The organism is Streptomyces sp. NPDC046831, assembly GCF_040645305.1.
Lineage (GTDB): Bacteria > Actinomycetota > Actinomycetes > Streptomycetales > Streptomycetaceae > Streptomyces.
On sequence record NZ_JBEYXZ010000020.1, the window covers coordinates 1 to 40,691 of the forward strand.

Consider the following 40,691-nt stretch of genomic DNA (forward strand, 5'->3'; position numbering starts at 1 on the left):
ACGCCCGGTTACATTCCGAACCCGGAAGCTAAGCCTCACAGCGCCGATGGTACTGCAGGGGGGACCCTGTGGGAGAGTAGGACGCCGCCGAACAAATTGTGGGAAGGCCCCGCACCGTATGGTGCGGGGCCTTCTGCATTTCCGGGGTTTCTGAGAGCCGGTCGACGACGCGCAATCCCGCAATGTGCGGGCCGGCGCCTAGGCTCAGGGGCATGCGCCATGACCTCGTGATCTTCGACAACGACGGTGTCCTCGTCGACAGCGAGCCCATCTCCAACCGGCTCCTCGCCGCCCACCTGACCGAGTTGGGGCACCCCACCTCCTACGAGGACTCCATCCGCGACTACATGGGGTCGGCGATGCACCGCATCCACGACCTCGTGCTGGAGCGCACCGGGCGGCGGCTGCCGGACGACTTCGACGACGTCTTCCACGCCCGCGTCTTCGCCGCGTTCGAGCGGGAGTTGAAGCCGGTACCCGGTGTCACGGAGGTCCTCGAGAAGCTCACCGCCGACGGGGTGCCGTACTGCGTCGCGTCGTCCGGGAGCCACGAGCGGATCCGGGTCGGGCACCGAACCACCGGACTGGACCGGTGGTTCGACGACGGGCGCGTCTTCAGTGCCCAGGACGTGGGGCGCGGGAAGCCGGCGCCGGATCTCTTCCTGTACGCGGCCGAGCGGATGGGGGTCGCGCCGGAGAGGTGCGTGGTGGTGGAGGACTCCCCGCTGGGCGTACGGGCCGCCGTGGCCGCGGGGATGGACGTCTACGCGTTCTCCGCCATGACGCCGGCCGGGAGGCTCCGTGGCGCCACCCGACTTTTCGGCCGGATGGAGGAGTTGGCCGACCTGCTGATATGAACCCCGCCATGACCGCGGCCACCGGTCGGGCCCCGACATCTGTCACACCGAGCTCCGGACGATCGTTCCCTGCCGGCGGACGGGGCCCGGCCGGGAAGCTGGGTGCATGACGGCGCACACGGCTCCCGAAGCCGACCGCCGAGACGAAGCCGGCCGGCGCGCCGGAGCTCGCGCTCGCCCGGTGACACCGGGCCCGAGCTGAGTCCCGCCCGGCGAGACCAGGCCGGAGCTGAGCCGCATTCATCTTCGACTTCGACCGGATCTACCCACAGGTGGTCGGGGGCCCTACGCTCGCCGCCATGACGGATGTGCCGCGGCGCGGCAGGGCCTCGCTGGCGTTCGGCTTCTTCGCCCAGGGCGTCACCTTCGCTCTCCTCGTGACGCGCATCCCGGCCATCCAGGACCGCTACGGGGTCTCCGACGCGCTGCTGCCCGCCTTCCTCGCCGCGGTGCCGGTCCTGGCGGGTGCCGGCAGCGTCGTGACCGAGCAGCTGGTGAAGCGGGTGCGGCCCAGCCGGGTGCTGCGGTGGTCGCAGCCGGTGGTGCTGCTGGCGCTGCTCGGTGTGGGCGCCGGCGACCGGACGGCCGGGCTGGCCGCCACGCTCGCCGCCTTCGGGCTGGCGGTCGGCGCGCTGGACGCGTCGATGAACATGCTCGGGGTGAGCCTGCAGCGGACGTACGGCCGCAGCATCATGCTCGGGTTCCACGCCGCCTACAGTCTGGGCGGCATCCTGGGCGCGTCGCTGGCCTGGGCGGGCGCCCACTGGGACCTGACGCTGTTCGCCTGCTACGCGCCGGCAGCGCTGGTGCTGTTGCCGGCGGCCCTGCTGGCCGGTCGCTGGTACGTCGACGGCGACGCCACCGCCACCGGCCCCGGGCAGGGCGAGGAGGAGCGGCCCGTCGTCTTCAGGGTGCTGCTGCCGCTGTGCCTGGTGATGACGTTCGCGTACATCGGCGACTCGACCGTCTCGAACTGGAGCGCGAAGTACCTCCAGGACGTCCTCGGCAGCTCGGAGCAGACGGCGACCGTGCCGTACAACGTCTACATGGTCACCACGCTGCTCGGGCGGTCCCTCGGGGACTTCGGGGTGCGGCGGTTCGGCGCGGTGGCCGTCGTACGGCTGGGCGCGGTGGTGGCGGCGGCGGGGTTCGCGGTGGTGGCGGCGGCGCCGGGGGCCGCGGCCGGGATGCTCGGGTTCACCCTGCTGGGTCTGGGGCTGTGCGTGCTGGTGCCGCAGACGTTCGCGGCGGCCGGGCGGCTGTTCCCCAGGGCCTCGGACGCGGCGGTGGCCCGGCTGAACGTCTTCAACTACGTCGGGTTCCTGGTGGGCTCGCCGCTGGTGGGGGCGCTGGGCGACGCCTGGAGCTACCGCGGGGCGATGCTGGTGCCGATGGCGCTGGTGCTGCTGACGTTGGTGTACGCCCGTTCGTTCGCCCCTCGGGCTGACCGATACGGTGGCGGTCATGAGCGGCCGCGCACAGCTGATGTGGGACGAGGCAGTAACGGGCTATGACTTCGGCCGGGACCATCCCATGGATCCGGTGCGGCTGGCCCTGACCTGGAAACTGGTCGGCGCCCTCGGCCTGGACCGGGCCGTGGACGTCGTCGCGGCCAAACCGGCCGGGGAGTCCACGCTGCGGCTGGTGCACCGGGAGGACTACATCGAGGCGGTGAAGGCCGCGTCGGCGGACCCGGGCGCCTGTGACGGGTCGTACGGGCTGGGCACCATGGACGATCCGGCGTTCGCCGGAATGCACGAGGTGTCGGCGCTCATCGCCGGGCAGTCGGTGGGGGCGGCGGAGGCGGTGTGGAGCGGTCGGGCGCCGCACGCGGTGAACTTCGCGGGCGGGCTGCACCACGCGATGCCGGGCAGCGCGTCGGGGTTCTGCGTCTACAACGACGCCGCGCTGGCCATCGCGCGCCTGCTCGAACTGGGCGCCGAGCGGGTCGCGTACGTGGACGTCGACGTGCACCACGGGGACGGGGTGCAGGCGGCGTTCTGGGAGGATCCGCGGGTGCTGACGATCTCGCTGCACGAGCACCCCCGGACGCTGTTCCCGCAGACGGGCTGGCCGGAGGAGACGGGAGCCGACTCCGCCCAGGGGTCGGCGGTGAACCTGGCGCTGCCGGCGGGGACGGCGGACGCGGGCTGGCTGCGGGCGTTCCACGCGGTGGTGCCGGAGCTGCTGGCCGGCTTCCGGCCGCAGGTGCTGGTGACGCAGCACGGGGCGGACACGCACTTCGAGGATCCGCTGGCGCACCTGGCGGTGTCGCTGGACGCGCAGCGGGCGGTGCAGATGGCCTGTCACGACCTGGCGCACGAGTACGCGGACGGGCGGTGGGTCGCGCTCGGCGGGGGCGGCTACGCGGTGGTGGAGGTCGTGCCGCGTTCGTGGACCCATCTCGTCGGCATCGCGGCGGGGCGCCCGGTGGATCCGGAGACGGTGATCCCGGAGAGCTGGCGGCAGGAAGTGTACGCGCGGACGCGGCAGTTGGGTCCGATGCGGATGACCGACGGGCGCTGGCCGGTGCCGTGGGCCGGGTGGGAGGCGGGCTACGACCCGGCGGACCGGCTGGACCAGGCGATCCTGGCGACGCGCCGGGCGGTGTTCCCGCTGCGGGGGCTGCTCGCGTAGGGGATCGCCGGGCCCGGTCCGGATCTTGGGCCGACCGTGCGATGTTCCCGGGTTTCCGTGGCGCCGGTGCTCCCGGTCCGTCACCATCGCTGCCGTGTTGAGCACCACAGCCCTGCGCGCCCATCTGCTGGCCGCGCGTCTGGCCGGGACCGTGGCCACCACGCGGGAGGAGAGCCTGCGCAGCTACCGGCTGTTCGCCGCGCGCGACCCCCGTGTGCTGATCGGCCTCGACCCGGAACGGGCGTGGCGGCAGCGGGACGTGATCGAGCTGATGGCGGAGAAGTGCGGGGTTTCGGCCGATCCCCGGCATGTCTCCGGCCATGATGTGATCGACCCGGACCGCACCCTCGCCGCGTTGGACGCGTTCTCGGACCGGCTCGCGGCGGTCGCCCGGCACGGCGCCCCGGTCCTGATCGGCACCGGTCACCCGCACCGGCTGCTGGGTTTCTACGTCGCCCTCGCCGACGCGCTGTCGGCGGCGGGATGTACTGTCCTCACCCCGGCGCAGGGTCGCTGTGTCGACATAACGACCCGGTTCGGTCTACGCACACACCGCCTCGACTACGTCCGGGGAGTCGCGCTGGTACGGCCGTCCGACCGGCCCCGCTCCGGTGGCGGGCCCGGCGCACACACGCACTCGCCGTTCCCCGTCCGTCTCGCGCTGGCCGCGGCCGCCGAGGCCGGCGGCCCGCTTCCCGAGCTGGTGATCGGGGACCACGGGTGGGTCTGCGGAGCAGGTCAGCTGGGGTTCGAGGCGATGGGGCCGGCCGATACGGACGATCCCGCGCTGTTCGTGGGAGAGGCGGAGGGGCGGGTGTCCGTCGCCGTTCCGCTTGATGACGGCGTGCGCCCCGGGCACTACCGTCCGCTGACCCGCTACGTACTCAATCGGGCATGTCTGTCACAGTAGGCGGCCGATCGGTGCACCTCTTCCCCACTTGCATCACCCGCCCCTAGTCTGGGGAGTGAGCACGCAACGACGAAGAGTCACCGGAAGGGGAAGCCGGTGGCCGTCGAGTGCGGAAGGTTCAGGTGTGTCATGGCTGCAGCTGGCGAAAGGCCTCTGAACGAGGTTCAGTTTCTTACCGTGGCTGAAGTGGCCTCGGTGATGCGAGTGTCGAAGATGACCGTGTACCGGCTGGTGCACAGCGGTCATCTGCCCGCGATCCGGGTCGGGCGGTCGTTCCGCGTCCCGGAGCAAGCGGTTCACGAGTACCTTCGCGAGAGCTACGTGGGGGTGGACACGGCCTGACGGCGTCCCGGAGGGATCCGGCCCGCCCCAGGGCGCTTCGGATCCCTCCGATCTCTCCGGAAAACCCCCGGCGCCCCTCGATTACGACCTGAGCGCCGGGTTGGGTAGGCTAGCCCCTCGTAGGTCGTGTGGGCCCATGGCGCCCAAACACCGAGTAATGAGAAGTGAGCGAGGGTAGTCGTGGGCTCTGTTATCAAGAAGCGGCGCAAGCGGATGGCCAAGAAGAAGCACCGCAAGCTGCTGAAGCGCACCCGCGTTCAGCGTCGCAACAAGAAGTAGTGACGCTGGTCGCTACCGGTACGCGACATCGCGAGAGCGTGTCCGTGGCCCCCCACCGCATCCGGTGGGGGGCCACGCGCTTTTCGGGTTCATACGTTCGGGCGGGTCGTCACGCCGCGCAGCGGGTGGTCATCACAGCGCGACGGGCAACCGATAGGTTGGCCGCAGACGGGGAACGCGGGTTCGTGGTCGGGAAGGGAGGCGCTGATCTTGGGCAAGGTCGTGCTCGTCACCGGGGTCGCCCGTCGGCTCGCGGGCCGGTTCGTGCGGCGGATCCAGCGTGACCCGCAGGTGGACCGGGTCGTCGCCGTGGACGCCGTCCCGCCCGAGCACCATCTGGGCGGCGCGGACTTCATCCAGGCGGACATCCGGCAGCCCACCATCGCGCGGGTGCTGGCCGAGACGGCCGCGGACACGGTCGTCCACATGGACGTGACCGCGACCGCGCTGGGCAGCGGCAGCCGGGCCTCGGTCAAGGAGACCAACGTCATCGGCACCATGCAGCTGCTCGGTGCCTGCCAGAAGTCGCCGGGCGTCAGCCGGCTGGTGGTGAAGTCCAGCACCAACGTCTACGGGTCCGCGCCCCGCGACCCGGCCGTCTTCACCGAGACCACCCCGCCCAAGTCGCTGCCCAGCGGCGGTTTCGCCAAGGACATCGTCGAGGTCGAGGGATACGTGCGGGGCTTCGCGCGGCGGCGGCCGGACGTGGCCGTGTGCGTGCTCCGCTTCGCCAACATCCTCGGTCCGGCCGCGGACTCGCCGCTCGCGTCGTACTTCGCGCTGCCCGTCCTGCCGACCGTGTTCGGCTACGACCCGCGGCTGCAGTTCGTGCACGAGGACGACGTGATCGACGTCCTGCGGATCGCCTCGCACGAACCGGCGCGCGGCACCCTGAACAGCGGCACCTTCAACATCGCCGGCGACGGCGTCCTGCTGCTCTCCCAGTGCTCGCGGCGGCTCGGCCGGCCCACGGTGCCGCTGCTGCTGCCCGCGCTCACCTGGACCGGCTCGCTGGTGCGTACGCTGGGTATGACGGACTTCTCACCCGAGCAGATCAGGCTGCTCACCCACGGCCGGGTCGTGGCGACGGACCAGATGCGCGAGACGCTGGGTTTCCACCCGAGGCACACCACCGCGGAGACCTTCGCGGACTTCGTCCGCAGCCGTGGTCCCGGACTCCTGCCGCCGGAGGCCCTCGCGGGGGCCGTCGACCGGATCGCCGCGCTGTCCCGCAGGGCGGGCGGCCACGCGACGCACAGCGCCTACTGAGGAGCGCAGCAACGATGGCGGACGCCAAGGTCATTCCGTTCGACGACGACCGTTCCCGCGGCGGTGCCGGGCAGCGGGCGTCGCGGCGCCGGGCCGCCGGAAGCCGGCGCGCCGGCAACGAGCCCGCGGTGGTCGGCGAGGTCCAGCCCCTGCCCGCGCGGGCGTCCGACCAGGATGATGAGCCCGTGACCCGTGACGAACAGCCGCCGCAGCCGCGTCAGGACGGCGTCAGCGGCGGCGGTGACAGCGGCCAGGGCGGCCTGGAGCGGCGCCTCGCGAGCGGCCTGGCGTTCCTGCGCCGCCGCCTCACCGGCGACTACGAGGTGGACGACTTCGGCTACGACGCCGAGCTCACCGACCAGGTCCTGATGTCCGTGCTGCGGCCGCTGTACGAGAAGTACTTCCGGGTCGACGTGAAGGGCGTGGAGAACATCCCGGACAAGGGCGGCGCGCTGATCGTGGCCAACCACTCCGGCACGCTGCCGCTGGACGGGCTGATGATGCAGGTGGCCGTCCACGACCGGCACCCCGCGGGCCGGCATCTGCGGCTGCTCGCCGCCGACCTGGTCTTCGTGCTGCCGGTGGTCAACGAACTCGCCCGGAAGCTCGGTCACACGCTGGCCTGCGCCGAGGACGCCGAGCGGCTGCTGGCCCAGGGCGAGCTGGTCGGGGTGATGCCGGAGGGCTTCAAGGGCATCGGCAAGCCGTTCAGCGAGCGCTACAAGCTCCAGCGCTTCGGCCGCGGCGGTTTCGTCTCCACCGCGCTGCGCGAGGGCGCTCCGATCATCCCCTGCTCCATCGTCGGGGCCGAGGAGATCTACCCGATGATCGGCAACGCCAGGACCCTCGCGCGTCTGCTGGGCTTCCCGTACTTCCCGCTGACGCCCACCTTCCCGTGGCTGGGACCGCTCGGCGCCGTCCCGCTGCCGACGAAGTGGACCATCCAGTTCGGCGAGCCGATCCGCACGGACGGCCATCCGCCGGAGGCGGCCGAGGACCCGATGCTGATGTTCAACCTGACCGACCAGGTCAGGGAGCAGATCCAGCACACGCTGTACAAGCTCCTGGTGCAGCGCCGGTCGGTGTTCTTCTGACGTCGGTACGCCGGTGGCGTCCGGTCCGTGCGCCGATCCGGCGGACGCGCGCGCCGACTCGGTCGGCCCGTGCGCTGATATGGCGTCGCAAGTGCCCTCGCGGGCCGGCCCGCCGGTACGAAGGGAGCGCCCCCGGTTCGTGGGGGCGCTCCCTTGCCCGTGTGCGGATGCCGCCGCCGGGTCACTAGGTCCTGTCTGACCATGCGCGTCGTCGCCCGAAGGGCGGCCGCGCGGCGTCAGGTGCGTGCCTCTCGGCGGGCCGGCCCCAGGCCCTCGTACTGGGCGTACTCGGGTCCGGGGCCGGTGCGGCGCGTGGGGGTCCCCCCAGCTTGAGCGAAGCCGAGAGCTTGGGGGAGCGTGCAGGGCGTCGCGCGGCAGACGCGAAGTGTCAGACAGGGCCTAGCGGGCGTTCTCCCCGTCGATGCCGAGGCCGGGCAGCAGGCCCGGGAGCAGCGGCGGGATCGTCACGTCCGGGCCGGAGGGCGGTGTGCTGGCGGGCGGTGAGGCGCCGCCGGTCTGCGGCGGGTCGAGCAGGCTGCCGGTGTTGCCGCCGAGCAGCCCGTCGCGCTCGGCGCCCGTACCCGCGGACGTGCTGGGGCTGCCGCTGCCGGACTGCCGGCCGCTGGGGGAGGAACCGCTCGTGGTGCTGGGCCGGGCGGTGCTGCCGCTGCCGGACGGGCCGCCGGAGGACTCCGGTCCCGAGCTCGCGCGCTCGCCGCCGTCCCGGGCGGGGGACTCGGGGAGCAGCGACCTCAGCGGGGCGACCTCTTCGTCTATGGCGTCGAACACCGACGACACCTGGTCGCTGACGTCGCCGAGCTGTACGGGCAGCTTGTCGCGCAGGGTGCCCCAGGTCGCGCGCTGGGACCGGGTGAAGGCGGACAGGGCCTGGATCGGCCCCAGGGAGTCCGGGTCGCGCTCGTAGGCCTCGTGCAGCAGGCGGTGGCCCTCGGCCGCGTCGTGCCGCACGCCGGACAGGGTGCGGCGGATGTCGGTGACGGTCTCGTGGTCGAGGTGGCCGCCCCGGTGGCGGTCCATCAGCCGGCGTGCCTCGTTCAGGCGGGTGGAGGCCTGGTCCAGGTAGGCCTTCCCGCGCTCGTCGGCACCGTCGGCCAGGTAGTTCAGCCGGAAGTCCTCGATGCCGCGCTTGACGCCGTAGAGCGAGTCACCGGGCAGGGCGTCGGAGCTGGCAGCGGCCACCCCGCCGAAGGCTCCCGCCGCCACGCCGACGCTGAGCCCGCCGGCGGCCAGACCCTTGGTCAGCCGCGTGCGCGGCCGTAGTTTCCCCAGGCTGCTCGCCCGGTGGGCACCCCGCGCCCGGCTCCTCTGGCCGGGCACCGACGTGTTTCCCGCCTCGCCTCCCGCGGTGCCCTCCTGCAGCATGGCCTCCATCGCGGCCACCAGCCGGGCCCGCTGGACGACCTTGACCTCGGGATCCAGCTCGGGCCTGGGCAGCGCGTCGAGACCGGCGGCCAGGGCGACGAGGCGCCCCTGCTCGGTCTCCTGCGCAGCAGCCGGGTCCGGTGCGGGTCCTTCGGACCGCTCGGCCGCCGTGCCCCGGCCGGACAGCTCCTCCAGGGCCTGGGCGAAGGCGTTCGCCCGCCGGTGCGCCGATACGTTTGCGATCACTGGCGGCACCTCCTCTCGTCATGACGGTCGACTCCCCAGGGGTCCTGAGGGTTGCACGCCCGCGCCCCGTCCACTCGATCGAGTGATCAGGGCGGTCGGACGTGACCACAGGGAGCCGGTATCCCGCACAACGAGCGGCTCGGCACTTCGGTTACGGACGGCGGCGAAGCGGATGGGGAAGTCAACAGGCTTTCACATAAAGTGAGTTGGTCGTCGCCGAGCGTGTGGGGGATCAGCGTGCGTCTTCGGGGAGCAGCCGGGCGAGGGTGCGCACGGCCCGGTACTGGAGCGTCTTGATGGCGCCCTCGTTCTTGCCCATCACCCGGGCGGTCTCGGCGACGGACAGGCCCTGCAGGAAGCGGAGCGTGACGCACTCCTGCTGCTGCGGGTTGAGCCGCCGCACGGCCTCCAGCAGGGCGGCGTTGGACAGGGACTCCAGGACGGAGTCCTCGGGGGACCGCTCCACCTCGTTGGCGTCGAGCATCTCGCCGGTGGTGACCTCGAGGCGGAAGCGGCTGGACTTGAAGTGGTCGGCGACGAGGTTGCGGGCGATGGTGACGAGCCAGGCGCCGAAGTCGCGGCCCTGCCAGGTGAAGGTGCCGATGCGGCGCAGGGCCCGCAGAAAGGTCTCGCTCGTGAGGTCCTCGGCGGTCGCCTTGCCGCCGACCCGGTAGTAGATGTACCGGTACACCGTGTCGCTGTACTGGTCGTAGAGGCGTCCGAAGGCGTCGGCCTCGCCGGCCTGGGCGCGCTCCACGAGGTCCATCATGCGGGCGCTGTCGCTGTCCGCGGCCGGCCGGCGGGCGGTGGCCGGCCCGGCGGTGCGTCCCCGTCTGCCCACCGCCCGGCCGTCGCCCGACCGCCGGCCCTCGACGACGGCGCTGCGCGCCGGCCCCTGCTGCATGCCCTCGGCGAGCGCGTAGCACGGGCCTGCGGGGGCGGCGGTGGCGAATGCGGGGCCGGCGTACGCGGTGGGGACGAGACCGCGCAGCAGGTCCAGGACCATTGCGCGGAGCGTAGCCAGGCCCGAGGCGTCAACCCCGACGTGTGGGTACACGGGACTCCCAGAGGCAGAGCTTCCATCACGTGCAGTGCGGGACCGTTCACCCGTCGTAGCGACGGAGGGGTACCGGTTTGCGTCTGAGGAGAATAACGCTTCGTACAGGCCCTGCTACACCCAGTTGCTTAAATCGTCGATTACGTCGCTTCCGTATCCGATTGATGTCCGATCAGCTGTCGGAAAGTGACCGTTCGGCGACCGCTCCAGTCGATCTTCCGTATGAGTCAGGGGCATGTTGTGGCGATGTACGGCCAATGCGCATGGCCGGGGCGGTGCGGGGGCAGGTTCCGTCGATTGGCCGAGAATGGCCGGGCGGCCGCCGCCGGGCGGGCGCGCGGGGGGCGTCGGCGGTCGACAGCGGGACACGGGCGATCGGCGGTGACGCACCGGGGGTCCGGAGCGGGGCGCGGGCGATCGGCGGTGACGCACCGGGGGTCCGGAGCGGGGCGCGGGCGATCGGTGGAGCGTCCCCGTCCGGCACGAAGAGAGGTCGGCCGGGGGCGGACGTGCGGCCCTGATCGCGGCGGAACCCGCCCGCGGTGCGCGGTCCGCTAGCGGCGGCGCCGGTGGAGGGCGATCGCGGCCGCGGTGCCGCCGGCCACCGCGCCGACCCCGGCCGCCGCCGGGATGCCCACCTTCGCCGCCTTGCGGCCCGTGCGGTAGTCGCGCAGGCGCCAGTCCATCTCGCGGGCGTGCCGGCGCAGCTTGGCGTCCGGGTTGATGGCGTAGGGGTGGCCGACGAGCGAGAGCATGGGGATGTCGTTGTGGGAGTCGCTGTAGGCGGCGCAGCGGGAGAGGTGCAGGCCCTCCGCGATGGCGAGCGCGCGCACCGCCTCCGCCTTCGCCGGGCCGTGCAGCGGCTCGCCGACGAGCCGGCCGGTGTAGACGCCGTCGACGGACTCGGCCACCGTGCCGAGCGCACCGGTCAGGCCCAGGCGGCGGGCGATCACCTGGGCGATCTCCACCGGCGCGGCCGTGACCAGCCACACCCGCTGGCCCGCGTCCAGGTGGGCCTGGGCCAGGGCGCGCGTGCCCGGCCAGATCCGCTCGGCCATGTACTCGTCGTAGATCTCCTCGCCGATCGACTGCAGCTCCGCGACCCGGTGGCCCTTGACGATCGACAGCGCCGAGTCCCGCGCGTCCTGCATGTGCTCGGGGTCCTCGATGCCGGCCAGCCGGAACCAGGCCTGCTGCCAGGCGAACTTGGCCAGATCGCGGGTCTCGAAGAACTTCCGCTTGTACAGGCCCCGGCCGAAGTGGAACAGCGCGGCGCCCTGCATGACGGTGTTGTCCAGGTCGAAGAAGGCGGCGGCCCGGTCGTCCCCGTGGACCGGGAACTCCGGTTCCGCCGTCGCCAGCTCCTGTTCCTGAGTGATCTTGCGCGCTGCCTCCGCCGAGGCCTCGCCTGCCAACACGCTCCGCGCCGTGGCAGAGCGCCTACGGGGAGTGAGCCATCCGAGAGCGGCCATGGCGTGAGCATAGCCAGTGGGTCCGCCGGTTCCGGAGCCGAGAGGTGGGGACGCCGTGAACTCTCCACCACCGTGTCGTTAAACAACTCGTACGGGCGGCGCGTCGGCGCGCGCGCCGGGCGGGCGGGCCGCTCGCGCGTGCCGCGGGTGCGGGGTGGCGGCGGGCCTTCGGGCCGGTGGCCGTACCGAGGGGGCCGACTGACCTGGGCGTGGTGCGCGGGCCGAGCGGGCCGCCTGACCGGGCACGGTGCGCGGGCCGAGCGGGCCGGCTATCGGGCGTGGTGCGCGGGCCTTCCGGGGGTGCGCGGGCCGGCAGCACCGGCCTTCGGGCCGTCGTGCGCGGGCCGGCCGCGGGCTTCCGGGGGTGTGGCGCGGGGGCCGGCACGCCGGCCTCCGGGGCCGGGATGCGCGGGCTTCCCGGACACGGTGCGTGCGCGCGGGTCGGGGGTGTCCGGCGGTGCTCCGCGTGCCCGGCGGGACCGTCGGTGCCCGTGGGGTTCCCCACACTCGCCGCGGCGCGACAATGGCCGACATGAGTCCTGTCTTCCGCCGCAAGCCCCCCGCCCCCGGGGACCGGCTCGTCACGCTCGTCCGCAAGCCCGGCTGCCACCTGTGCGACGACGCGCAGCGCGTGGTGGAGAAGGTGTGCGCCGACCTGGGGGTTCCGTGGGAGCAGAAGGACATCACCCGGGATCCCGCGCTGCACGAGCGGTACTGGGAGCAGATCCCCGTCGTCCTCGTCGACGGTGCCCAGCACACCTTCTGGCGCGTGAACGAGGACCGTCTCCGGAAGGCACTGACCGAGTAGTACAAAAGTCCGGAAAGTCGCTTAGGATCGACGGCGGCTTGGTCTCGGGGGGCGGGATCGTGAGGAGAGTGTGCGGCTTTGCCCCCAACAACGAAGGACACCGGAGGTGTGTGCGCCGGTTCCCCGCAGGGTCGTCCGGCACGCGTGACCCCGGTCACGTTGGCCGGGCAAATCGGACACCATCTTTGTGCACGCGTTCACAAAGACATAGCCTGCATTCGACGGGGCGGTCTGGGGACGTGTGACCGCCTACAGCCCCGCTCTACCCGCAGGAGCACCGTGGCAACTGGCCGAACTCACCGACCGGCGACCCGCAGCCGAGGGATTCCCGAGGCCACCGTCGCCCGGCTTCCGCTGTACCTCCGAGCACTGACCGCGCTGTCGGAGCGCTCGGTACCCACGGTCTCCTCCGAGGAGCTCGCGGCCGCGGCGGGGGTCAACTCCGCGAAGCTGCGCAAGGACTTCTCCTACCTCGGTTCCTACGGGACCCGCGGTGTCGGCTACGACGTCGAGTATCTCGTGTACCAGATCTCCCGTGAACTGGGGCTGACCCAGGACTGGCCGGTCGTGATCGTCGGTATCGGCAACCTCGGCGCCGCCCTCGCCAACTACGGCGGGTTCGCCTCCCGCGGCTTCCGGGTCGCCGCCCTGATCGACGCCGACCCCGCGATGGCCGGGAAGCCCGTCGCCGGCATCCCGGTCCGGCACACCGACGACCTGGAGAAGATCATCCAGGACAACGGCGTCTCGATCGGCGTGATCGCGACCCCCGCGGGCGCCGCCCAGCAGGTCTGCGACCGGCTCGTGGCCGCCGGCGTCACCTCGATCCTGAACTTCGCGCCGACCGTGCTGAACGTCCCGGACGGTGTCGACGTGCGCAAGGTCGACCTCTCCATCGAGCTGCAGATCCTCGCCTTCCACGAGCAGCGCAAGGCCGTCGAGGAGGCCTCGCACGACGGCGGCCTGCCGGCCGCCGCGACCCGCGAGGAGCCCGCCGACGAGGGGCCCGACGGGGACGTCCCCGCCGTGATGCCGGCATGAGTCTCCTCGTCGTCGGACTGAGCCACCGCAGCGCGCCGGTCAGTGTGCTGGAGCGGGCGTCGCTGAACGCGGAGGAGCAGGTCGGGCTGCTGCACGACACGGTCGCCGCCGAGCCGGCCGCCGAGGCGGCGCTGCTCGCCACCTGCAACCGCATCGAGCTGTACGCCGACGTGGACAAGTTCCACGCCGGTGTCGCCGAGCTGTCCACGCTGCTCGCCCGGCACTGCGGCGTCGGCCTGGACGAGCTCACCCCCTACCTCTACGTGCACTACGAGGACCGGGCCGTCCACCACCTGTTCTCGGTGGCCTGCGGCCTGGACTCGATGGTCGTCGGCGAGGGGCAGATCCTCGGCCAGATAAAGGACTCCCTGGGCCGCGCCCAGGAGCAGCGCACCGCCGGGCGGCTGCTGAACGAGCTGTTCCAGCAGGCCCTCCGGGTCGGCAAGCGCGCCCACTCCGAGACCGGCATCGACCGCGCCGGGCAGTCCCTGGTCACCTTCGGCCTGGAGCAGCTGGCCGCCGGCGGGGCCGTGGAGAAGTGGGCCGAGGGCAGGACGGCCCTGGTCATCGGGGCGGGATCGATGTCCTCGCTGGCCGCCGCCACGCTCGCGCGGGCCGGTGTCGCCGAGGTCGTCGTGGCCAACCGCACCTTCGAGCGCGCCGAGCGCCTGGCCCGGATACTCATGGAGGGCGACGACACGGACGTGCTGGCCCGCGCGGTACCGATGGACGCGGTGCCGGCCGAGCTGACACGTGCCGACGTCGCCGTCTCCTGCACCGGCGCGACCGGGGTCGTCCTGACGGCCGAGTCCATCGCCGCCGCGGTGCGGGGCCGGACCGGCGAGCCCGTCACCGAGGTCGGCGACGACCGCCGCCCCGCACACGGCACCGAGGGCCGCCGGACGCCGGCCCGGGCGGACGTCCGCGAGACGCCGCTGCCGCCGACCGGCGTCGGCACCGACGAGGACTGTCCGCTGGACCTGACCGGCACCGGCTTCTCGGTGCACGGCGAGGCCGCCGTCGCCGGCATGGACGCCGCCACCCTGGAGCAGCACGCCGCCTGGGTGGACAAGGGCACCGCCGTCAGGGTGGTGGAGGACGCCCGCCGCGGCGCCGAGGCCGACGCCGAGCTGATCAGCGCGCTCGCCGCGACCGCGGCCACCGTCGGCCGCATCCCCGAGCGCCGCAAGCCCGAGCCGGTGGAGATCCCGCGGCCCGAGCCGGTGCTGTTCCTGCTGGACCTGGCGATGCCGCGCGACGTCGACGCGGCCGTGCACCGGCTCGCCGGGGTGCGCCTGGTGGACATCGAGTCCCTCGCCGAGGCGTCCGCGGACGCGCCGATGGCCTCCGACGTGGACCTGGTCCGCCGCATCGTCGCCGACGAGGTCGCCGCGTTCGGCGCGGCCCAGCGCGCGGCGCACATCACGCCGACCGTCGTCGCCCTGCGCAGCATGGCCGCCGACGTCGTCGCCGGCGAGATCGCCCGCCTGGAGGGCCGGCTGCCCGGCCTCGACGACAAGCACCGGGCGGAGATCACGCAGACCGTGCGGCGCGTCGTCGACAAGCTGCTGCACGCGCCGACCGTACGGGTCAAGCAGCTCGCGGCCGAGCCCGGCGGCGCCGGGTACGCGGACGCGCTGCGCACCCTGTTCGACCTCGACGCCGGGACGGCGGACTCCGTCGCGGCCGCCGGTGGCGCCCAGAACGCCCAGAACGCCAAGAACTCAGAGAAGACCAGCAAGAACCGAGGGCCGGCATGACTGACACGCGTGGGCCGAAGGGGCGCACCGGTGCGGAGAGCACGCGGGGGCAGCCCCTGCCCGAAGAAGTCGGGGGAGCGCGAGGGCCCGAGGAACCGGGCACGGCCGGGCTCCCGGCACAGGCCGGATCCCCCCGCGGGCAATCCGGCGACGACCGGCCGCTGCGGCTGGGGACCAGGCGCAGCAAGCTCGCCATGGCCCAGTCCGGGCTGGTGGCGGACGCGGTGCGCCGGGTGACCGGACGGCCCGTCGAACTCGTCGAGATCACCACGTACGGCGACGTCTCGCGCGCGCACCTGGCCCAGATCGGCGGCACGGGCGTGTTCGTGACGGCGCTGCGCGACGCGCTGGTGCGGGGCGAGGTCGACTTCGCGGTTCATTCGCTCAAGGACCTGCCCACCACGCAGCCCGAGGAGCTGGCCCTGGCGGCCGTGCCCCCGCGGGAGGACCCGCGCGACGTCATCGTCGCCCGGGACGCGCTGAAGTTCACCGACCTGCCGCGCGGTGCGCGCGTCGGCACGGGTTCGCCGCGCCGCATGGCGCAGCTGAACGCGTACGCGCGCGCCCACGGGCTGGACATCGAGACCGTCCCGATCCGGGGCAACGTCGACACGCGGATCGGGTACGTCCGCAAGGGCGAGCTCGACGCCGTCGTGCTCGCCGCGGCCGGGATGAACCGGCTCGGCCGCATCGACGAGGTGACCGACTTCCTGTCGGTCGACACGGTTCTGCCGGCTCCCGGCCAGGGAGCCCTGGCGATCGAGTGCAGGGCGGGGAACACCGCCGAAGACGCCGCGCTCGTCGCCGCGCTCGCCGAGCTCGACGACCCGTTCACGCGGGCCGCCGTGACGGCCGAGCGGTCACTGCTCGCCGCCCTGGAGGCCGGTTGCAGCGCCCCTGTGGGCGCGCTGGCCGACCTTACCCCGCTCCCGGATCCGCTCCAGCGGGGGGAATCCCAGGCCGACCGGCAGATTGTCAAGGAAATGCGCCTGCGCGGCGTCGTCGGCACCACCGACGGCTCGACGCTGGTGCAGCTGTCCACCACCGGTCCCGTGCCCGGGACGCATGACGGGGCGGTGGCTCTCGGCCGCGAACTCGCCGCCGAGATGCTCGCCCAGGGCGCGGCCGGTCTGATGGGGGAGCGAGCACATTGAGCCCCACCACTCTTCCCACCGGTCCGGAGCACGGGCACGTCACCTTCCTGGGTGCCGGACCCGGGGATCCGGGACTGCTGACTCTGCGCGCCGTCGAGGCGCTGGCGAACGCGGACGTCCTCGTCGCCGAGCACGAGGTGCTCGACGTCGTCCGTCAGCACGCCAGGCAGGGTGTCGCCGTCGTGCACACGGACGCGGATCCCTCTTCGGATCCGGCTCCGGGCACGGGCACGCCCCAGCTGACGGTCGTTGACGGTACGTCAACAACCGCTCAGGCCCCCGCTGTGCGGGATGCCGCACATCTTGTCATGGAGGCCGCGCGCGGCGGCAGGCGGGTCGTCCGTGCGGTGTCCGGGGACCCGGGACTTGATACGTACGCCGCCGGGGAAATGCTCGCCTGCGCCCGGGCGGGTGTCCCCTTCGAGGTCGTCCCCGGTGTCGCGGCGGCCGTCGGCGTGCCCGCGTACGCCGGTGTGCCGCTGCGCGACCCCGAGGGCGCCGACGTGCGGTTCGTCGACGCGCGCACGGCCACCGACCGCTGCTGGACCGAGGTGGGCGCCTCCGACGGCACGGTCGTCGTGTCCACGACGCTCGACGCGGTCGCCGTGGCGGCCGGTGAGCTGGTGTCGGCGGGCCGCAAGCCGGACACCCCGCTGACGGTCACCGTCGCCGGTACGACGACCCGCCAGCGCACCTGGACCGCGACCCTCGGCACGATCGCCCAGACCCTGAAGCAGGCGAAGGTGCTGCCGTCGCCGGAGGGCGGCCGACCGGTCATAGCCGTGGTCGGTGACCGTCCCGCCGTCGCGCAGCGCGACCAGCTCTCGTGGTTCGAGTCCAAGCCGCTGTTCGGCTGGAAGGTGCTCGTGCCGCGTACCAAGGAGCAGGCGGCGTCGCTCTCCGACCAGCTGCGGTCCTACGGGGCCGTGCCGCACGAGGTGCCGACGATCGCCGTCGAGCCGCCGCGGACGCCCCAGCAGATGGAGCGGGCCGTCAAGGGCCTGGTCACCGGGCGCTACGAGTGGATCGCGTTCACCTCGGTCAACGCCGTCAAGGCGGTCCGGGAGAAGTTCGAGGAGTACGGGCTCGACGCGCGTGCCTTCGCGGGCATCAAGGTCGCGGCGGTGGGCGAGCAGACCGCCAGGGCGCTGGTCGCCTTCGGCGTGAAGCCGGACCTGGTGCCGAGCGGCGAGCAGTCGGCCGCGGGCCTGCTGGAGGACTGGCCGCCGTACGACCCCGTCTTCGACCCGATCGACCGGGTGTTCCTGCCGCGCGCCGACATCGCCACGGAGACCCTGGTCGCCGGCCTGGTCGAGCTCGGCTGGGAGGTCGACGACGTCACCGCCTACCGGACCGTGCGGGCCTCGCCGCCGCCGGCGGAGACGCGGGAGGCGATCAAGGGCGGCGGCTTCGACGCGGTGCTGTTCACGTCGTCGTCGACGGTGCGGAACCTCGTCGGCATCGCCGGGAAGCCGCACAACGTGACGGTGATCGCGTGCATCGGCCCGGCCACGGCGAAGACGGCCGAGGAGCACGGCCTGCGGGTCGACGTGATGGCTCCGGAGCCGTCGGTGCACAAGCTCGCCGAGGCGCTGGCGGACTTCGGCAGGCGGCGCCGGGCGGCGGCCGTGGCGGCCGGCGACCCGGTCACCAGGCCGAGCGAGCGGCGGCCGGGGGCGCGGCGGCGCCGGTCCACGACCTGATCCGCCGAATCGGCGGCGCGGTCGTCGCGCGGCGGTGCCTGTGGGGCCCTGGCTGTGCAGAAACGAACCCTCAGGGGCGCTCCGGTTTCCGGAGCGCCCCTGAGGACGTTTCCGGCGCCTGGCCGGGTGGTGCGGGCCGCCCGCGTGTCAGCGCGCGGAGGCGTAGGGCAGGAAGGTCGCCCAGGCGGCGGGGGCCAGGGCGAGGCGGGGGCCGTCGGGGTGCTTGGAGTCGCGGACGAGGACACGGCCGGGGGCGGCGGCCACCTCGACGCAGTCGGGGCCGTCGGATGTGCTGTAACTGCTCCTTATCCAGTCCACGCCGGCGTCCGTTCCTCCTGATGCCTCAAGCGTCATGTCTCGTTTCTCCCAGTACCTTTTCGATGAAGGCCAAGGACTCCCGGGGGCTGAGAGCCTGGGCGCGGATGACTCCGTAGCGAATGTTCAGGACCGTCGTCTCTTTGGGATGGGTCATCACCCGGCTGCTGAGGGGCGCCTCGCTGAACGCGACCGTGGCTCCGTCGTTGAGCTTGAGGAGCCTGAACGAACCGTCCGTTGCCGAGTTCTCCTCGCGGTCCAGAGGCAGGACCTGCAGGTCCACGTTGCGCAGACTGCCCACCTCCAACGCTCGTTCGAGTTGCCGTCGCAGGACCATCCTCCCCCCGATGGGGCGCCGAAGGGTCGACTCGCATTGGACAAAACTGAAGACGCGTCGGCCGGTCACCGGTTCGAGAATCTCCTGGCGAGCCAAACGGGCCGCCACCTGCTGCTCCACCTCTTCCTCGGTGAACGGGGGACGACGGGCACTGAAGATCGCCCGCGCGTATTCCTCCGTCTGCAACAGCCCATGGACGACCGAGTTGTTGTAGGCGCCCAGCTCGACGGCCTCGGCCTCCAGTTTCTTCAGGTCCCGGACCTTCTTCGGGTACCGCGCCTCCGCCACGTCCTGCTTGAGCGCCGCGATCTTCCCGCCCGCGCCCAGCACCTCGTCGGCCGCGTCCAGGTACTCGGGCCGGGGGATCCGCCGCCCCCGCTCCACCGAGGACACCAGGTCCTCCCCGTACCCGATGGCCGCGCCGAACTCGGCCTGGGTGCGGCCGGACGCCTCCCGCCACAGCTTCAACTGCCGTGCGACGGTGCGCATCACCGCCCCGGCCTCCTCGTCGTCCAGTCCCGCTTCCCACCCGCTCACGCCCGTCGCCCTCCCGCCGCGCGCCCTTCCCCGGACCAACGCACACCGCCCGCTCCCGGTCACCCGGTGCGACCCGGACAGAACCGGGGAGCTCACGTACAGCCGAGGGCCGTACGGGCCGGTTCGCGCACCTCCGTGATGACCGGACGGGGGGAGGGGGCAGCGGCGGTCAGGAGGTCACCGGCACCCTGTGCGGACGTCATCCCGATGTGCCGGGCCGGGGCGGGGAGTCGGTGGCGGCGGGGCGCTGGAAGGTTCCGTACAGCAGCCAGAGCGAGGGGATCAGCAGGACGGCGCCGACGGCCAGGGAGATCAGGCACGCCCACAGGACGGCCGGCTGGGAGGCGGCCTCCTGCACCGTGAGGCTGCCGACCAGCATCGCCGGGTACTGGGCCGCGCCCCACGCCCACAGGATCGCCGCGACGGCGAGCGCGGCCGCCGCCCGGGCCGCCACGTAGCGCCGCAGCACCAGCAGCACCAGTCCGGTGACACCGCCGGCCGCGCTGAGGAGCACGAGCGGCAGCGCCCGGTGGGTGAGGCCGTGGAAGAGCGCGGGGGCGTCCGCGTGCAGCACCGCGATGCCGGCCAGGGCGACGGCCCCGGTGGCCAGTCCGCTGAACAGGGCCCGCCGCGCGAACGTGTGGGCGAGCGCGGAATCGCCCTCGCGGGCGGCGTCCGCGCACAGGTACACGGCCGCCAGGTGGGCGCAGGTGAGGACGGCCAGCACGCCGCCGAGCGCGGACGTCGGGTTGAGCCAGCTCGTGACCACGTCGCCCTGCGCCAGCCCGGGCGGCACCCGGCCGGAGGCGACCCCGCCGGCCACGGCGCCCAGGAAGAACGGGGTGACCAGGGAGGAGATGGCGAAGCACCCGCCGAACAGCCGCTGCTGCCACAGCTCCGTGCTGGCCTTGCGGAAGGCGAAGGCGGCACCGCGCGCGATGATGCCGAGCGCCGCGAAGGTCAGCGGCAGGTACAGGGTGGACATCACGGCCGCGAAGACCGGCGAGAACCCGGCCCACAGCAGGACGACCACGAAGATGAGCCAGACGTGGTTCGCCTCCCAGATCGGCCCGATGCTGTGCTCGATGAGCCGGCGCTGGTCCCGGCCGCGGCGGGCGCCCCCGGCCAGCAGGTCCCACACGCCGGCGCCGAAGTCGGCGCCGCCGAACAGGGCGTAACAGGTCAGTCCGACCCACATCACGGCGAGGGCGGTGTCGGCGAGCACGTGACCTCCAACGGTGGGCGACGTTCGTCGCGCCGGGCGGGGCGGGAGCGGGGCCGCCCGGTGAGGGGCGGATCGGGCAGGGACGGGAAGGGCGGGTCGGTGCCGGGCGGGTGCCGGCCGGGGCGGGGGCGGCCGGTGTCCGCCCGGCGCCGCACGTCAGACGACGGGGTAGCTGCGCACGTCCGACTCCTGGGGGGCGACGGGCACGGCCGTGCCGCGGGCCAGGCGGCGCAGCACGTACACCGTCGCGACGGTCATGGCGGCGTACACCACCAGCACCAGCCACAGGCCCGCCATCAGCCCGGGCGCCGGGTTGACGGCGTCCCGCACGCTCATCACGCCCCACACGATCCACGGCTGCCGGCCCAGCTCGGTGACGGTCCAGCCGCTCTCCAGCGCCACCACGGACGCCGGGCCGGCCAGCGCGACCAGTGCCAGCAGCAGCCGGCTCCCGCGCCGGTCGAGCAGTTCGCCCCCCGAGCGCCGGGTGCGCCACCAGGCCAGCAGCAGCCACAGACCGAGCGCCAGCAGGAAGAAGCCGATGCCCACCATGAGGTCGAACGCCCAGTGCACACCGGTCACCGCGGGCCACTGGCTGCGGGGCACCTGGTCCAGCCCCTGCACCACGGTGTCGGCCCGGTAGCCGACGAGCAGGGACAGCCCGTTGGGGATCTCCAGCCCGTACTTCAGCCGATCGTCGACGGCGATTCCGCCGATGGTGAGCGGGACGTGGGAGCCGGTGCGGTACACGCCCTCGATGGCCGCCAGCTTGGCCGGCTGGAACTCGGCCAGGAAGCGGGCGGCCCAGTCGCCCACCACGATCTGGAACGGGGCCACCACCGCCCCGACGGCGAACGGGATGGCGAAGCCGGCCTTGTGGTACGCGTCGCGGCGGCCCCGGAGCAGGGCCACCGCGTAGACGGCCGCGGTCAGGAACGACGCCACCATGAACGCGGCCAGGATCATGTGCACCGTCTGCGGCGGGCTCGCCGGGTTGAGCATCGCCGCCCACGGGTCCACGTGCACGACCTTGCCGTCGCGGAGGGTGAAACCGCGGGGCTGGTTCATCCAGGCGTTCGCGCAGACCACGAAGAACGCCGAGGCGACGCCGGCGATCACGATGGGGATCCCGGTGAGCAGATGCCTGCGCGGCGGCAGCCGGTCCCAGGCGTACAGGTAGATACCGAGGAAGATCGCCTCGATGAAGAACGCGATGCCCTCCAGCGCGAAGGGCAGTCCGATGACCTGGCCGAACCGCCCCATCAGGCCGGGCCAGAGCAGGCCCATCTCGAAGCTGAGGATGGTGCCGGAGACGGCACCCACCGCGAAGAGGACGCCCATGGCCCGCGCCCAGCGCCGCGCCAGCAGTTGCAGCGCCGGGCTGTTCCGGCGGATGCCGAGCCACTCGGTGAGCAGGGTGAGCGCGGGCAGGCCGACGCCGAGGCAGGCGACGATGATGTGCCAGGCCAGGGAGAAGCCCATCTGGGCCCGCGCGGCGGACAGGTCGCCCTCCGTGGCCGCTCGCGCGAGCACCAGCGCGGGCCAGGGGGCGGAGGCTACAGCGATGTCGTACACGAGCACTCTCCCGCAGGCCGGGGGACAACCACGGCGGCCCGCCCGCCTCCCCGGGGCGCTGGACCACGATCCCTCCAGTACCCCGCTCACCGGTTCGAACCCGGCGGGGGACCCGGCCCGGGAAAGCGGTGGTGGGCTCGGCGTGCCGCCCCATCAGCAGGCTCGCCCGTGCCCCGGGGATGCGCAAACGGGGGGCGGGCACCCGCGCGGCCGTGCCCGCCTGCCGTCAGCCCCCGGAGGCGTCAGGCGCCGAGTTTCCCGGCCGTGTCGCCGAGCGTCCGCGCGAGCAGGCGCACCTCGTGCTCGGCGGGCGTGGCGGTGCCCAGACGCTCCGCCAGCTCCGCCCGGGTGAGGAGGACCGCGGCTCCCGCACAGTCCTCCCCGGCGAGCGAGGCGGCGTCGACCACCTGGGCCCTGCCCTCCAGCAGGATCAGCGCGGCGTCGTCGTCCGGCGCGGCGAGCAGCTCCGCGACGTGGGTCTCGTCGATCACGTGTCGGCCCTTCCGTTCGGTTACGGGTGCCCGGGCATGCGGGGCGGCGGCGTGCCGGACCCTCCACCCGGGGGCGTGCGGGTGCCCGCGGGCCGGTGATCCCAATCCTCCGCCGCGGGCGTGCGGGCGGGCGCGGGCCGGTGGTCCCGGCCCTCTGCCGGGGGGGTGCGGCGGGGGCGTGCGGGTGGGCGCGGGCCGGTCGTCCCGGCCCTCCACCGGGTCTCACCCCGCCTGGTCGGTGTCCTTGTGCGTGCCCCAGCCGTGCCAGCGCTCGACCTCGATCCAGGCGCTGAACCGGGTGCGCTCCCGGTCCGGGTACGGGCGTCCGGTGTAGTGCGTGGAGAGGCGGTCGATGTCGGCCAGGCCCTCGTCCTCGTGCATCTCGGTCACCCGGCCGATGAGGGTGACGTGCGTGTACCAGTCGTCCCGGTCGAGGACGGTGAGGGACACCCGCGGGTCCCGTCGCAGGTGCTCCAGGCGGACCCGGCCCTCGTCCAGGCTCAGGAGGACGCGGCCGTCCTCCCAGAGGTACCAGGTGGGTGTGGTCACCGGGGCGCCGTCCTTGCGCAGGGTGGCCATCACGCACGGGTTGGGGTGACGCAGCATCTCGTCGGCCGCGGGCGGCAGCGGGGGCTTGGACATGGGCTTCCCTTCCTGTCTCCCTGTCGTTGGCCGCCGGGTGCCCCGAACGGGGTGCGGCGCACCTCGCCGGAGCCGTCGAGCCACCTCCCGCGGCCGTCGGGGGGCGGCCGCTGGAGTTCGCGGAGCCGGCCGCGCGGTGCCCGCGGAGCCGGCCGCGCGGTGCCCGCCGGTCCGGCTCCGGCGCGCCGGCCGGCCGGCTCCGCCGGCGTTCGCCGGGCAGCTCGGACGCCACGGCCGGGGCGGGTCGGGGCGACCGGGAAACCGCCCCCGAGCGGACGCCCGCTCGCCCGCCCGGTGGTCGACACGGCGTCGGCAAAACGGGGGTCCGGCCGGGCGTAGCGTAGAAGGCATGACGAAGTACGGATCCTTCCCCGGTACGCGTCCCCGGCGGCTGCGCACCACCCCCGCCATGCGCCGGATGGTCGCCGAGACGCGGCTGCACCCGGCGGACCTCATCCTGCCCGCGTTCGTCCGTGAGGGCATCGGCGAGCCGGTGCCGATCGAGGCGATGCCGGGCGTCGTGCAGCACACGCGGGACACCCTGAAGAAGGCGGCGGCCGAGGCCGTGGCGGCAGGGATCTCCGGGATCATGCTGTTCGGCGTGCCCGAGGAGGCCGAGAAGGACGCGAACGGCACGTGCGGCACCGACCCGGACGGAATCCTGCAGGTCGCCCTGCGCGACGTGCGGGCCGAGGTCGGCGACGACCTGCTCGTCATGTCCGACCTCTGCCTGGACGAGTTCACCGACCACGGGCACTGCGGTGTGCTCGACGCCGAGGGCCGCGTCGACAACGACGCCACCCTGGAGCGGTACGCCGAGATGGCGCAGGTCCAGGCAGACGCCGGCGCCCACGTCGTCGCCCCCAGCGGGATGATGGACGGCCAGATCGGCGTCGTCCGCGACGCGCTGGACCAGATCGGCCGCGAGGACGTGGCGATCCTCGCCTACACCGCCAAGTACTCCTCCGCCTTCTACGGGCCCTTCCGGGAGGCCGTCGGCTCGTCTCTGCGGGGCGACCGCAAGACCTACCAGCAGGACCCCGCCAACCTGCGCGAGTCGCTGCGGGAGCTGGCCCTCGACCTGGAGGAGGGCGCGGACATGGTGATGGTCAAGCCGGCCGGTCCCTACCTCGACGTCCTGGCCCGCGTCGCCGACGCCGTGGACGTGCCGGTGGCCGCCTACCAGATCTCCGGCGAGTACTCGATGATCGAGGCCGCCGCCGAGCGCGGCTGGATCGACCGGGACCGCGCGATCTTCGAGACGCTGACCGGCATCAAGCGGGCCGGGGCGCGCAACATCCTCACCTACTGGGCCGTCGAGGTCGCGCAGAAGCTGCGCTGAGCGCGCGGGCCGCCGCCTTCGGTACCGGCGGCGGCCTCCGCGCGGCGAATGGCGGCCGCCGGGCGGTGGCCGCACCGCGCTTCCAGACCCCGAGGACGGGCCCTCGTCCCGTACGCGCTGCCTCTCACGGCAGGCCGTGACGGGCAGCGCGGCGAGCGTGAGCGCCGTGGCGGCGAGCGGGCGCGGACGTGGGATCCCCCGGTCGATCAACAGGCCCGGAGACTGGGCCCGTCGGCGGGTGCCGATCGGGTGGTCCGCCCGGGTCGGCCGGTGGCCCGCTCGGTGCCACGGCCGGGTCCGGCCGTGGCCGGTGCCAGGGCCGGACCCGGCCGTGGACGCGCGGATGCCGGAGCGGCTCGTGCCCGGCCGGATCGGGTGTCCGCTTCCGCCGGGACACGGCCCGAAGTTGGCCCGCAGGCCCGGGACGCAAGGGGCCGGGTCAGTCCCACCAGAAGAACCACACCGGCTCACCGACGAGGCCCTCGGCGTAGGCCCGCAGCGTCCCGGGCTCGCCCTGGAGGACGTTGTCCGGGCAGAACGCGAAGTGCTCCGCCGCGATCCGCTCCGCCTCGGCGAGCGTGGTGGGCGGCGCCGCCACGGAGACGACCAGGGCGTCGAAGCCGAGCGCCACGACCCGTATGCCGAAGCGGTCCTCCCAGGACCGCAGCACCGAGCAGAGGACGGCCACGTCGTCCTCGTGGTTGACCGGGCCCGTCCAGCCGACGGCTGCCGGGATGTCGGCGGAGCGGCGGGCCGGCACCAGGGCCAGGCGCGGCTCCTTGAACCAGTTCCGGCTGCCGCCGGTCAGGGAGTCGGCGACCTCGGCGGCCCGGACCTCCGGTGCGGCGGCGAGCACGCCGGCCGGGGCGAGGCCCGGCCACGCGGGGCCGAAGGGGGCCACGGGCTCGTCGTACGGCCCCCGTTCACCGGACAGCCCGACGGCCCCGTCCCCGCCCGCCTGGTCCTCGCCGGGGTCCGCCCCGTCCTCGGCGTACGACTCCCAGAAGGCGGCCAGCACTTCCTCGGCGTCGTGGTCACCGGGATACGACATCCTCCCGGGCATGAGGTCCCACTGCTCCGGCCCGCCCTTGCTCCCGGCGACCTCGACGAGCACGGGGAGCAGGCCGGCCCGCGCGGCGGGCGCGCCGAGCGCCGCCCAGTTGCCCGGGGACGCCGCCCGGCCGGCGTACCAGAGCAGCGGCTCGTGCCACGCGCCCTCGCAGGTCGTGTCCACCAGGGTCCCAGGAGGGAGTTGGAGTCCGAGCGAACGTCCGCTCGGATCGGTCGCCAGCCTGGGCAGCGGGTTGGGAAGAGTCGCCATGCCGGTGACTGTAGGGGCGGCCACTGACAACGAGGCCCCCGACGCGGACAGTTGACCCGGCCGGCGGCCGGCCGACGGACTTCCGCACAGGCACATGGCACACGCACGGGCCCCGCGGCAGCATGCCGCGGGGCCCGTGCGTGCGGGCCGAGGCCGGGTGGGCACCGGGTTTCGGCCCGGAGGGCAGCCCGGCCTCCGGGTCAGAGGCGCTCGGGCGTCCGGATGCCCAGCAGGGCCATGCCCTGGTGCAGGGTGCGGGCCGTGACGTCGCACAGGAACAGGCGGTTCTCCACCTGCTCGGGCGTCTCGGCCTTCAGCACCGGGCACTTGTCGTAGAACGACGTGTACAGCGACGCCAGCTGGTACAGGTAGGCGGCCAGCTTGTGCGGGGCGTACTCCGCGGCCGCCTCCCTCACCGACTCCGCGAAGGCGTCGACGTGCAGGCCCAGCGCGCGCTCCGCCGCGGCCAGAGCGAGCTCCGGGTGGGCCGCCGGGCGGACGTCCCCGGCCTTGCGGAGGATGGACTGGATGCGGGCGTAGGCGTACTGCAGGTAGACCGACGTGTCGCCGTTCAGCGAGACCATCTGGTCCAGGTCGAACTTGTAGTCCCGGCTCGCCGACGTCGACAGGTCCGCGTACTTCACCGCGCCGACGCCCACCTGGGCGCCCCGCTCGGCGATCTCCTCCTCGGACAGGTCCTGCGCCTTCTCCCGGACCACCGCCGACGCCCGCTCGATCGCCTCGTCGAGCAGGTCCACCAGCCGGACCGTCTCGCCCTCACGCGTCTTGAACGGCTTGCCGTCCTTGCCGAGGACCGTGCCGAAGGCCAGCTGGTACGCCGTCACCTCGTCGTTCAGCCAGCCGGCGCGGCGGGCCGTCTCGAAGACCATCCGGAAGTGGAGCGCCTGCCGGGCGTCGACCACGTACAGCAGCGTGTCCGCCTTCAGGTTGAACACGCGGTCCCGGATCGCCGACAGGTCGGTGGCCGCGTAGCCGTAGCCGCCGTCCGACTTCTGCACGATCAGCGGGACCGGGTTGCCGTCCGGGCCCTTGACGTCGTCGAAGAACACGCACAGCGCGCCCTCGGAGCGGACCGCCACGCCGGACTCCTCCAGCAGCCGGCAGGTCTCCTCGAGCATGTCGTTGTAGCCGGACTCGCCGACGATGTCGGGGTCGCGGACCTCCATGTCCAGCTTCTCGAAGACGGAGAAGAAGTAGATCTTCGACTCGTCCACGAACTTCTGCCACGTGGCGAGCGTGTGCGGGTCGCCGGCCTGGAGGTCGACCACCCGGCGCCGGGCCCGCGTCTTGAACTCCTCGTCGGCGTCGAACAGCCTGCGCGCCGCCTTGTAGAGGCGGTCGAGGTTCGACATCGCCTCCTCGCCCGTCACCGCGCCGTCCTGACCGGCCTTGTGGTCCAGTTCGTGCGGGTGCTCGTCCAGGTACTGGATGAGCATGCCGAACTGGGTGCCCCAGTCGCCGATGTGGTGCCGCCGGACGACGTTCTCGCCGGTGAACTCCAGCAGCCGCACCACCGCGTCGCCGATCACGGCGGACCGCAGGTGGCCGACGTGCATCTCCTTCGCCACGTTGGGCTGGGCGTAGTCGATCACCGTCGTGCCCGGGTGCTCCGCGCGGGGCACGCCGAGCCGGCCCTCGGAGTCGGCGACGCGCGCCGCGAGGTTCTCGGTGATCGCCCGGTCGGTGACCGTGACGTTGAGGAAGCCCGGCCCGGAGACCTCGACGTCGCCGATGACGTCACCGGTGACGACCTGGGAGACGACCCGCGTCGCCAGCTCCCGCGGGTTCGCCTTGGCCTTCTTCGCCAGGGCCAGGATCCCGTTGGCCTGGAAGTCCGCCCGGTCGCTTCGTCGCAGCAGCGGGTCCGCGTCGGCGGTCTCCGGCAGGGCGGCGGAGAGGGCGGACGCGAGGCGCTGGTGGACGGAAGCGGTGAGGGACGTGACCGAGGCCATAGAAGTGGGTGCCGTTCTCCTCGTACGAACAGATAGACCCAGCCAGTATCCCACGGGGGGTCCAGCGGATTTCCCGGTCGCCGGGCGGGCGCGCGCCGCGTCGCCGCCCGTGAGCGGGGGCGGAGGAGCGCGGTACGCCGGTGAGAAGGCGTTTTCGTGGATGCGGCCCCGGCTGGGACAATGGAGCGGTCAGCCGTGCGACCGTACCGGCTGCTCACGGAGAAACCTCCTGAGAAACCCCCCAGAGAACCTTCAAAAAGAGGACGTGCCGATCGTGGCTCAGAGCACCGAGACCACCGACTGGGTCTCCCGTTTCGCGGATGAGGTCATCGAGGAGTCGGAGCGTCGGGCCCCGGGCAAACCGGTCGTCGTCGCGTCCGGGCTCTCGCCGTCCGGTCCCATCCACCTGGGCAACCTGCGCGAGGTCATGACCCCGCACCTCGTCGCCGACGAGATCCGCCGGCGCGGGCACCAGGTGCGCCACCTGATCTCCTGGGACGACTACGACCGGTACCGCAAGGTGCCCGCAGGCATCGACGGCGTCGACCAGGACACCTACGCGGAGCACATCGGCAAGCCGCTCACGTCCGTCCCGGCCCCCAAGGGCTCGGCGTACCCGAACTGGGCCGAGCACTTCAAGGCCGCGATGACCGCCTCGCTCGCCGAGCTGGGCGTGGAGTTCGACGGCATCAGCCAGACCGAGCAGTACACCTCCGGCGCGTACCGGGACCAGATCCTGCACGCGATGCGGCACCGCGGCGACATCGACGCGATCCTCGCCCAGTACCGGACGAAGCCGAAGGCCGGCAAGAAGCAGCAGAAGCCGGTCGACGCTGCCGAGCTGGAGGCCGAGGAGGGCTCGGGCGCCGCGTCCGAGGACGACGGCAGCTCCGGTTCCGCCGGGTACTTCCCGTACAAGCCGTACTGCGGCAACTGCGAGAAGGACCTCACCACCGTCACCGCCTACGACGACGACTCCACCGAGATGACGTACGCGTGCACCGCGTGCGGCTTCTCGGAGACGGTCCGGCTCAGCGAGTTCAACCGGGGCAAGCTGGTCTGGAAGGTCGACTGGCCGATGCGCTGGGCCTACGAGGGCGTGGTCTTCGAGCCGAGCGGTGTCGACCACTCCTCGCCGGGTTCGTCGTTCCAGGTCGGCGGGCAGATCGTGGGGCTCTTCGGCGGCGAGCAGCCGATCGGCCCGATGTACGCCTTCGTCGGCATCTCCGGCATGGCGAAGATGTCCTCCTCCCGCGGCGGGGTCCCCACCCCGGCGGACGCGCTGCAGATCATGGAGCCGCAGCTCCTGCGCTGGCTGTACGCGCGGCGCCGGCCGAACCAGTCGTTCAAGGTCGCCTTCGACCAGGAGATCCAGCGGCTGTACGACGAGTGGGACCGCCTGGCCGCCAAGGTCGCCGACCGCTCGGCGCTGCCCGGCGACGTCGCCGCGTACACGCGCGCCGTCGGCACGGCCGCCGGCGAGCTGCCGCGGACGGCGCGGCCGCTGCCGTACCGCACCCTCGCGTCGGTCGCCGACATCACCGCCGGGCACGAGGACCAGGCCCTGCGCATCCTCAGCGACCTCGACCCGGCCCACCCGCTGGCCTCCCTGGACGAGGCGCGGCCGCGGTACGACAAGGCCGAGGCGTGGATCAACACGCACGTCCCCGCCGACCAGCGCACCATCGTCCGCGACGAGCCGGACGCCGAGCTGCTGAAGTCGCTCGACGAGCCGTCCCGGCAGTCGATCCGGCTGCTGCTCGACGGGCTGGCGGAGCACTGGTCCCTCGACGGGCTCACGCACCTCGTGTACGGCGTGCCCAAGGTCCAGGCCGGCTTCCCCGCCGACGCGACGCCGAAGGAGCTGCCGCCGGAGATCAAGACCGCCCAGCGGTCGTTCTTCGCGCTGCTGTACCACCTGCTCGTCGGCCGCGACACCGGGCCGCGGCTGCCCACGCTGCTGCTCGCGGTCGGGCAGGAGCGGGTGCGGGCCCTGCTCGGGGAGTGACGCCGCCCGGTCCGCGGTGACGTCGGTGACGAAGGGGAGCGTCCGGTGAACACCGGGCGCTCCCCTTCGTCGTCACGCGCGGCCGCCTACGCGATGTGGTCGTCCTCCAGTTGCGCGGTGTGGCGGTTCTGGAAGCGCAGGACCATCCGCTTGGACTCGGCGTCCGGGACGGGGACGCCGTAAGTGGCCTCGACGTTGTCGCTGAACTCGCGCGGGGTCGGGTAGCTGCCGTTGATCGACTGCTTGAAGACCTGGTAGTACGCCTCCTCGTCCGGCTCGGCGGGCGGGGTGCCGCCGCCCTCGCCGAGCGGGCGGGTGCGGTTCGGGCCGGCCGGGATGGGGAAGGTGCCGGTGTCCTCCGGGGCGGGCTGGGCGGGGACACCCTGCGGGGCGGCCTGCCGGGGGCCCTCCGGGGCCGGCTGCCGGTGCTCCTGCGGGGCCGGCTGGTCGAACTGGTCCGGGTGCTGCTCCTCGTACCACTGCTCGTACTGTTCGTCCGGCTCGTAGGACGGGTCGTACGGGGGTTCGTAGGAGGGGTCGTAGCCGCCGTGGTAGTCGACGAGCCGGGGAGCCTGGAACCAGGGGCTCTCCTCGTCGGGCTCCTGCTCGGCGCCGGCCGGCCCGGCGCCGGGGCGCTGCCCGGCCACGGGCGCCCGGCCCCCTGCCGGAACGGCCGGGGACGCGCCGGCCACCGGAACCGCCCCGGCGCCGCCCGCGCTCGCGCCGGCGGGGACGACCGCGGGCGCGGCGGCCTGGCCCGTGGTCAGCACCGGCTGCGGGGCCGGGGGCAGCAGGGCCGGCTCGACGCCCGCCGCGGCCAGCCCGGCCGGCGCCGTCTCCGCCAGCGGCACGCCGTAGCGGGCCAGGCGCAGCGGCATCAGGGACTCCACCGGGGCCTTGCGGCGCCACGCCCGGCCGAAGCGGGAGCGCAGACGGGCCTGGTAGACGAGACGTTCCTGCTCCAGCTTGATCACCTGGTCGTAGGAGCGCAGCTCCCACAGCTTCATACGGCGCCACAGCAGGAAGGTCGGCACCGGGGAGAGCAGCCAGCGCGTCAGGCGCACGCCCTCCATGTGCTTGTCGGCCGTGATGTCCGCGATCCGGCCGATGGCGTGCCGGGCCGCCTCGACGGCGACCACGAACAGCACCGGGATGACGGCGTGCATGCCGACGCCCAGCGGGTCGGGCCAGGCCGCCGCGCCGTTGAACGCGATGGTCGCCGCCGTCAGCAGCCACGCCGTCTGGCGCAGCAGCGGGAAGGGGATGCGGATCCAGGTCAGCAGCAGGTCCATCGCGAGCAGGACGCAGATGCCCGCGTCGATGCCGATCGGGAACACGTAACTGAAGTTCCCGAAGCCCTTCTTGATGGCCAGTTCGCGGACGGCCGCGTACGAGCCCGCGAAGCCGATACCGGCGATGATCACGGCGCCGGTCACGACCACGCCGATGAGAACGCGGTGCATCCGAGTCAGCTGCAGTGGCGCGGCCACCCGTACTCCCCTCCCATTGCGTGTTGTTGCGCGCAACAGGGTGGCACATCCGTGCGAGGGACGGGTGACCGGTCCGGTTGCTCCGCTGTGCCGGTTGCCGCCGGCTCAGCTCTTCGCGGCCGCCTCGGACACCGACGCGGACGGCTTCGCCGCCGCGGACGCCGAGGCGGAGGGCTTCGCCGGCGCGGACGCCGACGGGGAGGCCGGCTTCGTCGCGGACTTCGACGCCGACGGCGACGAGGAGGTCCCCGGCGCCACGGCACCGCCGTCGCCGTTGGCCGCCGCCACCGCGGCCACGGCCTCCTTGGCCGCCTGCTGGGCGGACTTCGCCAGGGCGGCGGCGTCCGGCACCTTGTCACCGGCCAGGCCGGCACCGTTGTAGTCGACGGTGACGACGACGTTCTCGACGCGCGCCACGACGGTCTGCTGCTTGAAGGTGCCTTCCTTCTTCTTCAGGTCGTAGCGCACCAGCGTGGCCTCGTCGCCGGTTCCCGCCACCGGCTGCGACGTGCGGTTGGCGCCGCCCGCCACGGACTGCGCGTCCTTGATCTGCCGCTGGTAGTACTCGCGCGCCTGCTGGTCGCCCTCCCCGCGGGCGGCGTCGGATTCGAAGCGCAGCAGGGAGACGTTCAGCCAGCGGAACTGCGAGCCCTTCACCCCGTTGTTGTCCAGGCTGTTCCAGGAGCAGCTGCCGCGCGTGGAGACGTCGCTGGAGGTGCCCTCCTTGGCGGACTTCAGCCCCTTCGGGACGAGTTGGCCCAGCGTCTTCGACGACAGCGTCCGGCAGGGCTCCGGCAGCTTGCCGTACGCCGCCGCCCGCACCGTCGGGGACGGGCTCGCGGACGTCGTCGCGGTGCTGCCCGCGGCCTTCTTGGCGTCGTCGGCGGAGCCGGAGTCCGAGGAGGAGCAGCCGGCGGCGACCAGCATCACGGGGACGGCGGCCGCGCAGACAAGGACGCGGTTCAGACGCTTCACTCGCGGGTCGCTTCCCGAACGCCCCGAGGGCGTGGGGGACTGCCGCAGGTCTCGCTGGGCTGCTCGCTGCATGGTTCCTTCACTCATGACGCTCGTGGTTCCTGCGATCGGACCGGTTCCAGGGGGCCCGAGGGGTCCAAAGGGCCCGAGGGGTCCGAGTGGCCACGGTACGCGGTGAGTCAGCCGTGTGGTTCCCCTTCCCGCGCACGCCGTCAGGGGGCGAAGTACCCGTGCCGCGCCGTCAGCCGCCCAGCGAATCCGCCAGCCGTGCCGCCAGTTTCCGGGCCTTGTCCTGCATTTCCTCGCTGTCCGGGACCACCCCGACGGTCGTCGGCTGCTCCTCGTACACGATGGTCACGATGACGTTGGACGTGCGGAACGCCACAGTCACGGTGCGCTGTTTGGCCGTTGAACCGGAGCTGCCGAGCGTGTCGTCGACGAACGCCTCGTCGCCGAGGTCGCTCAGTGTGCGCGGCTGGAGTTCGGACGAGGGCAGGCCCGTGGAGGCGGAGGCCGACGGGGACGCGGGGGAGGCCGGGGCCGACGAGGTCGGCGCGGGCCCGCCCGGCGCGCCGGACCGCGCGCCGGAGGGGGAAGCGGAGCCGGCTCCGGAGCCGGCGGAGACCGGCTCGGGCAGGTCGGCCGCCACCTGCTTCGTCGCGAAGATCCGCTGGGCCTGCGTGTCGTCGCTGACGGTGTTGTCGTAGGAGACGACCCGCTCGAGGTCGACGAAGAGGTGGTCGGTGGCGCCCGTCGCCTCCACCTTCCAACGGCACCCGACCTTGCGGTCGTTGTCGTAGGTGAGCGTGGCCTCGCCCTCGTACGCCTTGTCGCGCTGGTCCAGGTCGGTGAGCTGCTTGATGCCGGGCAGCAGCGAGTCGAGCGTGCGGTGACCGACGGCGCCGCAGGGCTCGGGCAGCGTGCGGTACCTGCCCGGCTGCGCCGCCGCCGTGGCCGTGCCCGCGGCGCCCGGGTTGGCGTCGTCCGCCGCACCGTCACCCGACGAGCCGTCGGTGCAGCCGGCCAGCAGCGCCGCGAGGAGCGCGGCCGTGCCGGGTACGTACGCCTTCCGCAGCACGGGCAGGCTCCCTTCGACGCTGTCGTTCGCTGTCCTGGCGGTACCAGTGTCCCCGCTGGTTATTCGCTTGCCGCGCGGGGGCGCGCCCTGGAGACAATGTGTACCGCACGCACTGCCGTGGACGCCGGTCCGCCGTCCCTTTCGCCGGCCTTGGCGCCGGTATTGCGCTACGGGACTTCTGTGAATTCTTCGGGGGAATGAGGACGACATGTCGTACGTGGAGATACCGGGCGCGAAGGTCCCCATCCGGATGTGGGCGGACCCGGCGACGGTCGAGGGCGCGGCGATGCAGCAGCTGCGCAACGTCACGACCCTGCCCTGGATCGAGGGCCTCGCCGTCATGCCGGACGTCCACTACGGCAAGGGCGCGACCGTCGGGTCGGTCATCGCGATGCGGGGCGCGGTCTGCCCGGCGGCGGTCGGCGTCGACATCGGCTGCGGGATGTCCGCGGTGCGGACGTCCCTGACGGCGAACGACCTCCCCGGCGACCTGTCCCGGCTGCGCTCGAAGATCGAGCAGGCCATTCCGGTGGGCCGGGGGATGCACGACGACCCCGTCGACCCCGGCCGCCTGCACGGGTTCGCGACCGGGGGATGGGACGACTTCTGGACGCGGTTCGACGGGGTCGCGGAGGCGGTGAGGTTCCGCGCGGAGCGCGCCGCGAAGCAGATGGGGACGCTCGGATCGGGCAACCACTTCGTCGAGGTCTGCACGGACACCACCGGCGCGGTGTGGCTGATGCTGCACTCCGGTTCCCGCAACATCGGCAAGGAACTGGCCGAGCACCACATCGGGGTGGCCCAGCAGCTCCCGCACAACCAGGGCCTGGTCGACCGGGACCTCGCCGTCTTCGTGGCGGACACGCCCCAGATGGCGGCCTACCGCAACGACCTGTTCTGGGCCCAGGAGTACGCGAAGCACAACCGCAGCCTCATGATGGCGCTCCTGAAGGACGTCGTCCGCAAGGAGTTCAGAAAGGCGAAGCCGGTCTTCGAGCCGGAGATCTCCTGCCACCACAACTACGTGGCGGAGGAGCGGTACGGGGGCCTGGACCTGCTGGTCACCCGCAAGGGCGCGATCCGCGCGGGCTCCGGCGAGTACGGGATCATCCCGGGCTCCATGGGCACGGGCTCGTACATCGTGAAGGGCCTCGGCAACGAGAAGTCCTTCAACTCCGCCTCGCACGGCGCCGGCCGGCGCATGAGCCGCAACGCCGCCAAGCGCCGCTTCTCCGTGCAGGACCTGGAGGAGCAGACGCGGGGCGTGGAGTGCCGCAAGGACTCCGGCGTCGTCGACGAGATCCCGGGCGCCTACAAGCCGATCGAGCAGGTGGTCGACCAGCAGCGGGACCTGGTGGAGGTCGTGGCGAAGCTCAAGCAGGTGGTGTGCGTGAAGGGCTGAGGCACGCCGCCGTCACGACTCCCGGTGCACCTTGGTGTTCGACGCCTGGGCGCGCGGGCGCACGACCAGCAGGTCGATGTTGACGTGGCTGGGCCTCGTCACCGCCCAGGTGATGGTGTCGGCGACGTCGTCGGCGGTGAGGGGCTCGGCGACGCCCTCGTAGACCTTGGCCGCCTTCTCCCGGTCGCCGCCGAAGCGGGTCAGCGCGAACTCCTCCGTCCTGACCATGCCGGGCGCGATCTCGATGACGCGGACCGGCCGGCCGACGATCTCCAGGCGGAGCGTCTCGGCGAGGACGTGGGCGCCGTGCTTGGCGGCGACGTAGCCGGCGCCGCCCTCGTAGGTGGCGTGGCCCGCCGTGGACGACACCACGACGACCGTTCCGTCGCCGCCGGCCTCCAGCTTGGGCAGCAGGGCCTGGGTGAGGTTCAGGGTGCCGATGACGTTCGTCTCGTACATCCGGCGCCAGTCGTCCGGGTCGCCGGTGGCGACCGGGTCGGCGCCGAGCGCGCCGCCCGCGTTGTTGACCAGGACGCCGACGGTCCTGAACGCGGTGGCGAACTCGTCCACCGCGGCGCGGTCGGTGACGTCCAGCGGGTACGCCGTCGCCGAGTGGCCGGCCGCGTTGATCTCGTCGGCGAGCGCCTCGATGCGGTCCTTGCGGCGGGCGGTCAGCACCACGCGGTACCCCGCGGCGGCGAGCTGCCGGGCCGTGGCGGCGCCGATGCCGCTGCTCGCACCGGTGACGACGGCGATGCGGGAGGCGGCGGACGGTGCTGCGGTGGCCATGGGGCTCTCCTCGGGCTGCGGCGGTTCGACCGTGCCAGGGTAGGTGACGGGCACCTCACCGCGACGGTGCCGTCCGGTTCCCGGGACGCGGACGGCCGCCCGTCCCCGGCGCCGCACGGCCCGTCAGGCGCCGCCGCGGGGCGCCCACATGATCAACGCCATGCCCGCCAGGCACACCAGCGCGCCGGCCACGTCCCAGCGGTCGGGCCGGTAGCCGTCCGCGACCGCGCCCCACAGCAGGGAACCGGCGATGAAGATCCCGCCGTACGCGGCGAGGACGCGGCCGAAGTGGGCGTCGGGCTGGAAGGTGGCGACGAAGCCGTACGCGCCGAGCGCGAGGACGCCGCCCGCGGCCCACAGCCAGCCCCGGTGCTCGCGCACCCCCTGCCAGACCAGCCAGGCGCCGCCGATCTCGAACAGGGCGGCGACGGCGAACAGCGCGGCGGAGCGGACGATCGGCATGCGGGCAGCTTCGCACGGAGGGGGCGCGGGGCGGCGGCCGGTGTGTGGGGCGGGGAGCAGGGCCGGGTGCGCGGGTGGGCGGCTGGGCCGGCGTGCGGGTGGAGCCGGGCCCGTGTGCAGGTGGGGGAGGCGGGTCGGTGTGCCGAGCGGGGGAAGCGGGGCGGTGTGCCGAGTGGGGCAGCGGGCCGGTCTGCCGAGTGGGGGCAGCGGGCCGCGGTGTGCTGGCCGGGGGCCGGGCCGGAATACGGCCGGGCAGGTGGCCGTTGGAGGGGTATGGTTGAATCATCAACAATCTGGAGGGTGAGCGACCATGCAGTTCGGGATCTTCAGCGTCGGCGACGTCACGCCGGACCCCACCACGGGCCGTACGCCGACCGAGCGTGAGCGCATCAAGGCCATGGTCGCCATCGCGCTGAAGGCCGAGGAGGTCGGCCTGGACGTCTTCGCCACCGGCGAGCACCACAACCCGCCGTTCGTGCCGTCATCGCCGACCACGATGCTCGGCTATATCGCCGCGCGGACGGAGCGGCTGGTGCTGTCCACCTCCACCACCCTCATCACCACCAACGACCCGGTGAAGATCGCCGAGGACTTCGCGATGCTCCAGCACCTCGCGGACGGCCGGGTCGACCTGATGACGGGCCGTGGCAACACCGGCCCGGTCTACCCGTGGTTCGGCCAGGACATCCGCCAGGGCATCAACCTCGCCATCGAGAACTACGCGCTGCTGCACCGCCTGTGGCGCGAGGACGTCGTCGACTGGGAGGGCAGGTTCCGCACCGCGCTGCAGGGCTTCACCTCCACCCCGCGCCCGCTGGACGGCGTCCCGCCGTTCGTCTGGCACGGCTCCATCCGCTCCCCGGAGATCGCCGAGCAGGCCGCCTACTACGGCGACGGCTTCTTCCACAACAACATCTTCTGGCCCGCCGACCACACCAAGCGGATGGTCGAGCTGTACCGGACCCGGTACGCCCACTACGGGCACGGCACGCCCGAGCAGGCGATCGTCGGCCTGGGCGGCCAGGTGTTCATGCGGAAGAACTCGCAGGACGCGGTGCGCGAGTTCCGCCCCTACTTCGACAACGCCCCGGTCTACGGGCACGGCCCCTCCCTGGAGGACTTCACCGCCCAGACCCCGCTGACCGTCGGCTCCCCGCAGCAGGTCATCGAGAAGACGCTGTCCTTCCGCGAGTACGCCGGCGACTACCAGCGCCAGCTGTTCCTGATGGACCACGCCGGCCTGCCGCTGAAGGCCGTGCTGGAACAGCTGGACCTCCTCGGCGAGGAGGTCGTGCCGGTGCTGCGCCGGGAGTTCGCCGAGAACCGCCCGGCCGGCGTGCCCCAGGCGCCGACCCACGCGTCCCTGCTGGCCGCCAGGGACGCCGCCACCGAGGAGGTGACCTCCGCATGAAGCTCGTCGTCGTCTCGGCGGGGCTGAGCGTCCCGTCCTCCACCCGGCTGCTGGCCGACCGGCTGGCGCGGGCGGCCGCCGGGCGGACCTCGGCCGAGGTGCGGGTGGTCGAGCTGCGCGACCTCGCGGTCGAGATCGCGCACAACTTCACCAACGGCTTCCCGGCCCCGGCGCTGGCGGACGCGCTGGACGCGGTCACGGAGGCGGACGGCCTGGTCGTCGTCACGCCGGTGTTCTCGGCGTCGTACAGCGGCCTGTTCAAGTCCTTCTTCGACGTCCTCGGCGTGCGCGACCAGGACGCGCTGGCGGGCAAGCCGGTGCTGATCGCGGCGACCGGCGGCACCGCCCGCCACTCCCTCGTCCTCGACCACGCCCTGCGCCCGCTCTTCGCCCACCTGCGGGCCGTCGTCGTCCCGACCGGTGTCTACGCCGCCTCGGAGGACTGGGGAGCCGAGGGCCTGCCGGAGCGGATCGACCGTGCGGCGGGCGAGCTGGCGGCCCTGATGACGGGGCTGTCGGCGGCGCGCGGCGGCACGCGGGAGGCCGGGGCCGCCGAGGCCCTGGCCGGGACCGGCACAAAGACGGAGGCCGCTGGGCCTGCGCCCGCGCCGGTGCCGGCGCAGGCGCCCGGGCGGGCCGCCGGGCCCGCGCCGGAGGAGAAGCCCGGCGGGTTCACGGTGGTGCCGTTCGAGCAGCAGCTGGCGGCCCTGCGGAAGTGAGGGGACGGCCCGGGGCGACGGCTCCGGGCCCCCGCCCCGCCCCGGTGGGCGCCGGGAACGTGCGGCCCCAAGGCGCCCGGGCCGCACGGCGCGAACCCGCCGGCTCACCGTGAGAGCCAGGTAAAAAGCGTGGTCGCGGGCCTGCTCGCCCGGGCCGCACCGCCGGCGCCCTTGGCAGACTGGACGCGTGCCTCAGACCGTGCTGCTCGCCGAAGACGACCGCGCCATCCGCCACGCCCTGGGACGGGCCCTCACCCTGGAGGGTTACGAGGTGACGGCGGTCGCCGACGGTGTCGAGGCGCTCGCGCAGGCCCACCGGACCCCGCCGGACGTCCTCGTGCTCGACGTGATGATGCCCGGCATCGACGGCCTCCAGGTCTGCCGCGTGCTGCGCGCCGAGGGCGACCGGACGCCGATTCTGATGCTCACCGCCCTGGTGGAGACCGCCGACCGGATCGCCGGCCTGGACGCCGGAGCCGACGACTACGTCGTCAAACCGTTCGACGTCGAGGAGGTCTTCGCCCGCCTGCGCGCCCTGCTGCGGCGCACCGGCCCGGCCGGCTCCGGCAGCACGAACCCGGGATCCGCGGGCGGCGGCGCGGGCGCGCACCGGGCCGGCAACCCCGGCGGCACGCCCGCGAAGGGGCAGCTCGCCGCGCAGTCCCCCGGCCGGCGGATCGAAGCGGCCGGCATCCGCATGGACCTCCAGGCCCGCCGGGTCTGGCGCGGCAGCCGGGAGGTCGAGCTGACCCGCACCGAGTTCGAGCTCCTCGAACTGCTGGTGCGCAACGCCGGCATCGTCCTGGACCACTCCACCATCTACGACCGCATCTGGGGCTACGACTTCGGCCCGGGCTCCAAGAACCTCGCCGTGTACGTGGGCTACCTGCGCCGCAAGCTCGACGAGCCGGGCGCGCCACAGCTGATCCACACCGTCCGGGGCGTGGGTTACGTGCTGCGGGAGGACTGAGTGGGCCCTCTCGGACGGCTGTCGGAGCGGCCCAGGCCCCGGCTGTCGTCGCTGCGGACCACCTTCGCGGTGTCGTTCGCCGTGGTGACCGCGGCCGTCACCGTACTGGTCGGCATCCTGTCGTACAGCTCGGCGGCCCGCCTGGTCCGGGTCGACCAGCAGTCCGTCTTCCTGCAGGTGGTGCAGGACGTGCGGGACGAGGTGCGGCGCTACCAGCGGACCCCCGCGGACTTCTCCTCCTCCCAGCCCGGGCACGAGGTCGTCCGGCCGAGCCGCACCGGCGTGCAGGTGCTCGGCCCGGGCGGCCGGATCGTCGACCGCGGCAGCCCCGCGCTCCCCGTCACGGCCCGGGACCGGGCGGCCGCGGCCGCCGCGGTGGCCGGGCGGACCGTGCAGCACGAGGACGTCGTCGTCTCCTCCGACGTGTACCGCGTCGCCACGGTGTCGCTCGGCGGCGGGCGCGGGGCGGTGCAGGTCGCGCAGGAGTTCAGCGACACCGAGGACCTGCTGCGGGCGCTCCAGCAGCGCACGCTGATCACCACGGGGGCCGTGGTGGTGGCCGCGGGCCTGTGCGGCTGGTGGCTGGCCCGCCGCATCACCCGCCGGCTGGTGGTCCTCACCGCCGCCGCCGAGGACGTCGCCCGCACCCGCCGGCTCGGCGTCCAGGTGCCCGTCACCGGCTACGACGAGGTCGGCCGCCTCGGCCGCTCCTTCGACCGCATGCTGGGCCGGCTCGCCCAGTCGGAGGAGGACCAGCGCCGCCTGGTACAGGACGCCGGCCACGAACTGCGCACCCCGCTGACCTCCCTGCGGACGAACATCTCCCTGCTGCGCCGCATCGAAGAGCTGCCGCCCGACACCCGCGAGGAACTGGTCGCCGACCTCACGCAGGAGGCCCGCGAGCTGACCGACCTGGTCAACGAACTGGTCGACCTCGCCGCCGGCCAGTCCGACACCGAGCCGCCGCAGCGGGTGGACCTCGCCGACCTCGCCGAGGACGTCGCGGGCCTCGCCCGCCGCCGCACCGGACGGGAGATCCTGGTCCGCGCGAGCGGCGACACCACGGCCGACGGCCGCCCCGGGATGCTCCAGCGGGCGGTGTCGAACCTCGTGGAGAACGCGGCGAAGTTCGACCGGGGCGGCACGGCGCCCATCGAGATCGACGTCACCGGCCCGGTCCGCGTGCCCCACACCGGGGGAGCGCACGGCGGCCCGGTCCGCGTGCGGGTCCTCGACCGCGGGCCCGGCATCGACGGTGGCGACCTGACCCGCATCTTCGACCGCTTCTACCGGGCCGCCGACGCCCGCTCCCTGCCCGGCTCCGGCCTCGGCCTGTCCATCGTGCGCGAGGTGGCCGCCGCCCACGGCGGCACACCGTTCGCCCACCCGCGGCCCGGTGGCGGCTCGGTGATCGGCTTCACGGTGGGCGACGACACCGGGCACCTCGACGGCGGGGTGCTGGCGGGCGAGGACTGACGGGTGAGACCGACGGCCGAGAACTGACGGGTGAGGGCCGACGGCCGAGAACTGACGGGTGAGGACCGACGGGTGAGGGCCGACGGCCGAGAACTGATGGGGGAGGACCGACGGCCGAGAACTGACGGGTGGGGACCGACG

General features: G+C 73.3%; 36 protein-coding genes and 1 rRNA gene. 21 read left to right on the forward strand and 16 right to left on the reverse strand.

Features of this window, described 5'->3' with window-relative positions:
* The 9 genes from rrf to ABZ920_RS18395 all read left to right on the forward strand — a co-directional run.
* Window positions 1-93: ribosomal RNA gene (gene rrf / locus ABZ920_RS18355) — 5S ribosomal RNA — on the forward strand; the annotation flags it as partial.
* Between the two features lie 119 nt (window positions 94-212).
* Window positions 213-857, forward strand: a complete 645-nt coding sequence (locus ABZ920_RS18360) for an HAD family hydrolase (protein WP_361505512.1) — start codon at window positions 213-215, stop codon at window positions 855-857.
* 299 nt (window positions 858-1,156) lie between these two features.
* Window positions 1,157-2,371, forward strand: a complete 1,215-nt coding sequence (locus tag ABZ920_RS18365; RefSeq protein ID WP_361505515.1) for an MFS transporter — start codon at window positions 1,157-1,159, stop codon at window positions 2,369-2,371.
* Window positions 2,322-3,494: an acetoin utilization protein AcuC gene (locus ABZ920_RS18370; RefSeq protein ID WP_361505518.1), complete on the forward strand. Its 1,173-nt coding sequence runs from the start codon at window positions 2,322-2,324 to the stop codon at window positions 3,492-3,494. Before ABZ920_RS18365 ends, ABZ920_RS18370 begins: the two co-directional genes overlap by 50 nt.
* 94 nt (window positions 3,495-3,588) lie before the next feature.
* Entirely contained in the window at window positions 3,589-4,404 is an 816-nt protein-coding gene (locus ABZ920_RS18375; protein ID WP_361505521.1) for a phosphatase, read from the forward strand.
* 129 nt (window positions 4,405-4,533) lie between these two features.
* Entirely contained in the window at window positions 4,534-4,746 is a 213-nt protein-coding gene (locus ABZ920_RS18380; protein WP_157842153.1) for a helix-turn-helix domain-containing protein, read from the forward strand.
* Window positions 4,747-4,926: 180 nt separating this feature from the next.
* Window positions 4,927-5,025 carry an AURKAIP1/COX24 domain-containing protein gene (locus tag ABZ920_RS18385; RefSeq protein WP_003948845.1) on the forward strand — a complete coding sequence of 33 codons (99 nt, stop codon included), beginning with the start codon at window positions 4,927-4,929 and terminating at the stop codon, window positions 5,023-5,025.
* 210 nt (window positions 5,026-5,235) lie between these two features.
* A complete protein-coding gene (locus ABZ920_RS18390) occupies window positions 5,236-6,294 on the forward strand; it encodes an NAD-dependent epimerase/dehydratase family protein (protein ID WP_361505524.1) in 1,059 nt (352 codons plus the stop codon).
* 14 nt (window positions 6,295-6,308) lie between these two features.
* A complete protein-coding gene (locus ABZ920_RS18395) occupies window positions 6,309-7,388 on the forward strand; it encodes a lysophospholipid acyltransferase family protein (protein ID WP_361505526.1) in 1,080 nt (359 codons plus the stop codon).
* A 399-nt stretch (window positions 7,389-7,787) separates the two neighbouring features.
* Here ABZ920_RS18395 and ABZ920_RS18400 read toward each other — a convergent pair whose 3' ends face one another.
* From ABZ920_RS18400 to ABZ920_RS18410, 3 genes are all read right to left on the reverse strand, one after another.
* Window positions 7,788-9,017, reverse strand: coding sequence for a DUF5667 domain-containing protein (locus ABZ920_RS18400; protein WP_361505529.1), 1,230 nt, complete (start codon window positions 9,015-9,017; stop codon window positions 7,788-7,790).
* Between the two features lie 232 nt (window positions 9,018-9,249).
* Complete coding sequence (locus ABZ920_RS18405; protein WP_361505532.1) at window positions 9,250-10,074, reverse strand: ECF subfamily RNA polymerase sigma factor, BldN family; 825 nt, start codon at window positions 10,072-10,074, stop codon at window positions 9,250-9,252.
* Window positions 10,075-10,628: 554 nt separating this feature from the next.
* Window positions 10,629-11,546: an HAD-IB family hydrolase gene (locus tag ABZ920_RS18410; protein WP_361505534.1), complete on the reverse strand. Its 918-nt coding sequence runs from the start codon at window positions 11,544-11,546 to the stop codon at window positions 10,629-10,631.
* 523 nt (window positions 11,547-12,069) lie between these two features.
* Between ABZ920_RS18410 and ABZ920_RS18415 the strand changes: the two genes are divergently transcribed.
* The 5 genes from ABZ920_RS18415 (at window position 12,070) to ABZ920_RS18435 (ending at window position 18,012) form a co-directional block, all read left to right on the forward strand.
* The gene (locus ABZ920_RS18415) at window positions 12,070-12,354 is read left to right on the forward strand and encodes a glutaredoxin family protein (RefSeq protein ID WP_361505536.1); all 285 of its coding nucleotides are present in this window, start codon (window positions 12,070-12,072) and stop codon (window positions 12,352-12,354) included.
* Between the two features lie 279 nt (window positions 12,355-12,633).
* Window positions 12,634-13,395, forward strand: coding sequence for a redox-sensing transcriptional repressor Rex (locus tag ABZ920_RS18420; RefSeq protein ID WP_361505539.1), 762 nt, complete (start codon window positions 12,634-12,636; stop codon window positions 13,393-13,395).
* Complete coding sequence (locus ABZ920_RS18425) at window positions 13,392-15,155, forward strand: glutamyl-tRNA reductase (RefSeq protein ID WP_361505542.1); 1,764 nt, start codon at window positions 13,392-13,394, stop codon at window positions 15,153-15,155. The genes ABZ920_RS18420 and ABZ920_RS18425 overlap by 4 nt, the downstream gene beginning before the upstream one ends.
* Window positions 15,156-15,316: 161 nt before the next feature.
* On the forward strand, window positions 15,317-16,309 hold the full coding sequence (hemC, locus tag ABZ920_RS18430; protein WP_361505788.1) for a hydroxymethylbilane synthase: 993 nt from the start codon (window positions 15,317-15,319) through the stop codon (window positions 16,307-16,309).
* Window positions 16,306-18,012 carry a bifunctional uroporphyrinogen-III C-methyltransferase/uroporphyrinogen-III synthase gene (locus ABZ920_RS18435; protein WP_361505545.1) on the forward strand — a complete coding sequence of 569 codons (1,707 nt, stop codon included), beginning with the start codon at window positions 16,306-16,308 and terminating at the stop codon, window positions 18,010-18,012. The genes hemC and ABZ920_RS18435 overlap by 4 nt, the downstream gene beginning before the upstream one ends.
* A gap of 147 nt (window positions 18,013-18,159) precedes the next feature.
* Here ABZ920_RS18435 and ABZ920_RS18440 read toward each other — a convergent pair whose 3' ends face one another.
* The 6 genes from ABZ920_RS18440 to ABZ920_RS18465 all read right to left on the reverse strand — a co-directional run bounded on the left by ABZ920_RS18440 (window position 18,160) and on the right by ABZ920_RS18465 (window position 23,134).
* Window positions 18,160-18,366, reverse strand: coding sequence for a DUF397 domain-containing protein (locus tag ABZ920_RS18440; protein ID WP_361505548.1), 207 nt, complete (start codon window positions 18,364-18,366; stop codon window positions 18,160-18,162).
* Window positions 18,356-19,201 (reverse strand): helix-turn-helix transcriptional regulator, encoded by an 846-nt coding sequence (locus ABZ920_RS18445; RefSeq protein ID WP_361505551.1) that lies wholly within the window; start codon window positions 19,199-19,201, stop codon window positions 18,356-18,358. The genes ABZ920_RS18440 and ABZ920_RS18445 overlap by 11 nt, the downstream gene beginning before the upstream one ends.
* 199 nt (window positions 19,202-19,400) lie before the next feature.
* Window positions 19,401-20,426 (reverse strand): cytochrome d ubiquinol oxidase subunit II, encoded by a 1,026-nt coding sequence (locus tag ABZ920_RS18450; protein WP_361505554.1) that lies wholly within the window; start codon window positions 20,424-20,426, stop codon window positions 19,401-19,403.
* Between the two features lie 156 nt (window positions 20,427-20,582).
* Window positions 20,583-22,001 (reverse strand): cytochrome ubiquinol oxidase subunit I, encoded by a 1,419-nt coding sequence (locus tag ABZ920_RS18455; RefSeq protein WP_361505557.1) that lies wholly within the window; start codon window positions 21,999-22,001, stop codon window positions 20,583-20,585.
* A gap of 242 nt (window positions 22,002-22,243) precedes the next feature.
* Window positions 22,244-22,492, reverse strand: coding sequence for a hypothetical protein (locus ABZ920_RS18460; protein WP_361505560.1), 249 nt, complete (start codon window positions 22,490-22,492; stop codon window positions 22,244-22,246).
* Between the two features lie 222 nt (window positions 22,493-22,714).
* Window positions 22,715-23,134 carry a PPOX class F420-dependent oxidoreductase gene (locus ABZ920_RS18465; protein WP_361505563.1) on the reverse strand — a complete coding sequence of 140 codons (420 nt, stop codon included), beginning with the start codon at window positions 23,132-23,134 and terminating at the stop codon, window positions 22,715-22,717.
* 349 nt (window positions 23,135-23,483) lie between these two features.
* Here ABZ920_RS18465 and hemB point away from each other — a divergent pair, with 349 nt between their 5' ends.
* On the forward strand, window positions 23,484-24,476 hold the full coding sequence (gene hemB / locus ABZ920_RS18470; protein WP_361505566.1) for a porphobilinogen synthase: 993 nt from the start codon (window positions 23,484-23,486) through the stop codon (window positions 24,474-24,476).
* A gap of 439 nt (window positions 24,477-24,915) precedes the next feature.
* On the opposite strand, the gene ABZ920_RS18475 is transcribed toward hemB, so the two are convergent.
* Together ABZ920_RS18475 and argS are read right to left on the reverse strand one after the other, a co-directional pair.
* A complete protein-coding gene (locus ABZ920_RS18475; protein WP_361505569.1) occupies window positions 24,916-25,797 on the reverse strand; it encodes a DUF4253 domain-containing protein in 882 nt (293 codons plus the stop codon).
* A 200-nt stretch (window positions 25,798-25,997) separates the two neighbouring features.
* Window positions 25,998-27,770, reverse strand: a complete 1,773-nt coding sequence (gene argS / locus ABZ920_RS18480) for an arginine--tRNA ligase (protein ID WP_361505572.1) — start codon at window positions 27,768-27,770, stop codon at window positions 25,998-26,000.
* Window positions 27,771-28,035: 265 nt separating this feature from the next.
* On the opposite strand from argS, the gene lysS reads away from it, so the two are divergent.
* A complete protein-coding gene (lysS, locus tag ABZ920_RS18485) occupies window positions 28,036-29,778 on the forward strand; it encodes a lysine--tRNA ligase (RefSeq protein WP_361505575.1) in 1,743 nt (580 codons plus the stop codon).
* A gap of 86 nt (window positions 29,779-29,864) precedes the next feature.
* On the opposite strand, the gene ABZ920_RS18490 is transcribed toward lysS, so the two are convergent.
* The 3 genes from ABZ920_RS18490 to ABZ920_RS18500 all read right to left on the reverse strand — a co-directional run bounded on the left by ABZ920_RS18490 (window position 29,865) and on the right by ABZ920_RS18500 (window position 33,321).
* Window positions 29,865-31,241, reverse strand: a complete 1,377-nt coding sequence (locus ABZ920_RS18490) for a DUF2637 domain-containing protein (RefSeq protein ID WP_361505791.1) — start codon at window positions 31,239-31,241, stop codon at window positions 29,865-29,867.
* Between the two features lie 132 nt (window positions 31,242-31,373).
* Complete coding sequence (locus ABZ920_RS18495) at window positions 31,374-32,330, reverse strand: DUF3558 family protein (RefSeq protein ID WP_361505578.1); 957 nt, start codon at window positions 32,328-32,330, stop codon at window positions 31,374-31,376.
* A gap of 154 nt (window positions 32,331-32,484) precedes the next feature.
* Window positions 32,485-33,321: a DUF3558 domain-containing protein gene (locus ABZ920_RS18500; protein ID WP_361505581.1), complete on the reverse strand. Its 837-nt coding sequence runs from the start codon at window positions 33,319-33,321 to the stop codon at window positions 32,485-32,487.
* Between the two features lie 208 nt (window positions 33,322-33,529).
* On the opposite strand from ABZ920_RS18500, the gene ABZ920_RS18505 reads away from it, so the two are divergent.
* Window positions 33,530-34,723, forward strand: a complete 1,194-nt coding sequence (locus ABZ920_RS18505; RefSeq protein ID WP_361505584.1) for an RtcB family protein — start codon at window positions 33,530-33,532, stop codon at window positions 34,721-34,723.
* Window positions 34,724-34,735: 12 nt separating this feature from the next.
* Here the strand turns inward: ABZ920_RS18505 and ABZ920_RS18510 are convergent, their stop codons facing one another.
* Both ABZ920_RS18510 and ABZ920_RS18515 read right to left on the reverse strand, forming a co-directional pair.
* Window positions 34,736-35,512, reverse strand: a complete 777-nt coding sequence (locus ABZ920_RS18510; protein WP_361505587.1) for an SDR family NAD(P)-dependent oxidoreductase — start codon at window positions 35,510-35,512, stop codon at window positions 34,736-34,738.
* Window positions 35,513-35,635: 123 nt separating this feature from the next.
* On the reverse strand, window positions 35,636-35,974 hold the full coding sequence (locus ABZ920_RS18515) for a YnfA family protein (RefSeq protein ID WP_361505590.1): 339 nt from the start codon (window positions 35,972-35,974) through the stop codon (window positions 35,636-35,638).
* A gap of 310 nt (window positions 35,975-36,284) precedes the next feature.
* Between ABZ920_RS18515 and ABZ920_RS18520 the strand changes: the two genes are divergently transcribed.
* The 4 genes from ABZ920_RS18520 to ABZ920_RS18535 all read left to right on the forward strand — a co-directional run bounded on the left by ABZ920_RS18520 (window position 36,285) and on the right by ABZ920_RS18535 (window position 40,550).
* Window positions 36,285-37,385: an LLM class flavin-dependent oxidoreductase gene (locus ABZ920_RS18520; RefSeq protein WP_361505592.1), complete on the forward strand. Its 1,101-nt coding sequence runs from the start codon at window positions 36,285-36,287 to the stop codon at window positions 37,383-37,385.
* Window positions 37,382-38,104 (forward strand): CE1759 family FMN reductase, encoded by a 723-nt coding sequence (locus ABZ920_RS18525; protein WP_361505594.1) that lies wholly within the window; start codon window positions 37,382-37,384, stop codon window positions 38,102-38,104. The genes ABZ920_RS18520 and ABZ920_RS18525 overlap by 4 nt, the downstream gene beginning before the upstream one ends.
* A gap of 187 nt (window positions 38,105-38,291) precedes the next feature.
* The gene (locus tag ABZ920_RS18530; protein ID WP_361505596.1) at window positions 38,292-39,074 is read left to right on the forward strand and encodes a response regulator transcription factor; all 783 of its coding nucleotides are present in this window, start codon (window positions 38,292-38,294) and stop codon (window positions 39,072-39,074) included.
* Entirely contained in the window at window positions 39,075-40,550 is a 1,476-nt protein-coding gene (locus ABZ920_RS18535) for a HAMP domain-containing sensor histidine kinase (RefSeq protein ID WP_361505599.1), read from the forward strand.
* Window positions 40,551-40,691 lie beyond the last annotated feature (141 nt).

Coding starts and splice junctions, on each gene's coding strand:
- ABZ920_RS18360 (WP_361505512.1), top strand. CDS start 213: ATGCGCCATGACCTCGTGATCTTCGACAACGACGGTGTCCTCGTCGAC.
- ABZ920_RS18365 (WP_361505515.1), top strand. CDS start 1,157: ATGACGGATGTGCCGCGGCGCGGCAGGGCCTCGCTGGCGTTCGGCTTC.
- ABZ920_RS18370 (WP_361505518.1), top strand. CDS start 2,322: ATGAGCGGCCGCGCACAGCTGATGTGGGACGAGGCAGTAACGGGCTAT.
- ABZ920_RS18380 (WP_157842153.1), top strand. CDS start 4,534: ATGGCTGCAGCTGGCGAAAGGCCTCTGAACGAGGTTCAGTTTCTTACC.
- ABZ920_RS18395 (WP_361505526.1), top strand. CDS start 6,309: ATGGCGGACGCCAAGGTCATTCCGTTCGACGACGACCGTTCCCGCGGC.
- ABZ920_RS18410 (WP_361505534.1), bottom strand. CDS start 11,546: ATGGCCGCTCTCGGATGGCTCACTCCCCGTAGGCGCTCTGCCACGGCG.
- ABZ920_RS18415 (WP_361505536.1), top strand. CDS start 12,070: ATGGCCGACATGAGTCCTGTCTTCCGCCGCAAGCCCCCCGCCCCCGGG.
- ABZ920_RS18425 (WP_361505542.1), top strand. CDS start 13,392: ATGAGTCTCCTCGTCGTCGGACTGAGCCACCGCAGCGCGCCGGTCAGT.
- ABZ920_RS18440 (WP_361505548.1), bottom strand. CDS start 18,366: ATGACGCTTGAGGCATCAGGAGGAACGGACGCCGGCGTGGACTGGATA.
- ABZ920_RS18465 (WP_361505563.1), bottom strand. CDS start 23,134: ATGTCCAAGCCCCCGCTGCCGCCCGCGGCCGACGAGATGCTGCGTCAC.
- hemB (WP_361505566.1), top strand. CDS start 23,484: ATGACGAAGTACGGATCCTTCCCCGGTACGCGTCCCCGGCGGCTGCGC.
- ABZ920_RS18475 (WP_361505569.1), bottom strand. CDS start 25,797: ATGGCGACTCTTCCCAACCCGCTGCCCAGGCTGGCGACCGATCCGAGC.
- argS (WP_361505572.1), bottom strand. CDS start 27,770: ATGGCCTCGGTCACGTCCCTCACCGCTTCCGTCCACCAGCGCCTCGCG.
- ABZ920_RS18490 (WP_361505791.1), bottom strand. CDS start 31,241: ATGCACCGCGTTCTCATCGGCGTGGTCGTGACCGGCGCCGTGATCATC.
- ABZ920_RS18495 (WP_361505578.1), bottom strand. CDS start 32,330: ATGAGTGAAGGAACCATGCAGCGAGCAGCCCAGCGAGACCTGCGGCAG.
- ABZ920_RS18505 (WP_361505584.1), top strand. CDS start 33,530: ATGTCGTACGTGGAGATACCGGGCGCGAAGGTCCCCATCCGGATGTGG.
- ABZ920_RS18510 (WP_361505587.1), bottom strand. CDS start 35,512: ATGGCCACCGCAGCACCGTCCGCCGCCTCCCGCATCGCCGTCGTCACC.
- ABZ920_RS18515 (WP_361505590.1), bottom strand. CDS start 35,974: ATGCCGATCGTCCGCTCCGCCGCGCTGTTCGCCGTCGCCGCCCTGTTC.
- ABZ920_RS18520 (WP_361505592.1), top strand. CDS start 36,285: ATGCAGTTCGGGATCTTCAGCGTCGGCGACGTCACGCCGGACCCCACC.
- ABZ920_RS18525 (WP_361505594.1), top strand. CDS start 37,382: ATGAAGCTCGTCGTCGTCTCGGCGGGGCTGAGCGTCCCGTCCTCCACC.